The organism is Actinoplanes sp. KI2, from assembly GCF_025630775.1.
Classification (GTDB): Bacteria; Actinomycetota; Actinomycetes; order Mycobacteriales; family Micromonosporaceae; genus Actinoplanes.
Genome location: NZ_JAOSZE010000006.1, coordinates 57,672 through 112,711, shown reverse-complemented (window position 1 = coordinate 112,711; position 55,040 = coordinate 57,672). Strand labels below are relative to the sequence as shown.

General features: G+C 71.9%; 58 protein-coding genes and 2 tRNA genes (2 of these 60 cut by a window edge). 22 read left to right on the top strand and 38 right to left on the bottom strand.

Annotated features, from left to right (window positions below; genetic code table 11):
• A protein-coding gene (gene ftsY / locus ODJ79_RS08120) for a signal recognition particle-docking protein FtsY (protein WP_263022700.1) crosses the window boundary here: on the bottom strand, positions 1-1,147 show its 5' portion. It extends 23 nt beyond the left edge of the window; only the first 1,147 of its 1,170 coding nucleotides appear in the window; its start codon is at positions 1,145-1,147; its stop codon lies off the left edge, out of view.
• Between the two features lie 103 nt (positions 1,148-1,250).
• Here ftsY and ODJ79_RS08115 point away from each other — a divergent pair, with 103 nt between their 5' ends.
• The gene (locus tag ODJ79_RS08115; protein ID WP_263022699.1) at positions 1,251-2,924 is read left to right on the top strand and encodes an alkaline phosphatase D family protein; all 1,674 of its coding nucleotides are present in this window, start codon (positions 1,251-1,253) and stop codon (positions 2,922-2,924) included.
• Positions 2,921-3,445, top strand: a complete 525-nt coding sequence (locus ODJ79_RS08110) for a DinB family protein (protein WP_263022698.1) — start codon at positions 2,921-2,923, stop codon at positions 3,443-3,445. The genes ODJ79_RS08115 and ODJ79_RS08110 overlap by 4 nt, the downstream gene beginning before the upstream one ends.
• Here the strand turns inward: ODJ79_RS08110 and ODJ79_RS08105 are convergent.
• The 3 genes from ODJ79_RS08105 to ODJ79_RS08095 all read right to left on the bottom strand — a co-directional run bounded on the left by ODJ79_RS08105 (position 3,442) and on the right by ODJ79_RS08095 (position 8,038).
• Positions 3,442-4,053 carry an HAD family hydrolase gene (locus tag ODJ79_RS08105; protein WP_263022697.1) on the bottom strand — a complete coding sequence of 204 codons (612 nt, stop codon included), beginning with the start codon at positions 4,051-4,053 and terminating at the stop codon, positions 3,442-3,444. The two genes, ODJ79_RS08110 and ODJ79_RS08105, sit on opposite strands and share 4 nt — an antisense overlap.
• A gap of 6 nt (positions 4,054-4,059) precedes the next feature.
• A complete protein-coding gene (gene smc, locus ODJ79_RS08100; RefSeq protein ID WP_263022696.1) occupies positions 4,060-7,641 on the bottom strand; it encodes a chromosome segregation protein SMC in 3,582 nt (1,193 codons plus the stop codon).
• A 202-nt stretch (positions 7,642-7,843) separates the two neighbouring features.
• Positions 7,844-8,038: a hypothetical protein gene (locus ODJ79_RS08095; RefSeq protein ID WP_263022695.1), complete on the bottom strand. Its 195-nt coding sequence runs from the start codon at positions 8,036-8,038 to the stop codon at positions 7,844-7,846.
• Positions 8,039-8,683: 645 nt separating this feature from the next.
• Between ODJ79_RS08095 and ODJ79_RS08090 the strand changes: the two genes are divergently transcribed.
• The 3 genes from ODJ79_RS08090 to ODJ79_RS08080 are packed head-to-tail and all read left to right on the top strand — an operon-like array spanning position 8,684 to position 12,809.
• Positions 8,684-10,879, top strand: a complete 2,196-nt coding sequence (locus ODJ79_RS08090) for a DUF3492 domain-containing protein (RefSeq protein WP_263022694.1) — start codon at positions 8,684-8,686, stop codon at positions 10,877-10,879.
• A complete protein-coding gene (locus tag ODJ79_RS08085; RefSeq protein ID WP_263022693.1) occupies positions 10,876-12,252 on the top strand; it encodes a hypothetical protein in 1,377 nt (458 codons plus the stop codon). Before ODJ79_RS08090 ends, ODJ79_RS08085 begins: the two co-directional genes overlap by 4 nt.
• Complete coding sequence (locus ODJ79_RS08080; protein ID WP_263022692.1) at positions 12,249-12,809, top strand: spherulation-specific family 4 protein; 561 nt, start codon at positions 12,249-12,251, stop codon at positions 12,807-12,809. The genes ODJ79_RS08085 and ODJ79_RS08080 overlap by 4 nt, the downstream gene beginning before the upstream one ends.
• A gap of 167 nt (positions 12,810-12,976) precedes the next feature.
• Here ODJ79_RS08080 and mutM read toward each other — a convergent pair whose 3' ends face one another.
• The 9 genes from mutM to rsmD form a co-directional block, all read right to left on the bottom strand.
• On the bottom strand, positions 12,977-13,828 hold the full coding sequence (gene mutM / locus ODJ79_RS08075; RefSeq protein ID WP_263022691.1) for a bifunctional DNA-formamidopyrimidine glycosylase/DNA-(apurinic or apyrimidinic site) lyase: 852 nt from the start codon (positions 13,826-13,828) through the stop codon (positions 12,977-12,979).
• Positions 13,829-13,841: 13 nt separating this feature from the next.
• Positions 13,842-15,008 (bottom strand): mannosyltransferase family protein, encoded by a 1,167-nt coding sequence (locus tag ODJ79_RS08070; protein WP_263022690.1) that lies wholly within the window; start codon positions 15,006-15,008, stop codon positions 13,842-13,844.
• A gap of 8 nt (positions 15,009-15,016) precedes the next feature.
• Entirely contained in the window at positions 15,017-15,757 is a 741-nt protein-coding gene (gene rnc / locus ODJ79_RS08065; RefSeq protein ID WP_263022689.1) for a ribonuclease III, read from the bottom strand.
• Positions 15,750-16,736 carry a phosphate acyltransferase PlsX gene (locus tag ODJ79_RS08060; RefSeq protein WP_411267286.1) on the bottom strand — a complete coding sequence of 329 codons (987 nt, stop codon included), beginning with the start codon at positions 16,734-16,736 and terminating at the stop codon, positions 15,750-15,752. Before ODJ79_RS08060 ends, rnc begins: the two co-directional genes overlap by 8 nt.
• A gap of 22 nt (positions 16,737-16,758) precedes the next feature.
• Positions 16,759-16,932: a 50S ribosomal protein L32 gene (gene rpmF / locus ODJ79_RS08055; protein WP_020518010.1), complete on the bottom strand. Its 174-nt coding sequence runs from the start codon at positions 16,930-16,932 to the stop codon at positions 16,759-16,761.
• Between the two features lie 5 nt (positions 16,933-16,937).
• Positions 16,938-17,504, bottom strand: a complete 567-nt coding sequence (locus ODJ79_RS08050; protein WP_263022688.1) for a YceD family protein — start codon at positions 17,502-17,504, stop codon at positions 16,938-16,940.
• A 78-nt stretch (positions 17,505-17,582) separates the two neighbouring features.
• A complete protein-coding gene (locus ODJ79_RS08045; protein ID WP_263022687.1) occupies positions 17,583-18,080 on the bottom strand; it encodes a hypothetical protein in 498 nt (165 codons plus the stop codon).
• A gap of 133 nt (positions 18,081-18,213) precedes the next feature.
• Positions 18,214-18,693, bottom strand: coding sequence for a pantetheine-phosphate adenylyltransferase (coaD, locus tag ODJ79_RS08040; protein ID WP_263022686.1), 480 nt, complete (start codon positions 18,691-18,693; stop codon positions 18,214-18,216).
• Complete coding sequence (gene rsmD, locus ODJ79_RS08035; protein ID WP_263022685.1) at positions 18,690-19,253, bottom strand: 16S rRNA (guanine(966)-N(2))-methyltransferase RsmD; 564 nt, start codon at positions 19,251-19,253, stop codon at positions 18,690-18,692. Before rsmD ends, coaD begins: the two co-directional genes overlap by 4 nt.
• Positions 19,254-19,775: 522 nt before the next feature.
• On the opposite strand from rsmD, the gene ODJ79_RS08030 reads away from it, so the two are divergent.
• A complete protein-coding gene (locus ODJ79_RS08030; protein WP_263022684.1) occupies positions 19,776-21,260 on the top strand; it encodes an LPXTG cell wall anchor domain-containing protein in 1,485 nt (494 codons plus the stop codon).
• Positions 21,261-21,410: 150 nt separating this feature from the next.
• On the opposite strand, the gene ODJ79_RS08025 is transcribed toward ODJ79_RS08030, so the two are convergent.
• Genes ODJ79_RS08025 through ODJ79_RS08015 form a run of 3 tightly spaced genes read right to left on the bottom strand, consistent with a single transcriptional unit; the run spans position 21,411 to position 25,551 of the window.
• Entirely contained in the window at positions 21,411-21,749 is a 339-nt protein-coding gene (locus ODJ79_RS08025) for a DUF952 domain-containing protein (RefSeq protein WP_263022683.1), read from the bottom strand.
• Entirely contained in the window at positions 21,746-23,938 is a 2,193-nt protein-coding gene (gene recG, locus ODJ79_RS08020; protein WP_263022682.1) for an ATP-dependent DNA helicase RecG, read from the bottom strand. Before recG ends, ODJ79_RS08025 begins: the two co-directional genes overlap by 4 nt.
• Positions 23,935-25,551 (bottom strand): DAK2 domain-containing protein, encoded by a 1,617-nt coding sequence (locus tag ODJ79_RS08015; RefSeq protein WP_263022681.1) that lies wholly within the window; start codon positions 25,549-25,551, stop codon positions 23,935-23,937. The genes recG and ODJ79_RS08015 overlap by 4 nt, the downstream gene beginning before the upstream one ends.
• 157 nt (positions 25,552-25,708) lie before the next feature.
• On the opposite strand from ODJ79_RS08015, the gene rpmB reads away from it, so the two are divergent.
• Positions 25,709-25,900 carry a 50S ribosomal protein L28 gene (gene rpmB / locus ODJ79_RS08010; protein WP_030436140.1) on the top strand — a complete coding sequence of 64 codons (192 nt, stop codon included), beginning with the start codon at positions 25,709-25,711 and terminating at the stop codon, positions 25,898-25,900.
• Between the two features lie 54 nt (positions 25,901-25,954).
• Here the strand turns inward: rpmB and ODJ79_RS08005 are convergent, their stop codons facing one another.
• Positions 25,955-26,413 carry a GNAT family N-acetyltransferase gene (locus tag ODJ79_RS08005; RefSeq protein ID WP_263022680.1) on the bottom strand — a complete coding sequence of 153 codons (459 nt, stop codon included), beginning with the start codon at positions 26,411-26,413 and terminating at the stop codon, positions 25,955-25,957.
• A gap of 43 nt (positions 26,414-26,456) precedes the next feature.
• Positions 26,457-27,395, bottom strand: coding sequence for a thiamine-phosphate kinase (locus tag ODJ79_RS08000; RefSeq protein WP_263022679.1), 939 nt, complete (start codon positions 27,393-27,395; stop codon positions 26,457-26,459).
• Positions 27,396-27,507: 112 nt separating this feature from the next.
• On the opposite strand from ODJ79_RS08000, the gene ODJ79_RS07995 reads away from it, so the two are divergent.
• Together ODJ79_RS07995 and ODJ79_RS07990 are read left to right on the top strand one after the other, a co-directional pair.
• Positions 27,508-27,741 (top strand): Lrp/AsnC ligand binding domain-containing protein, encoded by a 234-nt coding sequence (locus tag ODJ79_RS07995; protein ID WP_030436143.1) that lies wholly within the window; start codon positions 27,508-27,510, stop codon positions 27,739-27,741.
• 3 nt (positions 27,742-27,744) lie between these two features.
• Positions 27,745-28,383 (top strand): DUF3515 domain-containing protein, encoded by a 639-nt coding sequence (locus tag ODJ79_RS07990; protein ID WP_263022678.1) that lies wholly within the window; start codon positions 27,745-27,747, stop codon positions 28,381-28,383.
• On the opposite strand, the gene ODJ79_RS07985 is transcribed toward ODJ79_RS07990, so the two are convergent.
• Positions 28,377-29,471 carry a D-alanine--D-alanine ligase family protein gene (locus tag ODJ79_RS07985; protein ID WP_263022677.1) on the bottom strand — a complete coding sequence of 365 codons (1,095 nt, stop codon included), beginning with the start codon at positions 29,469-29,471 and terminating at the stop codon, positions 28,377-28,379. The two genes, ODJ79_RS07990 and ODJ79_RS07985, sit on opposite strands and share 7 nt — an antisense overlap.
• 108 nt (positions 29,472-29,579) lie before the next feature.
• On the opposite strand from ODJ79_RS07985, the gene ODJ79_RS07980 reads away from it, so the two are divergent.
• Positions 29,580-30,071, top strand: a complete 492-nt coding sequence (locus tag ODJ79_RS07980; protein WP_263022676.1) for a hypothetical protein — start codon at positions 29,580-29,582, stop codon at positions 30,069-30,071.
• Here the strand turns inward: ODJ79_RS07980 and ODJ79_RS07975 are convergent.
• From ODJ79_RS07975 to ODJ79_RS07950, 6 genes are all read right to left on the bottom strand, one after another.
• On the bottom strand, positions 30,068-30,748 hold the full coding sequence (locus tag ODJ79_RS07975) for a hypothetical protein (protein WP_263022675.1): 681 nt from the start codon (positions 30,746-30,748) through the stop codon (positions 30,068-30,070). The two genes, ODJ79_RS07980 and ODJ79_RS07975, sit on opposite strands and share 4 nt — an antisense overlap.
• Complete coding sequence (locus tag ODJ79_RS07970; RefSeq protein WP_263022674.1) at positions 30,745-31,608, bottom strand: ABC transporter ATP-binding protein; 864 nt, start codon at positions 31,606-31,608, stop codon at positions 30,745-30,747. The genes ODJ79_RS07975 and ODJ79_RS07970 overlap by 4 nt, the downstream gene beginning before the upstream one ends.
• Positions 31,605-31,961, bottom strand: coding sequence for a GntR family transcriptional regulator (locus tag ODJ79_RS07965; protein WP_263022673.1), 357 nt, complete (start codon positions 31,959-31,961; stop codon positions 31,605-31,607). Before ODJ79_RS07965 ends, ODJ79_RS07970 begins: the two co-directional genes overlap by 4 nt.
• 83 nt (positions 31,962-32,044) lie before the next feature.
• Complete coding sequence (locus tag ODJ79_RS07960; RefSeq protein WP_263022672.1) at positions 32,045-33,190, bottom strand: cystathionine gamma-lyase; 1,146 nt, start codon at positions 33,188-33,190, stop codon at positions 32,045-32,047.
• The gene (locus tag ODJ79_RS07955) at positions 33,187-34,185 is read right to left on the bottom strand and encodes an NAD(P)H-dependent glycerol-3-phosphate dehydrogenase (protein ID WP_411267281.1); all 999 of its coding nucleotides are present in this window, start codon (positions 34,183-34,185) and stop codon (positions 33,187-33,189) included. Before ODJ79_RS07955 ends, ODJ79_RS07960 begins: the two co-directional genes overlap by 4 nt.
• Positions 34,182-34,913, bottom strand: coding sequence for a lysophospholipid acyltransferase family protein (locus ODJ79_RS07950; RefSeq protein ID WP_263022670.1), 732 nt, complete (start codon positions 34,911-34,913; stop codon positions 34,182-34,184). The genes ODJ79_RS07955 and ODJ79_RS07950 overlap by 4 nt, the downstream gene beginning before the upstream one ends.
• A gap of 126 nt (positions 34,914-35,039) precedes the next feature.
• Between ODJ79_RS07950 and cofC the strand changes: the two genes are divergently transcribed.
• The 4 genes from cofC to ODJ79_RS07930 are packed head-to-tail and all read left to right on the top strand — an operon-like array spanning position 35,040 to position 39,078.
• A complete protein-coding gene (cofC, locus tag ODJ79_RS07945; protein WP_263022669.1) occupies positions 35,040-35,684 on the top strand; it encodes a 2-phospho-L-lactate guanylyltransferase in 645 nt (214 codons plus the stop codon).
• A 20-nt stretch (positions 35,685-35,704) separates the two neighbouring features.
• Positions 35,705-35,902 carry a cold-shock protein gene (locus ODJ79_RS07940; protein ID WP_263022668.1) on the top strand — a complete coding sequence of 66 codons (198 nt, stop codon included), beginning with the start codon at positions 35,705-35,707 and terminating at the stop codon, positions 35,900-35,902.
• 54 nt (positions 35,903-35,956) lie between these two features.
• Positions 35,957-38,200 (top strand): RNA degradosome polyphosphate kinase, encoded by a 2,244-nt coding sequence (locus tag ODJ79_RS07935; protein ID WP_263022667.1) that lies wholly within the window; start codon positions 35,957-35,959, stop codon positions 38,198-38,200.
• Positions 38,200-39,078 (top strand): NUDIX hydrolase, encoded by an 879-nt coding sequence (locus ODJ79_RS07930; protein ID WP_263022666.1) that lies wholly within the window; start codon positions 38,200-38,202, stop codon positions 39,076-39,078. The genes ODJ79_RS07935 and ODJ79_RS07930 overlap by 1 nt, the downstream gene beginning before the upstream one ends.
• On the opposite strand, the gene ODJ79_RS07925 is transcribed toward ODJ79_RS07930, so the two are convergent.
• The 4 genes from ODJ79_RS07925 to leuC all read right to left on the bottom strand — a co-directional run bounded on the left by ODJ79_RS07925 (position 39,035) and on the right by leuC (position 42,577).
• Positions 39,035-39,478: a hypothetical protein gene (locus tag ODJ79_RS07925; RefSeq protein WP_263022665.1), complete on the bottom strand. Its 444-nt coding sequence runs from the start codon at positions 39,476-39,478 to the stop codon at positions 39,035-39,037. The two genes, ODJ79_RS07930 and ODJ79_RS07925, sit on opposite strands and share 44 nt — an antisense overlap.
• 109 nt (positions 39,479-39,587) lie before the next feature.
• Complete coding sequence (locus ODJ79_RS07920) at positions 39,588-40,340, bottom strand: HU family DNA-binding protein (RefSeq protein ID WP_263022664.1); 753 nt, start codon at positions 40,338-40,340, stop codon at positions 39,588-39,590.
• 175 nt (positions 40,341-40,515) lie between these two features.
• On the bottom strand, positions 40,516-41,103 hold the full coding sequence (gene leuD, locus ODJ79_RS07915) for a 3-isopropylmalate dehydratase small subunit (RefSeq protein ID WP_263022663.1): 588 nt from the start codon (positions 41,101-41,103) through the stop codon (positions 40,516-40,518).
• A 13-nt stretch (positions 41,104-41,116) separates the two neighbouring features.
• On the bottom strand, positions 41,117-42,577 hold the full coding sequence (gene leuC, locus ODJ79_RS07910) for a 3-isopropylmalate dehydratase large subunit (protein WP_263022662.1): 1,461 nt from the start codon (positions 42,575-42,577) through the stop codon (positions 41,117-41,119).
• 49 nt (positions 42,578-42,626) lie between these two features.
• Between leuC and ODJ79_RS07905 the strand changes: the two genes are divergently transcribed.
• Positions 42,627-43,313 (top strand): IclR family transcriptional regulator, encoded by a 687-nt coding sequence (locus ODJ79_RS07905; protein ID WP_030436160.1) that lies wholly within the window; start codon positions 42,627-42,629, stop codon positions 43,311-43,313.
• Between the two features lie 47 nt (positions 43,314-43,360).
• Here the strand turns inward: ODJ79_RS07905 and ODJ79_RS07900 are convergent, their stop codons facing one another.
• Positions 43,361-44,029, bottom strand: coding sequence for an N-acyl homoserine lactonase family protein (locus ODJ79_RS07900; RefSeq protein ID WP_263022661.1), 669 nt, complete (start codon positions 44,027-44,029; stop codon positions 43,361-43,363).
• A gap of 58 nt (positions 44,030-44,087) precedes the next feature.
• Between ODJ79_RS07900 and ODJ79_RS07895 the strand changes: the two genes are divergently transcribed.
• The gene (locus ODJ79_RS07895) at positions 44,088-44,288 is read left to right on the top strand and encodes a helix-turn-helix transcriptional regulator (protein ID WP_263022660.1); all 201 of its coding nucleotides are present in this window, start codon (positions 44,088-44,090) and stop codon (positions 44,286-44,288) included.
• A gap of 522 nt (positions 44,289-44,810) precedes the next feature.
• Here ODJ79_RS07895 and ODJ79_RS07890 read toward each other — a convergent pair.
• The 7 genes from ODJ79_RS07890 to ODJ79_RS07860 all read right to left on the bottom strand — a co-directional run bounded on the left by ODJ79_RS07890 (position 44,811) and on the right by ODJ79_RS07860 (position 48,780).
• Positions 44,811-44,883: transfer RNA gene (locus ODJ79_RS07890), tRNA-Glu, on the bottom strand.
• A gap of 85 nt (positions 44,884-44,968) precedes the next feature.
• A tRNA-Gln gene (locus tag ODJ79_RS07885) sits at positions 44,969-45,040 on the bottom strand.
• A 75-nt stretch (positions 45,041-45,115) separates the two neighbouring features.
• A complete protein-coding gene (locus tag ODJ79_RS07880; protein ID WP_263022659.1) occupies positions 45,116-45,925 on the bottom strand; it encodes an NAD(P)H-binding protein in 810 nt (269 codons plus the stop codon).
• A complete protein-coding gene (locus ODJ79_RS07875) occupies positions 45,922-46,716 on the bottom strand; it encodes a fumarylacetoacetate hydrolase family protein (RefSeq protein ID WP_263022658.1) in 795 nt (264 codons plus the stop codon). Before ODJ79_RS07875 ends, ODJ79_RS07880 begins: the two co-directional genes overlap by 4 nt.
• Positions 46,717-46,751: 35 nt before the next feature.
• The gene (locus ODJ79_RS07870) at positions 46,752-47,006 is read right to left on the bottom strand and encodes a helix-turn-helix transcriptional regulator (protein ID WP_263022657.1); all 255 of its coding nucleotides are present in this window, start codon (positions 47,004-47,006) and stop codon (positions 46,752-46,754) included.
• An 8-nt stretch (positions 47,007-47,014) separates the two neighbouring features.
• On the bottom strand, positions 47,015-47,857 hold the full coding sequence (locus ODJ79_RS07865; protein ID WP_263022656.1) for an ABC transporter permease: 843 nt from the start codon (positions 47,855-47,857) through the stop codon (positions 47,015-47,017).
• Entirely contained in the window at positions 47,854-48,780 is a 927-nt protein-coding gene (locus ODJ79_RS07860) for an ABC transporter ATP-binding protein (protein ID WP_263022820.1), read from the bottom strand. The genes ODJ79_RS07865 and ODJ79_RS07860 overlap by 4 nt, the downstream gene beginning before the upstream one ends.
• Positions 48,781-48,836: 56 nt before the next feature.
• On the opposite strand from ODJ79_RS07860, the gene ODJ79_RS07855 reads away from it, so the two are divergent.
• Positions 48,837-49,598, top strand: a complete 762-nt coding sequence (locus tag ODJ79_RS07855) for an alpha/beta fold hydrolase (RefSeq protein ID WP_263022655.1) — start codon at positions 48,837-48,839, stop codon at positions 49,596-49,598.
• Between the two features lie 41 nt (positions 49,599-49,639).
• A complete protein-coding gene (locus ODJ79_RS07850) occupies positions 49,640-50,581 on the top strand; it encodes a 3-methyladenine DNA glycosylase (RefSeq protein WP_263022654.1) in 942 nt (313 codons plus the stop codon).
• Positions 50,582-50,663: 82 nt separating this feature from the next.
• On the opposite strand, the gene arfB is transcribed toward ODJ79_RS07850, so the two are convergent.
• The gene (gene arfB / locus ODJ79_RS07845; protein ID WP_411267280.1) at positions 50,664-51,092 is read right to left on the bottom strand and encodes an alternative ribosome rescue aminoacyl-tRNA hydrolase ArfB; all 429 of its coding nucleotides are present in this window, start codon (positions 51,090-51,092) and stop codon (positions 50,664-50,666) included.
• 86 nt (positions 51,093-51,178) lie between these two features.
• Here arfB and ODJ79_RS07840 point away from each other — a divergent pair, with 86 nt between their 5' ends.
• From ODJ79_RS07840 to ODJ79_RS07825, 4 genes are all read left to right on the top strand, one after another.
• Complete coding sequence (locus tag ODJ79_RS07840) at positions 51,179-52,495, top strand: M16 family metallopeptidase (protein WP_263022653.1); 1,317 nt, start codon at positions 51,179-51,181, stop codon at positions 52,493-52,495.
• Positions 52,492-53,838 carry a M16 family metallopeptidase gene (locus tag ODJ79_RS07835; RefSeq protein ID WP_263022652.1) on the top strand — a complete coding sequence of 449 codons (1,347 nt, stop codon included), beginning with the start codon at positions 52,492-52,494 and terminating at the stop codon, positions 53,836-53,838. The genes ODJ79_RS07840 and ODJ79_RS07835 overlap by 4 nt, the downstream gene beginning before the upstream one ends.
• 66 nt (positions 53,839-53,904) lie before the next feature.
• On the top strand, positions 53,905-54,888 hold the full coding sequence (locus ODJ79_RS07830) for an endonuclease/exonuclease/phosphatase family protein (protein WP_263022651.1): 984 nt from the start codon (positions 53,905-53,907) through the stop codon (positions 54,886-54,888).
• 64 nt (positions 54,889-54,952) lie between these two features.
• Positions 54,953-55,040, top strand: partial view of an endonuclease/exonuclease/phosphatase family protein gene (locus ODJ79_RS07825; protein ID WP_263022650.1) — the beginning only. The gene runs 911 nt beyond the window's last position; the window shows 88 of its 999 coding nt (coding positions 1-88); it begins with the start codon at positions 54,953-54,955; the stop codon falls past the right edge of the window.

Here is a 55,040-nt window from a genome sequence, read left to right as displayed (position 1 = left end):
CTTCGACGAACGCCGACGGCTCGAAGGGCGCCAGGTCGTCCGGCCCCTCGCCGAGACCCACCAGTTTTACGGGAATGCCCAGCTTACGCTGCACGGCGATGACGATTCCGCCCTTCGCGGTACCGTCCAGCTTGGTCAACACGACGCCGGTCACATCCACCACTTCGGTGAACACCCGGGCCTGCTCGAGTCCGTTCTGTCCGGTCGTCGCGTCCAGGATCAGCAGCGTCTCGTCGACCGGGCCGTGCTTCTCCACGACCCGCTTGACCTTGCCGAGCTCGTCCATCAGGCCGACCTTGTTCTGCAAGCGGCCGGCCGTGTCGATCAGCACGGTGTCCACCGACGTGTCGATGCCGCGCTTGACCGCGTCGAACGCCACGCTCGCCGGGTCGCCACCCTCCGGGCCGCGCACGGTCTCGGCGCCCACCCGCTCGCCCCAGGTCTGCAGCTGGTCGGCGGCCGCCGCCCGGAACGTGTCGGCCGCGCCGAACAGCACGGTCCGCCCGTCGGCGATCAGCACCCGGCCGATCTTTCCGCAGGTCGTGGTCTTGCCGGCGCCGTTCACGCCGACCACCAGCAGCACCGCCGGGCGGCCGTCGTGCGGGGCGGTCTTCAGGCTACGGTCGAGGTCGGGCTCGAGCGCCGCGGTCAGCTCCTCGGCCAGTTGCGCGCGCACCTCGGCCACGGTGCGGGTGCCGAGCACCCGGACCCGCTCGCGCAACCGCTGGACGATCACCTGGGTGGCCTCGACCCCGACGTCGGCGGAGATCAGGCTGTCCTCGATCTCCTCCCAGGCGTCCTCGTCCAGGTGATCACGGGAGAGCACGCTGAGCAGGCCGCGGCCGAACACGCTCTGCGAGCGGGCCAGCCGGGCCCGCAACCGCACGAGGCGGCCGGCGGTCGGCTCCGGCGTCTCCAGCTCGCGGACCGGCTCTTCGACCTTTTCCCCGACGATCAGCGGAGGCAGTTCCTCGTCGGGAACGACGAGCTCCGGGGCCTCTTCCTCGGCCGGGGGACGCTCGATCGTGGTCGCCGGCCCGGCGCCCGGGGGCGGCAGCTCACGGCGGCGCAGGCGCGGCACCACCAGGCCGGCCACGCCGACCACCAGGACCACGAGCAGGATGACTGCGGCGACCACGTATTCCATGGCTCAAATCCTGTCAGACGAGCCGGATGCGCGCGGCTCGGGCCGTGCACTGGCGACGTCCGGCACATCTGACGGAGGATGAGGGCCCCCAACAGGAGGTCCGGTGACTGCACACCTCTTAATCGGCCCCGTGCTGCGGCGAGTCGTCGGCACCCGGGCCACCATCTGGGTGGAGACCAGCGATGCGGCCACCGTGCGGGTCGAGGTCGAGGGCGGCGGCACCGGCACGGCGACCACCTTCGCCGCGTACGGGCATCACTACGCGCTCGTGGTGGTGACCGGATTGACCCCGGGCACGAGCCGCCCCTACCGCGTGCTCGTCGACGACCGCGAGGTCTGGCCGGCGCCGGGCTCGGCGTACCCGCAATCGGAGATCAGCACCCGCCCGGCGGAGGACGACGACGGCCCGGTCCGGTTGATCTTCGGGTCGTGTCGCGAGGCGACGCCCAGCTCCTCCACCCGCCAGCTGCCGCCGGACGCGCTGGACGCCTACGCCCGCCGGCTCATGACCGACCCGTCGACCCGCCCCGACCTGATCGTGCTGCTCGGCGACCAGGTGTACGCGGACAACACCTCGGCCAAGGTCAGGCGCTTCCTGAAGCGCCGCCGGGCGGCCGGCCACCAGGGCCCGGCCGACCAGGTGGTGACCTTCGACGAGTACACGAAGCTGTACCTGGAGTCGTGGCGCGACCCGGAGATCCGCTGGCTGTTCGCCACCGTCCCGAGCGTGATGATCTTCGACGACCACGAGCTGATCGACGACTGGAACACCTCGCAGTCCTGGCGCGCGGACATGGCCGCCCAATCGTGGTGGGCCGAGCGGATCGCCGGCGGGCTCGCCTCCTACTGGGTCTACCAGCACTTGGGCAACCTCTCCCCGGACGACCTGGCCGCCGACCCGCTCTATCAGAAGGTGAGCACCGCCGAGGACGCCACGGTGCTGCTGCACGAGTTCGGCCGGACGGTCGACACCGCCGACGTCAACCGGTTCCGCTGGAGCTTCGCCCTCGACCTGGGCCGCACCCGGCTGGTGATGCTGGACAACCGATGCAACCGGGTGCTCACCCCGGGCGCCCGCGAGATGCTGCCGGCGGCCGAATGGCAGTGGTTCGTCGACCAGGCGCACGGCGACTACGACCACCTGGTCGTCGGGTCGTCGCTGCCCTGGCTGATGCCGCCCGCGATCCACTACCTGGAGGCCTGGAACGAACGGCGGGCCGACTCCGACCACCCGCGCGTGGCGGCCCGGGCCGAGAAGATCCGGCGGGCCTTCGACCTCGAGCACTGGGCCGCGTTCGGCCGCTCGTTCGCGGCGCTCGGCGAGCTGTTCCGGCATCTCGGCGACGGCGACCCGGACGCGCCCGGCGACCGGGTCGGCGCCGGCGGCGCGTACCGGCCACCGGCGACGATCAGCGTGCTGTCCGGGGACGTGCATCACTCGTACGTCGCCGAGGCCGAGCTCGGCACGAACACCCCGGTCATGCAGCTGACCTGCTCACCGGTGCACAACCAGGTGCCGGCCTTCATGCGCCCGTTGATGCGGTTCAGCTGGTCGCGGCTGGCCGCCCGGGGCCTACGCACGGTCGCCCGTACCGCCGGCGTGCGTGCTCCGGCGTGGCGCTGGAAGCGGCTGGCCGGCCCATACTTCGGCAACGCGGTGAGCAGCCTGCTGCTGGCCGGCCGCTCCGCCACGGTCCGGGTCGAGGGCACCAGCAGGGCCGGCGACCTATTTTCGGTCGCCGAGGTGAGCTATCCCCGGCAGGATGACCACCGATGACTACCTGGACAGCGCCTTCACCGAAACGCGAGAACGAGCCCAGCACCGGCCCCGAGCGGCAGATGCTGCAGGGCTGGCTGGACTGGCATCGCCAGACCCTGCTCACCAAGTGCGCCGGCCTGACCGCCGAGCAGCTCAAGACGGCCAGCACCGAGCCGTCCAACCTCACCCTGCTCGGCCTGGTCCGCCACATGACCGAGGTCGAGCGCAGCTGGTTCCGGGTGCGCGCGGCCGGCCAGACCGAGTCCGACGACCTGTACTGCTCCGAGGACAACCCCGACGGCGACTTCGACGACGTGGCCGACGCGGACGCCGAGGCCAACCTGGCCGCCTTCCGCGCCGAACTGCCCGAGGCCGACCGCGCTGTGGCCGATCTGCCGCTCGAGCACGAGTTCATCTCCCGCCGCGGCCACGCGATCAGCCTGCGCTGGGTCTACCTTCACATGATCGAGGAGTACGCCCGGCACAACGGCCACGCCGACCTGATCCGCGAGCGCATCGACGGCGCCACCGGCGACTAAAGATCGAGGGCCTTCTTCAGCAGGTGCACGTGCTGCGAGCCGCTCCACCGGTAGGCGGACAGGCCCGCGGCACGGGCGCCGCGGATCACGCGGTCGTCGTCATCCACGAAGAGGACCTGGTTGGGCTTGACGCCAACCAGCTCGCACGCCCGGGCGAAGAACTCCGGCGCCGGCTTGTGGACCTTCAGCTCCCACGAGCTGATCACGACGTCCACCTCGGCGGTCAGCCCCAGCTCGTCCAGATCCGAGCGCAGCCGATCGGTCGCGTTCGTCGCCAGGCCGACCTTGCGGCCGCCGGCCCGCACCTCGCGGACGAAGGCCAGCACGTCCGGATCGGGCTCGCCGCGATACTCCTGCCAGCGGGCAACCGCCTCGGTCGCCTTGTCCTCCGGAATCGGCAACCGGGAAGCCACCAACCGCATCCACTCGGCGTCGGTAAGCTCGCCGGAAATCGCTGGGCGGTAGATGTCCCACGCCATCGCCGTCTCCGGCAGGGCGGCCGGTTTCAGGCCGTACTCGATCTCGACGGCGATCATCGGGGCCGGGTCCCAGCGGCGCAGCACGCCGTCCAGGTCGATGAGCAGGGCCTGGGCGCGCTCGCGCGGCATGGTTTCCTAGTCCTCCGATTCGTGCTTGAGCCGCTGGCTGATCACCTGGGTCACGCCGGCTCGCATGGTGACGCCGTACAACGCGTCGGCGACCTCCATGGTGCGCTTCTGGTGCGTGATGATCAGCAGCTGGCTCCGCTCCCGCAACTGGTGGAAGAGCGTAATCAACCGGCCCAGGTTGACGTCGTCGAGGGCGGCCTCGACCTCGTCCATGATGTAGAAGGGCGAGGGCCGGGCCCGGAAGATCGCGCAGAGCATGGCCACCGCGGTCAGCGAGCGCTCGCCGCCGGAGAGCAGCGACAGCCGCTTGATCTTCTTGCCCGGCGGGCGGGCCTCGACCTCGACACCGGTGGTCAGCATGTCCTCCGGGTCGGTCAGCACGAGCCGGCCCTCACCGCCCGGGAAAAGCACCTGGAAGACCGTCTGGAACTCGCGGGCGGTGTCCTCGAACGCCGACGTGAACACCTCGAGGATGCGGTCGTCGACGTCCTTGACCACGGTGAGCAGGTCCTTGCGGGTGGCCTTCAGATCCTCCAGCTGATCGGAGAGGAACTTGAAACGCTCCTCGAGCGCCGCGAACTCCTCCAGCGCCAGCGGGTTGACCTTGCCGAGCAGCTGCAGGTCGCGCTCGGCCTTGTTGGCCCGCTTCTCCTGGGCGGGCCGATGGAAGGGCACAGCTTCCGGTACGGGTTTGCCATCCCTCTCCGCCTGCGCGGTCTCCGCGGCGCTGGGCGGCACGAGCTGGGCCGGACCGTACTCGTTGATCAGCGTCTCGACGTCGAGCGAGAAGTCCTCGGCGGCCTTCGCCTCCAGCTGTTCGATGCGCATCCGCTGCTCGGCGCGGGCCATCTCGTCGCGGTGCACCTCGCTGGTGAGCCGCTCCAGCTCCGACGACAGGCGCTTCGCGCTCGCGCGTACCTCCTGCAGCTCGGCCTCGCGGGCGGTGCGCGCCTGGGCCAGCTCGTCGCGCGCCTCGACCGCGGCGGCCAGCGACACCTCGACCCGGACCAGCGCGGTGGCCGCACCGAGCGCGACCGCCTTGGCGATCTCGGCGCCCCGGGCCCGGGCGGCCCGGCGGGCGGCGGCCCGTTCCCGGGCCTGCCGCTCGGCGTTGGCCTGCCGCATGAGCGAGTCGGCCCGGCCGGCGATCGAGGAGACCCGCTCCTCGGCCGTACGCACGGCGAGGCGCACTTCCATCTCGTTCTGCCGGGACTGCGGCACCAGCGCGGCCAGCCGGTCGCGCTCCTCGGTGGACGGTTCGTCGTCGATCGGGGTGGCCTCGGCCAGCGACAGCCGCTCCTCGAGCTCGGCGAGGCGCATCAGGTCGGTCTCGCGGGCCGACTCCGCCTTCTGCCGGGCCGCGCCCAGCCGCTCGCTCTCCGCCTTGGCCGAGCGGGCGGCCGCGCCCAGCTCGGCGAGCCGGCGGGCGGCGGCGTTGCGCTCGCCCTCGGCGGCCCGCTTGGCCGCGGCCGCGACGTCCACCGCTTCCTTGCGCTCGGCGACCTCCGCCCGCGCGTCGACCAGCTGTGCCTTGACCTCGCGGATCGCCTCCTCGGCGGCGGCCCGGCCGGCCTTCGCCTCGTCGACCGCGGCCTGCACCTCGATATAGCTGGTGGCCTTCCCGGAGCCGCCGGCCGCGGCGAACGCGCCGAGCACGTCGCCGTCCGGGGTGACCGCACGCAGCTCGGGGTTCTCGGCGACGACCCGGGCGGCGGCGCCGAGGTCGGGCACCAGCGCCACGTCGCGCAGGGCGCGGTTGAGCGCGGGCCGGATCTGCTCGGGGCACTCGACCACCTCGGGCGCCCACACGGCGGCCTCGGGCAGCGGCGGGCGCAGGTTCTCCAGCGAGCCGCGCATGCCGGGTCCGGCAGCCGAGGCCACCACCAGCGCGGCGCGGCCGGCGTCGGCGATCTTGAGGGTACGCATCGCCTCGATCGCCTCGTCCACGCCGGCGAGCGCGACCGCGTCGGCCAGCGTGCCCAGCGCGGCGGCGATCGCACCCTCGTAACCGGCCTTGACCGTCAGCATCGAGGCCAGGCTGCCGAGCAGGCCGGGCACCTCGGCGGACTTCGCGAGCAGGGCGCCCGCGCCGTCCTTGCGCTGCAGGCCGAGGGCCAGGGCCTCCTCGCGCGCCTTCCAGCTGGCCGCGTCCTTCTCGGCGGTCCGCTCGGCGTCGCTCAGCTCGCGCACCACGGCGTTGGCCCGGTCGAGCGCGCCGACCGTCTCGGCGTGCCGCTCGTCGAGCTCGACGTTGTCCCGATCGGCCTCGGTGGACTCGGCGGCGACCGTATCCACCTCGGCCTGCGCGGCCTCGGCCCGCATCAGCGCGTCGGTGTGCGCGGCGGCGAGGCGCTCGATCTCCTCGGCCGCGCCCTCGGTACGCGCCCGGGCCGCGTTCACGTTGCCGGTGAGCTTCGCCAGCCCCTCGCGCCGGTCGGCGATCGCCTTGGCCGCCGTGCGCAGCGCGCCCTCGGCCGCGGCCAGCTGCCGTTCCAGCTCCTGCCGCTGCTCGACCGCTTCGGCCAGCCGCATCTGGTCGTCGGTCAGCGCCTCGCGCAGCTCCTCTTCCTGCTCGCGCACCCGCTCGGCCTCGGCCGCCAGTTGATCGGGGTCCCGCCCGGGGCGCTCGTCGTCGGGCGTGGCGGCCAGGTGCCGCAGTCGCTCGCTGGCCAGTTGCTCAGTCGACCGGAACCGCTCCTGCAGGGCGGACAGCTTGTACCAGGTGTCCTGGGCGGCCTGCAGCAGCGGCGCGTCCTCGGCGTGCGCCGCCTCGAGGTCGGCGAGCAGCCGCTGGATCTCGCGGTTCTCCTCCTCGACCTGCTCGCGGCGCTCCCGCATCGCCGACTCGTCGGCGATCTCCTTGTCCAAAGTGGTGCGCAGCGTGTGCAGGTCGTCGGCGAGCAGCCGGAGCCGGGCATCGCGCAGATCGGCCTGGATGCCGGCGGCGCGGCGGGCCACCTCGGCCTGTTTGCCGAGCGGCTTGAGCTGGCGGCGCAGCTCACCGGTGAGATCGGTGAGCCGGTTGAGGTTGACCTGCATGGCGTCCAGCTTGCGGATCGCCTTTTCCTTGCGCTTGCGATGCTTGAGTACGCCGGCGGCCTCCTCGATGAAGGCGCGGCGGTCCTCGGGCTTGGCGTGCAGCATCGCGTCGAGCCGGCCCTGGCCCACGATGATGTGCATCTCGCGCCCGATGCCGGAGTCGCTGAGCAGCTCCTGGATGTCGAGCAGGCGGCAGGCGTTGCCGTTGATCTCGTACTCGCTGGCGCCGTCGCGGAACATCCGCCGGGTGATCGAGACCTCGGTGTACTCGATCGGGAGAGCACCGTCGTTGTTGTCGATCGTGAGGGTCACCTCGGCGCGGCCCAGCGGCGCCCGGCCGGCGGTGCCGGCGAAGATGACGTCCTCCATCTTGCCGCCGCGCAGCGCCTTGGCGCCCTGCTCGCCGAGGACCCAGGCGATGGCGTCGACGACGTTGGACTTGCCGGAGCCGTTGGGGCCCACCACACAGGTGATGCCCGGCTCCAGGCGCAGCGTCGTGGCGGAGGCGAAGGACTTGAAGCCCTTGACCGTCAGGCTCTTGAGGTGCACGGATCTCCGGGGGTCGGCAATGTAGTACTCGGGTGCAGGCTACCCGTACGCCGGGCCGGCGGCCCGGCACGCCGCGCTCTCGCGGGGCTTAGCCCTGCAAATCGGGCAAAAAGATGCGCGCCGCCACGGCGTGGAGGCGCGCTGTTTGTGATGCGTCTGGGTGCTGAGGGGGACAGGCCGCCGGTCGGCGGCCGGGTGAAGCTCAGGTCAGCGCCGGCTCGGTCAGCCGCAGGATGTCGTCCGCCTCGGCCGCGGCGGCCGCCAGACGATCGTTTTCCGCCCGGAGGCGGGTGACCTCGAACTCCAGAGACTGCACCCTGGAACGCAATCGGGTGACCTCGTCGAGCAGGCGCCGGTCGGGCGCCGCACCTACGTGGCCGAAGAGGGCCTTCGCCATGGTGACTCCTTGAGAAGCACTGCTTCTTCTTGGGTGTTATTGAGACCGCGCGCTCTCGTCGCGCGCCCAGCTTGCACCACATCTGTCTGCACACGGGCACGCGTGAGCACAGAATCGTGCACCCTCGGAAAGTGCTCTTAGGTGCAGATGTCCCACGCCTGACTTGGGGTTACCACTGAAACCAGGCATGGGTGGGCGCGACTGGCGACTCCTCCATAGTCCGCCGATACCCACTCTGCGTCAAGCCGTGCGCCGGGCGTCCACCGGCTTCGGGTAGTGAATCTTGCCACCTTGACACTCTTTACCTGGCCTTACGTTTCGCTTAGCGGGTTTGTCGGCGGGCCGCCCGAGGGCATACGGTCAACCGCGCGCAACGGCGTCGCGGCCGCGCTCCGGCGATGAGCGCCGGCATCTCGATCATCGCTCTCCGGCCCGATCGGCTCAGCCTCCCTCCTCGCGTGGCGGGCCGGCAACGGGACAGGCCCGGGCGGGGTGCGGCCGCGTACGCCCAATCGAGCACGACCGTCGGCTTAACTTCGGTCATTTATGGGTAATCCGGGCGACAAATCGGATAAAAGTCGCGTAATTCTGTCGCCTACCCGACAGGATCTCGTAACTTTCCCGTGCTGTGTCGTTGCCTCCTTCGTGAAATCGACCCGGTCGCACGAGAGCGTCTGCCTGCTCACCGGCGGCGGGTTCCCGTACCGGCGCGACGCGCTGAGCGGGTGGTGCCGGACCCTCGTCCAGGGGCTCCGCCGCTTCCGCTTCGACCTGCTGACCGTCACGGACCGTGAACCGCCGTCCGCACCGGCGTACCCGCTGCCGCTCAACGTCGGCTCGGCCTCGGCCGTGCAGATCGGCCGGGCGACGCCCCGGGAACGCCGCCGCGGTGACCACAACGAGACCGGCCGCGGCGCCGCCCACCTGCTCTGCCGAGGACTGCTCGAGGAGCACCGGTTCGCCACCGGGCTGCGCGGGCTGGCCGAGCTCGCCGCCGAGCGGGCCGACCCGCTCGCCGGGGTGCCGCTCGCCGACCTGCTGGTGGACGCCTGGCGGGCCGGGCCCGAGTCGGCCGACCCGCCGCTGCCGCGGCTGTCCGCCCGGGACGCCAAGACCGCCGCCGCGCTGCTCAAGCATGCCCTCGGCGCGCTCACCGTCACGCTGCCGGAGACCGACCTGGTGCACTGCGTGGGCGGGACGACGCCGCTGCTGACCGCGCTCGCCGGGCGGTGGCGGGTCGGCGTGCCGCTGCTGCTCACCGAGGCGCGGGCGCCGGTGGCCCGGTACAAACCGGCCGAGGACCGGCTGTCGCCGGCGGTGCGTGCGGTGCTGCGCCGGTTCCGGGCCGCGGTCGCCCGCACCGGGTACGCCGAGGCCGGCCTGATCGCCCCGCTCAGTGCCTACCACCACGGCTGGGCCCTGCGGCACGGCGCCGAGGCGACCCGGCTCGTGCAGGTGCCGGCCGGCGTCGACCCGTCGGAGTACCCGGTCACCGCCGAGCCGGACACCGAGCCGGCCGTGGTCTGGGCCGGCAGCGGCGGCCCGGACAGCGGCATCATTCCCCTGCTGGCCGCGTTCGAGCAGGTCACGGCCGCCCTGCCGGGGACCGTGCTGCACCTGGTCGGGGTCACCCCGGCGCACGAGCAGCACTGCGCCGAGCTGATCGAGCGCACCGGGCTGGGCCGTGCCGTACGCCTGCACCCGCTGCCCGCCGACCCGCGCGATCGGTACACGGTCGGCCACGTCGTGGCGCACGTGCCCGGCCCGGCCGACCCGCCGTACCGGCTGATCGAGGCGATGATGTCCGGGCGTGCGGTGGTCGGCGTCGACGTCGGGCCGGCCGCCGAGACGCTGGGCGACGCGGGCGTGCTGGTGCAGCCGGGCGACCCGGCCGAGCTCGCGATCGCCGTCGTCGGCCTGCTCCGCAATCCCGAACTGCGGCGGCAACTCGGCGACGCGGCCCGGCACCGGGCGCTGCTGCACTTCACCACCGACCGGGTGGTACGGGTCTACGACGCGCTCTACCACGATCTCGCCGCGCCGCCGTCGCCGGCCGGCGTCGAGCTCACGCTGGCGCTGCCCGCGCCGCGCACCGCGGTCCCGGCCACGGTCCGCTGGCTGACCCCGGACGAGCGACCGGCCGGCGGCATGCCGGCGATGCCCGGCGGCCCGATGCCCGGCGGCCCGACAGCCGATGACCCGACACCCGACGACCTGGCACTCGACGATCTGCCACTCCACGATCTGCCACTCCACGACCTCGCCCTCGACGACCCACAACTCGACGACCCGGCACTCACCGAACCGCGACCCGGCCTCGCCCTCGACGACCCACAACTCGACGACCCGGCACTCACCGAACCGCGACCCGGCCTCGCCCTCGACGACCCACAACTCGACGACCCGGCACTCACCGAACCGCGACCCGACGACCCGCTACCGGACGACCCGGCACTCACCGACCCGCAACCAGACGACCTGACACCCAACGACCCGCGGCTGGACGACCCGGTGCCCAACGACCCGCCACCCGACGACCTCGCACTCGACGACCCGCCACCCGACGAGTCGGCGACCGACAGTCCGACAGCCCACCGCCCGACGCCCGACGACCCGGCAAGCGGCGACTCGACGGCTGACGAGCCGACCCTCCCTCGCCCGCTTACCCGGCGCCCCTCACCGGGCCGCCGCCCGGCCAAACCGGTCGTTGCCCCGCCACCGGTCGGCCACATCGCCAGCGCCGCCCCGATCGCGCGCGACATCCTCCCGCCGCGGCCGGCGTTCGCCGGGGTGGCGCCCGGCGAGTGGCCGCCCTGCCCGGAGGGTGGTGCGGCGCTGTGACGATCACCCCACGCCGGCCGCCGTCCCGCTCCGGCCGCGCCCGGACGATCCGCCCGGCGGCGCCGTCGCCGGCCCACACCGCCCGGCCGGCGCCCACCCGGGCCAGAGCCCGGCACGCCGCGGAGCCGGCGGCGCTCCCCGAGGTCGCGGCGCCCGCGCCGGTCGACGGCGGCCGGAAGGGCACGCGGCGCGCACCCCGCTCCTATCTCGGCGCCGCCGTGCTCCGCTGCGCGCTCTACCTCGGCCCGCTCAGCGTGGCCGTGGCCGGCGGCGAGTCGCTCGGGCAGGTCCCCTGGCCGGTCCCGCTGGCCACCCTGCTGCTCGGCTGGTCCGCCGCCCAGGCGCTGACCTTCGCCGGCGTGACCGTGGCCCGGCGGGCCGGCGTCGCGGCCGGGTGCCGGCTGGTCGGCGCGGGCTTCACCGCCGTCGGCGCCCTCTGGTGCGCGCTGGTCTGGATCGCGCCGGACGCCCTGCTCGGCCCGGAGCGCTGGCTCGCGCTGGTGGTCGGGCTGGGTGGGCTGGCCACGCTCGCCACCGTCACCGCGGCGCTGGTCACCCGGGCCGAGGCGGCCGTGGTGGGCTGGTGCGTACCGTGTTGGGCGCTTGCCGCCGCCGCGCTTGCCGCCCTGAACGGCCACCCGGTGCCCTCGGTGCCGATCGGACGGCTGCTGCCGGACGCGATCCTGGTGGCCGGCCATCCGATGCCCCCGTTGCCGATCGGCACGCTGCTGCCGGCCGCGATCGTGGTGGCCCTGGTGCGGGCGTTCCGACCGGCCATGATCTGCGGCAGCCGGCGGCCGATCCGGCTCACCCGGCCGCAGCTGCGACGGGCCGCCGCGTACCTGGTCATCGGTGCCTCCCAGGCGATCAGCGTGGGCTTGGTCTGGCGGGCCGGGCCGTCCGGCTCCACCGCGCCGTTCTGGCTGCCGCTGCTGCTCGCGGTGCCGATCCTGGAGGCGCTGATCGGGTGGAGCACGGAGGCCGGGCCGAGGCGGCGCGGGGTTGCCACGGTCACCCTCGCCGGGCTGCTGCCGCCGCTGGCCCTGGGCGTCGCGCTCGCCCTGGTCGCCGCCCGCACCGAGGCCCGCGCCGAGGTGCTGGCGCTGGCCGCGGGCACCCTGCTCGGCGGCGTCTTCGCCGTCACCTACCTGCTCGCCGCGCGCGGCCGCACCGGCATCGCCGCCACCGTGGCGATCGCGGCCCCGCTGCTCACCGTCGCCCTGAAGATCATTCCGCTCACCGTGACCCTGAAGATCCTTCCGCTGACGGCGACCGGCCCTCTGCCGGACGCCGTCGGCGCGCTCGCCGTGACCCATCTGGCCGGCCTGCTCGCCGTCGCCCTGACCGCCGCCGACCACCGGAGAACATCGTGAAGACCCTGTTCCCCCCGTACGCCCACCCGTCACCCGAGCTGACCCTGGACAGCGATACCTGGATCATCCGGGACCTGCCCGGCGAACGCCGCGCCCTGCATCAGTCGCTGGGCCGGATCGACCTCGACTGGGGCAGCCGATCGCTGGCCGACGTGCTGGCCGATGTGGACGCCTGGCGGGAGGACGGTGTGGAGGGGCTGTTCCTCGACCGAGCCCCGGCCGGCTCGGGCGGGGTCGGGCCGGTGGCGCTGACCGTGCGGCTGGCCGCCCGGCGCGGGCTGCACCGGGTGGTGCTGAACCCGGGCGTGCCGACCCATCCGCTCTACCGGGAGCTCGGCGTCCGGATCTGCACCTTCGAGGGGCCGTGGACGGCCTACCGGAGCTGGGACGGCGAGGGCGTGCGGCAGGGCGACGGGCACATCGTGCATGGCGTGCCGCCGGCGTTGCTCACTGCCGCCCGCCGCCTGATGGGCCGCCGCGGCGCGGGCTTCGGCCTGGCCACCGACGCCAAGCCCTACGCCGGCGCGTTCGCCGGCGGCGCCGGCTCGCAGCGGTGAGCGGCTGCATTTCGGCGCGGTGAGCGGCGGCACCAAGGGTGGGCCGACGCCGGGTTGGCCTGCCCGAGTTGCAGCTCAGCCCGGATGCCGGCGTGTCCAGGGTCGGGACGGCAGCCAGGCCGCCCTGGTAGGCGGGGACCTGGCTGAGCCTCGTACGGGGAAAGGTTTTAGCTTCGGGTTTTCGGTCGCGGCTGGCAGCGGGGGCAGCTGAACGAGGAGCGGTTCATGAACTGCTCGCGGCGGATCGGGGTGCCGCAGCGGTGGCACGGCTCGCCCTCGCGGCCGTAGGCGTTGAGCGAGCGGTCGAAGTAGCCGCTCTCGCCGTTCACGTTGACGTAGAGCTCGTCGAAGCTGGTGCCGCCGGCCACGATGGCCTCGCCCAGCACGTCGCGGACGTGGGCCAGCAGGCGCCGGGCGGCCGGGCGGGTGAGCTGGTCGGTCGGGCGCGCGCCGTGCAGCTGGGCCCGCCACAGCGCCTCGTCGGCGTAGATGTTGCCCACGCCGCTGATCAGGGTCTGGTCGAGCAGCGCCCGCTTGACCTCGGTGTGCTTGCCGCGCAGCCGGGCCACGAACAGCTCGTCGTCGAAGAGCGGGTCCATCGGGTCACGGGCGATGTGCGCGATCTCGTCGGGCAGGTCGGCGCCGCCTTCGGAAACCGACAGGCCGCCGAACGTGCGCTGATCGACGAAGCGCAGCTGCGGGCCGCCGTCGGTGAAGGTGAACCTGACCCGGAGATGCTTCTCATCGGCGGCGTCGGCCGGCTGCATCAGCAGCTGGCCGCTCATCCCGAGGTGCCCGATGATCGCGTCGCCGGAGTCCAGCGACAGCCACAGGTATTTGCCGCGCCGGGACGCGTCGAGGATCGTCCGGCCGGTCAGCATGGCGATGAAGTGCGCGTCGCCGGGCAGGTGCCGGCGGATCGCGCGGGGGTGGTGCACCTCGACGGTCGCGATGGTCCGGCCGGCCACCCACTTGGCCAGTCCCTGCCGGACGGTCTCAACCTCGGGCAGCTCCGGCACGACGGTCTCCCTTTCAGAGCGTGTAGGGCCAAATGGCGACCAAGTAGGCGCCATACCAGAGGCCGAACGCCGCCCACGCCACGATCGACAGCACCGCGACCCGGGGGCGGGCGCGCGCGGCCGCGACGGCGGCGGGCAGCAGCGTCAACAGTACGGGCAACAGCAGGCGTGGCTTCGAGTGGTAGAAGCCGGCCTGGCCGTACACCAGCACCATGGCCACCACCCCGTAAACCGCGAGCGGCAGCCAAGGCTTCCCGGCCAGCGCCACCCCGGCCGCGGCGAGTGCCACCAGCAGCATCAGCGCCACGCTCATCGGCACCCAGCCGTCCCCGGTGGTCAGCGTCTCGCGCAGGAACTGCCAGGTGCTGCGCCCGAAGTCGAACGAGGTGCCCCAGCCGGCGGTCTGGATCCGGAACCAGGCGGCCGGGTCGCCGACCCGGGCGCCCACCCAGATCAGGAACAGCGGCACGCCGGCCAGCGCGACCACGGCGGCGAGCACCGGCTGCCACGCCTTCCTCGGCGACTCCCGCACCGCCATGACCGCGGCGACCGCCAGGGCGAGCGCGGCCGCCGCGCCGGTCGGCCGGGTCAGCGCGCAACCCAGGCCGAGCAGCCCGGCCGCCCACCACACCTTGCGGTGGGCGGCGGCCAGCATGCCGGCCACCAGGGCGATGAAAAGCGCTTCCGTGTACGCCATGGACAGCACCACCGACACCGGGGCGCTGCAGCAGATCGCGACCAGCGCCCAGCCGGCCCGCTTGCCGTACAGGGTGGTGCCGAGCAGATGCAGGGCGACCGCGGCGCCGATCGAGGCGAGCCAGCTGACCCCGATCGCCGCGGTCTGCGCGCTCACGCCGAGCGCCGCCACGCCCCGGATGAGCATCGGGTAGAGCGGGAAGAACGCGAGCTCGTTGCCCTCGAGCTGGTGCTGCGGGCCGTACGTGTAGCCGTGCGGATAGCCGTTCACGGCGACCCGCAGGAACCAGCCGCCGTCCCAGACCAGCAGGCGGCTGCGCAGACTCTCGCCGTCGCCCGAGGCGTGCCCCAGCCAGGCCAGCATGAGCAGCTGGGCGATCCGGGTCAGCGCGAAGATCCCGACCGCGGTGAGCACCCCGCGCCAGGCGCCGGCCAGCTCCCAGAGCGGCCGGTCCTGCGCCCGGACCGGTCTCTCCTCCGCCACGGCCACGCTCACTGGTCGGCTTCGTCGTCGGGCTTCTCGGCGCCGCGGTCGTTCAGCGTGCGCCACGCCGCCGCCGCGGCCCGCTGCTCGGCCTGCTTCTTGCTGCGCCCCTCGGAGCCGCCGTACCGCTCGCCGGCCACCACCACCCAGGCGGTGAAGGTCTTGGCGTGGTCCGGGCCGGAGTCTTCGATCACATAGTCCGGCACGCCCAGCCCGAGCGCCGCGGTCAGCTCCTGCAGGCTGGTCTTCCAGTCCAGCGCCGCGCCCCGCCCCGCCGACTCCACCATCAGCGGGTCGAACAGCCGATGGATCACCTCGCCCGCCACGTCCAGGCCGTGCTCCAGGTAGATCGCGCCGAGCAGCGCCTCCAGCGTGTCGGCCAGGATGCTCGCCTTGTCCCGGCCGCCGGTGGTCTCCTCGCCCTTGCCGAGCAGCAGGTGCGGGCCGAGGCCGTGCGGGCCCAGGGCGCGGGCCACGTCGGCGAGCGCGTGCATGTTGACCACGCTGGCGCGCAGCTTGGCCAGCTGGCCCTCGGGCAGGTCAGGGTGGTTGTGGTACAGCGCCGAGGTGATCACGACGCCGAGCACCGAGTCGCCGAGGAACTCCAGGCGCTCATTGGTGGGCAGGCCACCGTTCTCGTACGCGTACGAGCGGTGAGTGAGCGCGCGCTCGAGCAGGGACGGCTCGAACGGGATGCCGAACGCCTCCTCGAGCGGTGCGGTCGATGGCCGGCGACGCTTGTCACTCATGGGTCACCTCGTTGTGCGGGATCAATTCGGCCATCGCCGCGACGGCGGCGCGGCGGTGCAACCTGGCGGCGAGGGCGATACCGGCGGCCACGTCGGCGCCGGAGGCGGCCCCGTGGCAGACGACGACGGTGCCGGCGACGCCGAGCAACAGGGCGGCGCGCGGCGGAACACCCGCCGGCCCGCCGGGCGGACCGAGTCGGCCGTACGCCGTCTCGAGGCCCTTGAGCAGGATGTTTCCGGTGAAGCCGTCGGTCACCACGACGTCCGCGGCCGCACCGAGCACGACGTCGTGGCCCTCGACCAGCCCGATGTAACGGGCGCCGGCCGGCAGGTCGAGAGCGGCGAGCAGGTCGGGCGCGGCCCGGCGCAGCCGGTCGCCCTTGCCGCGCTCGGTGCCGATGGTGAGCAGGCCGACCCGGGGCTCGACGACCTCGTGCACGACGGCGGCGTACGCGGCGCCCAGCCGGGCGTGCATCGCGAGGGTCGCCGCGTCGGGGTCGACCGCGGAGCCCACGTCGAGGAGCACGAGCCGGCCGGCGGCGGTGGGCAGCACGGCGGCCAGTGCCGGACGGCGGACCCCGGGCCAGCGGCCGAGCGCGCGGGCGGCCGAGACGACGATGGCCGCGGTGTTCCCGGCCGAGAGGACGGCGTCGGCGAGGCCGTCGGCGACGGCGCGCAGCACGGCCCGGGCGGCGTCGTCGGGGTGCAGCTCGACGGCCGGCATGGGCAGCATGCCCACCCGGTTGCGCTCGGCCGGTGCGACGGCAGCGAGAACCGCGTCGGCCGCCTCATGCGTGCCGACGAGAAGGAGGTGGAGGGACGGGTCGTCCTGGAAGGCGCGCAGAGCGCCGTCAACCACGACGGCGGGAGCGTTGTCCCCGCCGAGGAGGTCGACGGCGATCCGCGCGGTCACCGGCTCCGCGGAGGGAGCCGGCGCACCGGTGGTCCGCCGTTGCCCAGGAACGACCCGCCCGGCGATCGGGCGCGTCACTCCGCGAGGCTCAGACCTCGAGGACCTGACGGCCGTTGTAGGTCCCGCAGACCGAGCAGGCCGTGTGCGGCAGCTTCGGCGACTTGCACTGCGGGCACGCCTGGGTCGCGACCGCGGTCGCCTTCCAGTTCGCCCGGCGGGACCGGGTGTTGCTGCGCGACATCTTGCGCTTGGGGACGGCCACGGTAGTTACTCCTCAGTCTCGTTCAGGTTCCGCAAAGCGGCCCAGCGGGGATCGGCAGCCTCGTGGCTGTGATCGGCCGGGAGGTCGTCGAAATGCACCCCGCACTCGGGGCACAAGCCTGGGCAGTCCGGCCGGCAGAGCGGGTTCGTCGGCAAGGTCAGCACGATCGCATCCCGTACCGCCGGCTCCAGGTCGATCAGGTCGCCCTGCATCCGGCCCACCTCGTCCTCGTCGGTCGTCTCCTCGGTGGTGCTGTCCTCGTAGGCGAACAGCTCCGCGATGGCGACGTCGAAGGACTCGCTGATCTCGTTCAGGCAGCGCCCGCACTCGCCGGTGAGCGAGCCACGGACCCGGCCCGAGATGTACACACCCTCGGAGACGGAGGTGAGCTGGAGATCAAGCTCGAGATCCGATCCTTCGGGTACGCCGATCAGCTCCAGGCCGAGGTCCGCCGGCGCCGGGGTCACCCGTTCCAGGGCACGCGTCGCACCAGGCTGCCGGGGAAGCTTCGTCGTGTCGACGACCAGCGGCTGCCTGGGATCCAGGTGACTCTGCACAGGTGACTTGGGCATCATGAACTCTCAGCCATGGGTAGGCCGACGTAAAAGGCTACCTGAGCAGGTCCCGCAGCGTCGAATCGCCCCCGAGGATCAGAAGGGCAGGGGCCGTTCGGTGTCTTCGCCCTGAAATGTCCCGATCTCCCGGAGGGCGTGCATCTTGTCCCGGCCGCGCTCGATCGAGGCGAGTGCCCGGGTGAGGAACTGCTCGAAGTTGGCCAGCGCGGTGTCGACGTAGTCGTCGACCTCCTCGCGCAGCCGCTGGGCCTCGGTGCGGGCCTCGGCGATGATCCGGGCGCCCTCGTGCTCGGCCGACACGGTGATCTCGTTGACCGAGACCAGCCGGGCGTGCTCGGCCTCACCCTCGCTGACGATCCGGTCGGCCTCCCGGCGGCCGGCCTCGATGATGCGGTCCCGCTCGTCGAGCACCGCCGCGGCCTTGCGGATCTCCGACGGCAGCTCGGAGCGCAGGGCGTCGAGCATCTCGATCATCTCGCCGCGGTCGTACATGAAGTTCGTCCGCGACATCGGGACGGAGCGCGCGTCCTGGACGCGTTCGATGATCTCGTCGATGCTGTCGAGCGGATCCACCGGTGCTCACTCCTGTCATCATCCAACCGCCCGCCCGCCGCCCGCGAACGGACTGGAGGCAGCCCACGACGCTGCGTGGGTGCGATCACGGTACTGCCTTCACGACGGTCCGGATTTCGGCACGCCGAAGGTCTCAGTTCTGCTTGAGCCGGGTGACCAACCGCTCGCCGACGAAGTCCGGCACGTACGCCGATGCGTCGCCACCCCACTTCACCACGTCTTTGACAAGGCTGGACGAAAGGAAGGAGTAGAGCGGATTCGTCGGCATGAACAACGTCTCCACGCCGGACAGCCCGATGTTCATCTGCGCCATCTGCAACTCGTAGTCGAAGTCGCTGACCGCGCGCAGCCCTTTGATCACCACCGCGGCGCCCTGCGACCGGCAGAAGTCGACCAGCAGCCCGTGGAACGAGGCCACCCGGACGTTCTCGTACGCGGCGGTCGCCTGCCGCAGCATGTCGAGACGTTCCTCGATGGTGAACAGGCCGGTCTTCGACTGGTTGATCAACACTCCGATGATCACTTCGTCGAACAGCCGGCTGGCCCGCCCGACGATGTCGAGGTGGCCGTTCGTGACCGGGTCGAAGGAGCCGGGACACACCGCACGTCTCATGATCGGCGACCGTACCAAATAGTGGTCTCCCCGTAGCGTCGGCTGCGGTCGGCAGTGATGCCGTCCACCCAGCTCAGCGGATCACCCCGGCTCGAGCGCTCGACCGCCACCACGGCGTCCGGCACCAGCCAGCCCCCGGCCAGCAGGGCCTCCTGCAGCTGAAGGATCTCGTCGTCGTCGACCGCATACGGCGGATCGGCGAACACCACGTCGTACGGGCCGCCGTCGGGCGGCCCGGCGAGCACTTGGGACACCTTGCCGGTGATCAGCCGAGCGGCCGAGCCGACCCGCAGAGCCACGATGTTGTCGCGGATGACCCGGGCCGCCCGAGCGTCCGATTCGACCAGAAGAGCATGGTTCGCGCCGCGGGAGAGCGCCTCCAGACCAACCGCACCGGATCCGGCATAAAGGTCGGCAAACCGCGCTCCGGACAGGTCGGTCATAGAGTCCAGGGCGCTGAAGAACGCCTCACGAACACGGTCCGAAGTGGGCCGAGTGGAGGCACCGGCCGGCGCGGACAGCCGCCGGCCGCCGTGCGCGCCGGCAATGATCCTGGTCATGCCGCTGCACCGGGTCTGTTGAGTAGCACGACTTGAAGCTACTTCAACACTTACTGACCGCAATCAAAGAGTGAACAATTCCCCTTTGGCCGGACACGCTCGGCAGTCGCTCCACACCCCTCGGTGCATGGAAGATCACGAATCGACAACAACAGTTTTAAGCGTCTCTGAGGCATTTCCCAGATTCATCTGAGTCGCTAGGGTCATCCAGCGTTGCACGTAGTTACGGCTGCGTGTCGACGACGTTGGGGAGGCGTCGTCGACGGCCTCGCCCCAAGTCCGGCGTCGGCCCGCCGCTTCCTCGCCGCACCTTGACCACCACAGGAGTTGGCGTGAACCTGCACAGGACCCGCACACGGCCGTCGCCTCGGCCGGCCGCGGTCCGTGCGCGCCGCCGCTCCCTCCGCCCGCACAGCCGCCCGGCTCGGCGCCCCTAGTACACGGCAACACCCCGGGGCCCGCGCCGGCCAAGACGGTGCGACCCCAGACCCTCTGTCCCCCTCAGATGGAATGGAGTTCCCCTTGCGGAAACCGCTCCTCCTCCGCACCGCGACCGTCCTCGCGGGCGCCGTGCTCGGCATGGCCGGACTCACGGCGTTCGCCGGTCCCGCCAGCGCGCACGACGCCGACGTCAAGGGCGCCACCCAGTGTGTGAACGGCAAGAACCAGGTCACCTGGACGATCACCAACGACTGGGTGGACACCGACGGCGCCAAGGTCGAGAACCTGAAGCTCCCGGCCGGCGACACCCCCGTCCAGGTGGGCAACGCGGAAGCGACCCTCCACGAGGGCACGGTGCTGCTGCCGGCGACCCACCAGGGCGACTCGACCGTCCAGTTCACTCAGAACGTCGACCAGGCCGACAGCGTCACGCTGTCCTTCGACGCGCGCTGGTCGGACTGGGTGGATCACGACAACTCGGCCACGGTCACGCTGATCAAGGACTGCCAGCCGCCGGCGCCCAAGTGCGTCGAAGCCGACCAGGCGCGGTTCAACCACACCTTCGTGGTGGACAAGGACGGCGCCACCACCGTCATCAACCTGAACGACGACGTCAACCTCTGTGACGACGTCGCGGTGCCGGTCACGTCGGTGTCGTACTACGCGCCGAAGCCCCAGTTCAGCGTGCCGCAGTACCTGTTCGACAAGGACAGCGGCAAGATCACGAACAAGGACCGCACGCTGAAGCTGCACGTCGACATCCCGCCGTGCTTCACGCAGGTGGACACGTTCTTCGGCACCGAGGACGACATCCTCCAGACCATCACCGACAACGGTCCGCGGTACGGCGACAAGAAGCTCGGCTCGCCCGGCGCGCCGGGTAACCGGTCGAAGGGCCCGCAGGCCTGGTACAACGGCGGCGACAAGTCCTGCGTCACGCCGGACAGCACCGCGATCCCGTCCTGCGACGGCTCGCAGGCGATCAACCTGTCGAACAACGGCAAGTACGACCAGACCTTCACCGTGAAGTACGGCGACCAGGTCAAGACCGTGGTCGTCAAGGCCGGCAAGGGTGAGACCGTGACCGTTCCGGCCGGCGCCGGCACCGTCACCGTCAGCGCCGAGGGCATGGACGACCAGAAATACACCTGGACCGCTCCGAAGGACTGCCCGCTGCCGACCGTCGCCCTCGTGAACGACTGCACGACGGTCACTGTCACGGTGACGAACCCGAAGGGCGTCGTCCCGGCGGAAGCCACGATCACCTACGGCGACCAGACCAAGAAGCTGACCGTTGCGGCCGGCTCCTCGGAGAAGGCGACCTTCGACGCCGGCACCGCGACCTACGCGACCATCAAGATCGCGGGTCTCGACAAGGAGATCAAGGCCGCGCTGAAGGAGCTGGTCTGCGCCACGCCCACCACCGGCGGCGGCGCGGGTGGCCCGGTTCTGCCGATCACCGGTGCCGCGGCCGGCACCATCGCCGGAGTGGCGGCGCTGCTGCTGGCCGTCGGTGGGGTGCTGTTCTTCTTGGCCCGCCGTCGCAAGGTGAACTTCACCGCCTGACCACGGCATTGAGAAGAGGCGCGTCGGCCGCAAGGCCGGCGCGCCTCTTGCTATTCCACCGACTCTCTCGGCGAGCGGGCTCTTTCGTCGTGCCGGTTCCTTGAGCGCGCCGGCTGCCTCAGCGCGCCAATCCCTTGAGCGCGCCGGCTTTCAGCGCAGTGGCGCGAAAGTGCCGTCTTCGCCGGGGAGGTATTCCCGCGCCGAGACGACCGCCGAGGTCGGCAGCGCCGCGTACAGATGCGGGAAGAGCGCGCCCTCCGGGTGCGGCGGGTCGCCCTCCTCCCAGACCACCGGGGTGGGCAGGCGGTCCTCGGCGATCTCGAGCAGGAGCAGGTCGGTGCGGCCGCGGAACAGCATCGTCGCGGGCAGGTGCACCCACTCCTCGGCCGAGCAGTGAATGAAGCCGTCGGTGGCCAGCGTGTCGCCCTCGTAGACGCCGGCGGCCAGCGCCTTCGCCCAGGCGTCGCGCGGGCAGATGTGCAGGATCATCCCTTCTCCAAATACTCGGCGCGCTCCTCGTCGACCAGCGCCGCGACCGAGGCGGCCAGCGCCGGGTGGCCGGCCAGGTCGGGATCGCCGGCGATCAGCTCGGCGGCCTCGGTGCGGGCATCGGTGATCAGCTTGGCGTCGTGCAGCAGCGAGAGCAGCCGCAGGTGCGAGTGGCGGCCGGACTGGGAGGCGCCCAGCACGTCGCCCTCGCGGCGCTGCTCGAGGTCGATCTCGGAGAGCCGGAAGCCGTCGGTGGTGGAGGCCACCGCGTCCAGCCGCTCGCGGGCCGCGGTGCCCTCCACCGAGTCGGTGACCAGCAGGCAGATGCCGGGCGCCGAGCCCCGGCCCACCCGGCCGCGCAGCTGGTGCAGCTGGGAGACGCCGAACCGGTCGGCATCCAGGATGACCATGACGGTGGCGTTCGGGACGTCGACGCCGACCTCGATCACCGTGGTGGCGACCAGCACGTCCAGCGTGCCGCCGGCGAAGGAGCGCATCACCGCGTCCTTCTCGTCGGCCGGCATCTTGCCGTGCAGCATCCCGATGCGCAGGCCGTGCAACTGGTCGGCTTCCAGCTCGGGCAGCACCTCGGTCACCGCCAGCGGCGGGCGGCGGCCCGGGTCGTTGTCGGCGGGAGGCTCCTCGTCCTCGTCGGCGCCGCCGGTGCCGATCCGCGGGCAGACCACGTACGCCTGGTGGCCGGCCTTCACCTCCTCGCGCAGACGCTGCCAGGCCCGGTCGAGGAAGGCCGGCTTCTCCGGCGGGACCACGTGCGACGCGATCGGCGACCGGCCCCGCGGCAGCTGGGACAACGTGGAGGTCTCGAGGTCGCCGTAGACGGTCATGGCGACCGTGCGCGGGATCGGCGTCGCCGTCATCACCAGCACGTGCGGCGGGCGGGCCGCCTTGGCGCGCAACGCGTCGCGCTGCTCGACCCCGAACCGGTGCTGCTCGTCGACCACCACCAGCCCGAGATCCTGGAAGTCGACCCCCTCGTAGAGCAGGGCGTGCGTGCCGACCACGATGCCGGCCGTCCCGTCGGCCACCTTGGCCAGTGCGGCCCGCCGGGCGGCCGCGCCGAGCGAGCCGGTGACCAGGGTGAGCTGGGTGCCGGCCGGGTCGCCGTCGATCTCGCCGGCCCGGCCGAGGGCGCCCAGCTGCTCGCGGATGCCCCGGAAGTGCTGGGTGGCGAGCACCTCGGTGGGCGCGAGCAGGGCCGCCTGGCCGCCCGCGTCGACCACCTGGAGCATCGCCCGCACCGAGACCAGCGTCTTGCCCGAGCCCACCTCGCCCTGCAGCAGCCGGTGCATCGGGTGCGGGCGGGCCAGGTCGGCGGCGATCTCCTCGCCCACCTGCCGCTGGCCCTCGGTCAACTCGTACGGCAGGGCCGCGTCGAATTTCGCGAGGATGCCGCCCTCGACCCGGGGCCGTGCGGTGCCCGGCGCGGCGGCCGCGCGCGCCCGGCGCTGCACCAGGGTCAGCTGCACGGCGAAGGCCTCATCCCACTTCAGCCGGTATTTCGCGGCGAACAGCGCCTCTTTCGCGCTGGGGCGGTGGATCTCGCGCAGCGCGGTGCCGATGCCGACCAGGTTGCGGTTGGCCCGCACGGCGGGCGGCAGCGGGTCGGCCGGCGGCTGGAACGTATCCAGCACCGTGCGGACGCACTTGGCGATCACCCAGGTCGGCACGGCCTGCGCGGCCGGGTAGACCGGGATCAGCGCGCCGGCGAACTCCTCGATCTCCTCGGCGGCCTCGTCCTGCGTGGCGTCGACGGAGAGCAGCTGATAGGCCGGGCCGTTCAGCTGGCGCTTGCCGCGAAAGTCAGTGATCTTGCCGGCGAACAGGCCCCACCGGCCGCGCCGCAGGTCTCGCTCGCGCCAGGCCTGGTTGAAGAAGGTGCAGGTGAGCGTGGCCCCCGAGCCGTCCCCGACGCTGATCTCCAGCATGGTGCCCCTGCGGGCGCGCATCGGCTTGACGCTCACCGACTGCACCTGGGCCAGCAGCGTGACCTGCTCGCCGATCCGCAGGTCGCGCATGTCGGTGTGCTCGCCGCGCTCGTCGTACCGGCGCGGGAAGTGATAGATCAGGTCGCCGGCGGTGTGCAGGTCGAGGTGGGTGGCGAGCGCCTTGGCGGTGCGCTCGCCGAGCACCTTGCGCAGCGGGGTCGTGGTGGTCGTCGGGTCGCTCATTCCACTCCAACCAGCAGGTGGTACCGGGGCTGGCCGCCCGCGTAGCAGGCCAGCTCGACGAACGGCCAGGCCTGCGTCACGTGGCCGCGCAGTTTCTCCTCCAGCACCGGCGGGGCGTCGGCGCCGAGGACCAGCGTGGCGAGCTCGCCGCCGCCGCCGAGCATCCGGTCGAGCAGCCGGCGGCTCACGTCCTCGAGGTCGACGCCGATCACGTGCACCTCGCCGTCGACCAGGCCGAGCAGCTCGCCGGCCCGGCACGGCCCGGCCACCGTGAGCGAGTCGCGCTGGGCGGTGCAGACCTCGCCGTACCGGCAGGCGCCGGCCGCCTCGGCCATCGCGATGACGTCGTCGGCGAACGGGCGGCCCTGGTCGCGGACGGCCAGCGCGGCCAGCGCCTGCACCGGCGAATGGGTCGGCACCACGCTGACCCGGACCCCGGCCGCCTCGGCCTCGCGGGCCGCACCGGTGGCCACGGCATGCGTATTCGCGTCGTTGGGCAGCAGCACGACGCAGCCGGCGCCGCTCGCGGTGATCGCGTCGAGCATCTCGCGGACCGACGGGTTGCGCCCGACCACGGTGGCGCCCTCGGCCTCGAAGAGCGCGGTGAGACCGTCGCCCGCCGCCACCACGACGGCGGCGCGGCCCTGCGCCGGCGCGGGTTGACCCCGCCCTTCGCCGGGGCGGCGCCCAGCGGGCGGTGCCTCGACGGCGTGCGGGCCGCTGGGCTCGAGCGGGGTGACGCTAATCCGGTGCGGCCGGCCGGCGGCGACGCCCGCCTCGACCGCCGGGCCGATCTGGGCGGCGCTCACGTGGACATGCACGTTCCACGTGCCGTCGCCGGAGCCGACCACCACCAGCGAGTCGCCGAGCTTGTCGAGCGTCTCGCGCAGGACCGCCACCGCGGCATCGTCGGAGTCGAGGAGGTATTGCACCTCATATCCGAAATATTCCGCCACGTCGGCCATGGTGGGCGGCGGAAGCATGGCCGCCAGGGGCGCCCCGGTCAGCGCCTCGACCAGCGCGTCGAGCAGCAACACCAGCCCTCGCCCGCCGGCGTCGACCACCCCGGCCCGGGCCAGCACCGGCAACTGCTGCGGGGTGCGGGCCAGCGCCTCGGTCGCCGCCTCGGTCGCCGCCCGGGCGACCGCGACCAGGTCGTCGGACGCGGCCCGGCCGGCACCCTCGGCGGCGGCCGCCACCACCGACAGCACCGTGCCCTCGACCGGGTGGGCGACCGCCGCATAGGCCGCCTCGGAGGCCAGGCGCAGCGCCCGGGCCAGCTCGGCGCCGCGCACGGTGACCGTGGAGGCGAGAGCGTCGGCCATCCCGCGCAGGATCTGCGAGACGATCACGCCGGAATTGCCCCGGGCGCCCAGCAGGGCACCCCGAGCCATCCGGCGCAGCGCGCTGCCGACCGGCGGCGCCTCCGCCGCGGGCGCCTCGTCGAGCGCCTGCTGGGCCGAGGTGAGGGTGAGCACGAGATTGGTGCCCGTGTCGCCATCGGGGACGGGATAGACGTTCAGCTCGTCGATCTCGTGCTGGTGGGCGCGGAGCGCGGCCAGGCCACCACCACACCAACGGTGCACCGCGGCGGCGTCCAGGGTCTCCAGCACGCGAAAATCGTACTGTCGCCCCCTGACAATGTCGGCGGACCGCTCCCTGACCGGGGGCGATTGGCTGTTGGCCGGAGGCATCGGGTAACCTTGCCGGGTTGCCTGCGCGATGACCGCTGGGCGCCTTCAAGTTTCGTTTCAAACTCAGGAGTACCCCGTGGCTAGCGTGTGCGACGTCTGTGGCAAGGGACCGGGCTTCGGCCACAACGTGTCCCACTCGCACCGGCGGACCAACCGCCGCTGGAACCCGAACATCCAGTCGGTGCGCACCCCCGCCGGTGGCGGCACGACCAAGAAGCTCCAGGTCTGCACCTCGTGCATCAAGGCCGGCAAGGTCGTCCGCGCCTGAGCTGAGGCTCATCACACTTCCGCCGCCGGGCCGTTGGCCCGGCGGCTACGTGTGTCAGAGGTCCTTGGCGAAGGACAGCACGTCCGCGTAGTCCTTGTAGTAGCCGAAGTCCTCGATCCGGGCGTACCCGGCCGTCTGGTAGAGCGCGATCGCCTCCGGCTGCCGGTCCCCGGTCTCCAGGATCAGCCGGCGGCAGCCCGCCGCCCGCGCCGACTCCTCGATGGCGGTCAGCAGCCGCCGGCCCAGCCCCCGCTTGCGGGCCGACTTGGCGGTGAACATCCGCTTCAGCTCGGCGTCCTCGTCGTGCCGCCGCCAACCGGCGCAGCCGACCAGCCGGCCGCCGTCGTCGGCCACGAAGAACGCGCCGTTCGGCGGGGTGAAGTCGTCCGTGGCGATGGGGGTGTCGTCGCCGCTGCCGCCGTACCGCTCGGACAACTCGTTCAACACGTCCACCAGCAGCGCCTGCACCGCCGGGTCCGCGAAGTCGACCATCCTGATCTTGATCTCGTGCACCCGACGACTCTAGGCCGCTCCGGCCGGACCGGCCCAGCCGCGGTCAGCGGAAGTGATCCCAGCCGGTGGCGCCGCTCCACGGCTTGCGGTCGACGGTCACCCCGGCGCCGTCGTGCACCGTGCCGATCTCGTGCCACCCCTCCGGCAGCGCCGTACCGGCCGGGAACGTCGCGGCCAGCGCGTGATCCTCGCCGCCGGCGAGCAACCACTGGTACGGGTCGACGCCCAGCGCCGTGGCCGCGTCCCGCATCGCCGGGGGCACCTCGAAGGCGGCCGTGTGCACGTCGATCGCCACCAGGCTGGCCGCGGCGACGTGCCCCAGGTCCTGCAACAGCCCGTCGGATATGTCGATCATCGAGGTGGCCCCGGCGGCGCCCGCCCGGGGACCGGCGGAGTACGGCACCTCGGGCCGGCGGTACGCGTCGACCAGCAGCTTGGGCGTGCGAAATCCACGGGACAGGATGGTGTACCCGGCCGCGGCATGCCCGGTACGCCCGGACAGCGCGAGAACGTCGCCCGGATGGGCCCCCGACCGGAGCACCGGAGCCCGGCCGCCCAGGTCGCCCAGCGCCGTCACCGCCACGGTGAGCGTGGGGCTGGACGACATGTCCCCGCCCACCACCGCGGCCCCGACCAGCGCCGCCTCGCCGGACAACCCGGCCGCCAGCTCCTCGGCCCAGGCGACGTCGAGGTCTGCCGGCGCGCAGAACGCGACCAGCAGCGCGGTCGGCTCGGCGCCCATCGCCACGATGTCGGCGAGGTTGGCCGCGGCCGCCCGGTGACCGATGTCGGCGGGGGTGGACCAGTCGCGCCGGAAGTGCCGGCCGTCGACCAGCACGTCCGTGCAGGCCACGACCCGGCCGTCGGGCGCGGCCACCACGGCGCTGTCGTCGCCCGGGCCGAGCAGGGTCTTCGAGCCGGCGCCGAGCCGGGCAACAACCCGGGAAATGAGACCGAACTCGCCGATCTCGGCAATGCTCACCGGTACGGCCATCCCTTCTGACAGAGGTCCCCACGGTGGCGTCCCGCAGCCAAGTGGATTCTTACGGTAGTTTCACGTTCTGGTTACGGCTGGCTGCGGATGGGAGCGGATAGTGGTCCAGGCATACATCCTGATCCAAACAGAGGTCGGAAAGGCCCATGACGTGGCCGTCGCGATCGGAAAGATCCCCGGGGTGATCCGGGTCGACGCGGTGACCGGCCCGTACGACGTGGTGGTCCTCGCCGAGGCACACACCGTCGACGACCTCGGCGGCCTCATTGTGAGCAAGGTCCAGAACGTACTGGGCATCATGCGGACGCTCACCTGCTCCGTGGTAAACCTCTGAGTCATGGTCGACGTGGAGACGCCTGCGCAAACCCGGGCACCGGACCGGACGACGCGCAGCGCCGCATTGCTGGCCGCCGCGGTCGCCGTGCCGATCGCCCTGGTGGCCGGTCTCCTGATCGTCTGGAAGTTCATGCCGTCCGGCGACGCCGCGACGCCGGCGCCATCCGCGAGCGCGCCCGTCGTCGTGCCCGGCACCGCGGTGCGGATGGCGGCGCCCAAGCTCGACGCGCACACCGGCCAGGTCTGCCTCGCGGTCACCTCGCAGCTGCCGACGACGCTGCGCGACCTGCCCGGCCGCAAGGTCACCGAGGGCCCCGAGCAGAACGCGGCCTGGGGCGAGCCGCCGATCACGCTCGCCTGCGGCGTCGCCCAGCCGACGATGTGCGAGCGGGTGGACGGCGGGCATCCCGGCTGCGTGCCGCTGGACGCCACGATGTACGCGATGAACGGTGTCTGCTGGTGGGGCGAGCAGGGGCCGGCCGCCAACGTCTTCACCACGATGGACCGCGAGGTCGCCGTGCGGGTGACCGTGCCGGGCAGCTACCAGCAGGCCGCGCAGTGGGCCAACGAGTTCTCCGATGCCGTGGTCAAGACGGTGAGGTCGAAGGCGGCGGGCGTGCCCACCGGCTGCACTCAGTGAAGACCGGTGCCGCGCCGTAGCGCGGTGCGGATCAGCCGGTCGACCACCTTCGGGTATTCCAGTCCGGTGGCCGCCCACATCAGCGGGAACATCGAGGTCGGCGTCATGCCCGGCATCGTGTTGATCTCGTTGAGGTAGATCTGGTGGTCGGCGGTGACGAAGAAGTCGACCCGGGCCAGGCCGGCGCAGTCGAGCGCGACGAAGGTGCGGCGGGCGTACTCCTGCACCCGGGCGGCGACCGCGGCGGGCAGGTCGGCCGGGATGTCGTAGCGGCCGCCCTCGAGGTACTTCGCCTCGAAGTCGTACCAGTCGTGCTCGCCCACGTGGATCTCGGCGAGCAGCGACGACTCGGGCGCGCCGCCGGCCTCGCCCTCGAGCACGCCGCACTCGATCTCGCGGCCCACGATCGCGGCCTCGACCAGCACCTTGGGGTCGATCCGCCGGGCGGCGGCGATCGCGGCGTCCAGGTCGGCCCAGTCGGTCACCTTGGTGATGCCGTGCGACGAGCCGGCCCGCGACGGCTTCACGAAGACCGGCAGGCCCAGCCGCTCCTTGTCGGCGTCGCTGAGCGAGGCTCCGGCGCGCAGCACCGCGTACGGCCCCACCGGGATGCCCTCGACCGCGGCGAGCTTCTTGGTGAACTCCTTGTCCATGGCCGCGGCCGAGGCGAAGACGTTGGCGCCCACGTACGGGATGCCGGCCATCTCGAGCATGCCCTGGATGGTGCCGTCCTCGCCGTACGCGCCGTGCAGCACCGGGAAGACCACGTCGACGCCGGCCAGCGAGGAGATGCCGTCGGCCGGGTCGCGCACGATCAGCTCGGTGGCGGTCGGGTCGGCGGCGAGCACCACCGCGCTGCCGCTGGCCGTGGTGATCTCGGGCAGCTTGCGGTCGCTGATCGCCAGGGTGGCCGGGTCGGCGCCGGCGAGCACCCAGGCGCCCTCGCGCGTGATGCCGACCGGGACCACCTCGTACTGGTCCGGGTCGAGGGCCCGAAGAATGCTCCCGGCGCTCACGCACGAGATGGCGTGCTCGGTGCTGCGACCACCGAACACGATCGCGATGCGGGTCTTCCGGGGAGTCGTCACTTTTCTTCGTGCCTCTCGCTAGCGGTCATGCCGGGGGGAACCCTACTCTGCGTTAGCCACTCACGGGTTCACCCGTCCGCCGCCACGGGACAAGGGAACAGCGAGTCAATGACTGCATCACTCCACGTGATCGCCGGGATGGGTTCCGGCCAGCTTGCCACCATCGCACATCCGCGCGGAGACGGCTGGCCGGCCGAGCGACTGAGCGAGCTCGCCGACACCGGGGTCACCGTCCTGGTCTCCGCCCTGACCACCGCCGAGCAGCAGCGGCTGGGGCTGGGCGGCACCGCCGCCGAGGCCGCGAGGCTGGGCGTGGAGTTCGTGTCGTTCCCGATCGCCGAGGGCGGCCTGCCCCGGGACGAGGCGGCCAAGGTGGTGGGGCTGGCCGGCCGGCTCGCCGCTCACGTCCGGGCCGGGCGCTTCGTGGCGACCCAGTGCTTCGGCGGCATCGGCCGCTCGACGCTGCTGGCCTGCACGACGCTGGTGCTACTGGGCATCGGCCCGGGTGACGCGCTGCGCCGGGTGACCGGCGGCTCGGAGATGCCGGTCACCCGCGATTGGCTGCACGAGCTCTCCGCCCAGCGAGCGGTGCACCTCTAACCGGCGGTCCGGCGGATGGGTACGTCGCCGATCGCGCGGTGCAGGGCCCATGCCACCAGCCCGGTGGCCGCGAGCGACAGCGGCAGCCCCACCGGGTAGGGCACGCCGTGCGGCAGGCCGCCCCACTCGTCGAACCCGAGCAGCCAGTCCGCCACCACGGCCGGCACCGCACCGGCCACCATCACCGCGAGCCCGGTCGGCGGCCGCCATCGGTAGAACCCGGTCGCGATCATCGCCCCGGACACCAGGTAGGCCAGCGAGATCGGCAGCTGCTGGCCGAACCGCAGCAGTGCGCCGCCGGCGGTCCAGACCGGGTATCCCGACCCTTGCCCGCCCACCGCCGCCAGCACCGCGCTCTCGATCCCGTGCCCGAGCGGCACGGCGACGGCCCAGGCCACCGCGAGGACCAGACCGAACGCGGCCGCCCCGGTGAGGAACTCGTGCCGGGTCGCGCCGTTGACCACGAACTGCCGCAGGTGCATCGCGACCACGATGATGCCGATCACGAGGATCCAGTACTTCGCGGCCTGCCCGCCGAGGGTCAGCCACATGCTGAATTTGAGGTCGGTGAACCGGGCGACGACGGCCGTCGCGACCGCGTCGGCCAGCACGATGATGACCGCGAACGGGATGATGATCGGCCGGTAGAGGCGGAACAGGGCCTGGTGGACGCTCATCGGGCAACCCCCGTCAAGTGGATGAACAGATCCTGGATGCCGACCGGGCCGAAGGTGAGCCCGGCCGACTCGCCGCGTTGCCGGTCGGCGAATGAGGGGCGCCAGTCGAGAGTGACCGCGCGTACGCCGCCGAGGCTCTGCTCGCCGAAGACGGTGCGACCGGTCACGAACTCGTCCACCGCCGCGGCCGGCCCGGTCACGGTGACCCCGCGGCCGCGCAGCTCGTCGGTCTCCTGGTGCAGCAGCAGCCGGCCGCGGTCGATGATGATCACCCGCTCGAAGAGGTCGGCCACCTCCTCGATGAGGTGCGTGGAGAGGATGACCGTGCGCGGGTGGGCCAGGTAGTCCTCGAGCAGCTCGCGGTAGAACGCGGCCCGGGCCACCGCGTCCATGCCCAGATACGTCTCGTCCAGGATGGTCAGTGGGGCCCGCGAGGCCAGCCCGAGCACCACGCCGACCGCCGACTTCTGCCCGCGGGAGAGCGACGAGGCCCGCTTCCTCGGGTTGATCTCGAAGAGGTCGAGCAGCTTGGCGGCGTAGTCGGCGTCCCAGTTCGGGCGCATCCAGCTCGCGAAGCACATCAGCGAGCGGACCTTGTCGGAGTCGTTGGTGTCGAGGGTGTCCCGGATGAAGCAGGTCTGCCGCATCACCGCCGGGTTCTCGAACGCGTCCCGGCCGTCCACCCGGACCGTGCCCGACGACGGGCGACGGAACGAGGCGAGGACGCTGAGCAGGCTGGTCTTGCCGGAGCCGTTGCGCCCGAGCAGGCCGTAGATCTTGCCGGTGGGCAGGTCGAGGTCGATGCCGTCGACCGCGACGGTCGAGCCGTAGCGCACCGAGACGTCGCGCAGCTCGATCATCGGGCACCGCCGAGGTGCCGCACGATCTCGTCGACCTCGACGCCGATCCGCTCGGCCTCGGCCAGCATCGGGTCGACCACGTCGGTGAAGAACCGCTTGCGGCGCTCCCGGCGCAGCCTCTCCCGCGCGTCGGGGCTGACGAACATGCCGATGCCGCGCTTCTTGTAGAGCACGCCCTCGTCGACCAGCTGGGCGAAACCCTTGGCCGCGGTGGCGGGATTGATGCGATAGAAGGCCGCGTACTGGTTGGTGGACATGACCTGTTCGTCCTCCTCGAGGGCGCCGCTCAGAACGTCGTTCTTGATGCCGTCGGCGATCTGCAGGTAGATCGGGCTGCGGTCGTCGAATGCCACCGAGCCTCCCTAGTTCTGCGGTTCATTACTCATGTAATGAACCGTAGAGCCAGGACGGCCCGTCGGCAAGTGTCAAAGAGATGTCAGGCCTGGTCGAGCGCGGCGCTGAGATCGGCGAGGAGGTCGGCCGTGTCCTCGATGCCGCAGGACAGCCGCACAAAGCCGGCCGACGTGTCGTCGCCCCACTGCGCCCGCCGGTCGGCCGTGGTGTGCACGCCGCCGAACGAGGTGGCCGCGAAGACCAGCGCGGCCGCGGTGAGGAACCGGCCCACCCGCTCCGCCGAGCCCAGGTCGAAGCAGACCACCCCGGGGATGCGGCGCATCTGCTGCTTCGCCACCGCGTACGAGGGATCCCCCGCCAGGCCGGGCCAGCGCACCGCGGTCACGTCGGTGCGGCCCGCCAGCATCGCCGCGATCGCCGCCGCATTCTCGGTCTGCCGGGCCAGCCGCAGGTCGAGCGTCGCCATCGAGCGGTGCGCCAGCCAGCAGTCGAACCCGCCGGGCACCGCGCCGGTCTGCTTGCGCCAGGTCTCCACCTTGGCGAACAGCGCCTCGTCGCCGGTCGCGACGTAGCCGAGCAGCACATCGGAGTGGCCGGTCAGCGCCTTGGTGCCGGAGGCGACCACGACGTCGGCGCCGAGCGCCAGCGGGTTCTGCCCGAGCGGGGTCGGCGTGGTGTTGTCCACCGCGACCAGGGCGCCGGCCGCGTGCGCCGCGGCGGCCAGGGCCTTGACGTCGCACACGTCCAGGCCCGGGTTCGCCGGCGTCTCCAGCAGCACCAGGCGTACCCCCTCGAAGTCGGGGTACGGCCCGGCGGTCGGCACGGTGATCGAGGAAACGCCCAGGTCCCGAAGGGTGCCCTCGGCGAACGCGCGGACCGTGAAATAGCCGTCGGCGGGCAGCGCCACCGTGTCGCCGGCGCGCAGCACCGACAGCAGCAGCCCGGTGATCGCCGCCATCCCGGTCGAGAAGACCAGCGTGGGCGCGCCCTCGAGCTGGCCGATCGCCGACTCCAGCGCGCGCCGGGTGGGGTGCTCGGTGCGGCCGTAGCCGTTCTCCCCCGGCCCGGTCACCGGGTCGAGGTGGTACGGCGCCGCGAACACCGGCCCCGGCAGGAACGGCTCGCCGACGACCGGCTCCGGCAGTCCGGCGTGCACCACGCGGGTGCCGTCAGCAAGAAGGCCTTCAGTCCGGTTTTGGGCGGCGGCGGGGTGGTTGGACGGGATCATTCGGGCTTCATCTCCCGGCCCATCAACAGCTTCACCGCGACCTGCGGGTCCACGCCCTCGTGGCACACCCGCTCGACCTGCTCGACGATCGGCATCTCGATGTCGTGCGCCCGAGCCAGGTCCCGGATCGAGAGGCAGCTCTTCACCCCCTCGGCGGTCTGCCGGGTGGCCGCCTGCGCCTGCTCGAGGCTCTCCCCGCGGCCCAGGTGCTCGCCGAAGGTGCGGTTGCGGGCCAGCGGCGACGAGCAGGACGCGACCAGGTCGCCCAGCCCGGCGATGCCGGCGAAGGTCAGCGGGTCGGCGCCCAGCGCCACGCCCAGCCGGGCGGTCTCGGCCAGCCCGCGGGTGATCAGCGAGGCCCGGGTGTTGTCGCCCAGGCCCATCGCGACGGCCATCCCGTACGCCAGCGCAATGACGTTCTTGACCGCGCCGCCCAGCTCGCACCCGACCACGTCGTCGCTGGTGTACGGCCGGAAGTAGGGCACCGCGAGCGCGTGCTGCACCCGCTTGGCCCGCTCCTCGTCGATGCACGCGACCACGGTGGTGGTGGGCTGGCCCTCGGCGATCTCCGGCGCGATGTTCGGTCCGGAGACGACCACCACCCGCTCCGGCTCGACGTGCCCGGTCTCCACGATGACCTCGCTCATCCGTCTCGTGGTGCCGAGCTCGATGCCCTTCATCAGCGAGACGACCGTGGCGTCCGGACCGAAGTGACCGGCCCACCCGGCCAGGTTGCCGCGCAGCGTCTGGGACGGCACGGCGATCGCGATCAGGTCGGCGTCGTCGGTCGCGGCGGCCAGGTCGGCGGTCGCCGTGACCCGCTCGGGCAGCCGCACTCCGGGCAGGGAGCCCTGGTTGGTGTGCCGATCGCGGATCTCCTCGACCACGGCGAGGCGGCGGCCCCAGATCGTCACGTCGGCGCCGGCCTCGGCGAGCACCTTGGCGAACACGGTGCCCCAGGCACCCGAGCCCAGCACGGCGGCCCGGGTCATCACGCCTCCTCGCCGGCGGTGGTCGCCGGTTTGGCCGGCCGGTCGTAGAGCCCGGCGGGCGGCTGCTCGCCGCGGAGCTCGCCGACCAGCGCCTGGACCTCCAGCATGATCGCGTCGGTCATCTCCTCCAGCACCGCGCGGCTCGGGGTGGCGCCCTGCCAGCGGGACAGGTCGATGGGCGGGCCGGTGATGACCGACACCCGCGTACGCGGACGGATCTTGAGTTTGCTGGTACGCGGGTCGTAGATGGTCTGCGCTCCCCAGTTCGCCATCGGAATCACCGGCGCGCCGGTGAGCAGGGCCAGCCGGGCCGCGCCGGTCTTGCCGCGCATCGGCCACAGGTCGGGGTCGCGGGTGGTCGTGCCCTCCGGGTAGATCACCACGACGCCGTCCTCATTGAGGGCCTCGACCAGCGCGTCCAGCGACTTCACCGCCTCCACACTGCCGCGTTCCACCGGAATTTGCTGGACCTTGCGGAGGAACGGCCCCATGACCGGCACCTTCCACAGGCTCGCCTTGCCCAGGAAGCGCGGCCAGCGGCGGGCGCCGTAGATGTAGTGCGCCACCACGAGCGGGTCGAAGTGCGACGCGTGGTTCGGCACGATGATCACGCCACCGGTCGCCGGGATGTTCTCCAGCCCGGTCCAGGTCCGCTTGGTCCAGACCTTCATCACCGGGAGCACCAACACGACCGCGAAACGCCGCCAGAATCCCAGCCTGCGCTGCGCCACGGCCCCTCCTGCCCTACCCGCGGCGTGTCCCCACCGCGGCCCGAACCTCCGGACGAATCATGCCTGCTCGGGCGCGCCGGGACCAGGCAGGGGTCGCCCGGCGCGCTCTTTGGCAGACTTGGCCGGATGGTACGGGACTGGACGGCGATCATCCCCGTCAAACGGTTGAGCGCGGCGAAAACCCGGCTGCGCGGCGCCGTGCCCGCGGCCCGGCACGCCGACCTGGCGCTGGCCATGGTGCGCGACACGGTGTCGGCGGTGCTGGCCGGCTCGGCGGTGGCCGAGCTGCTGGTGGTGACCGACGATCCGGTGGTCGCGGCCGCGGTGACCGTGCTCGGCGCCACGGTGGTGCCCGACCGGCCCGGCGCCGACCTGAACGCGGCGATGCGCTTCGGCGCCGACGAGGTGGCCGGGCTCGGCCGGTTCCGCGCGGTGCTGGCCGGTGACCTGCCGGCGCTGCGTCCCGAGCAGCTGGATGCGGCGCTCGGCGCGGCCACCGGGCGCAGCTTCGTGGCCGACGCGGCCGGCACCGGCACGGTGTTGCTGGCGGCTCCGCCCGGCGAGCCGCTGGACCCGCGTTTCGGCCTGGGCTCGGCGGTGGCGCACGCGACGTCCGGTGCGACCCCGCTGACCGGCGACTGGCCGGGTCTGCGGCAGGACGTGGACACGCCCGCCGACCTGGCCCTCGTGCTGGCTCTCGGCGCCGGTCGGCACACCTGCGCCCTGCTGCGTGATCTCGGACTCGCGGTGAGCTGCGTCCCCGCCGCCTGATCCCGGGTAGCGTGCAGAGCATGCAGGGCACTGTCGCCACCTTCGATCCGGACAAGCGGACCGGCATCCTCCTCCTCGACGACGGCACCGAGCTGGGTTTCGGTGCTGAAGCGTTCCAGCGATCGGGGCTGCGGCTGCTTCGCCTCGGCCAACGCGTGGTGATAGAGACCGAGGTCACAGGGGTCGTCCACCGTGTGGGAATCTCGGGGATTGGTTAAGTGATCGACTCTTCGTTCGTTTCACGTTTCACCGGAAACGGCGATGATGGAGCGATGCAGACCTCCGCCCGGATCCCCGAAAGTCGCCGGCGTGGCCCCAACGGCCGTTTCCTGCCCCGGAGCGAGGAAGAAAATCCCAGCCAGCCCCCGACGGAGCACCTCATGACGGACATGGCGGACGCCGTCGAGTCGACGGCGACGGACGAGGTCTTCGAGTTGGACACCGCCCCCGAACTGCCCGAGGATCGTTTCCTCAACCGCGAGCTCTCCTGGCTCGACTTCAACGCGCGCGTCCTGGCGCTGGCCGAGGATGCGAATACGCCGCTGCTCGAGCGGGCCAAGTTCCTGGCGATCTTCGCGAGCAACCTGGACGAGTTCTACATGGTCCGGGTGGCCGGGCTGAAGCGGCGGCTCAGCGCCGGCCTGCCGATGCGCGGCGGCGACCGGTCCTCGCTCCGCAACCAGCTCGAGATGATCAACGAGCGGACCGCCGACCTGGTCACCCGGCACGCGGCCTGCTTCACCGAGGAGGTCCGGCCGAAGCTGTCCGCCGAGGGCATCGAAACGGTGACCTGGGGCGATCTGGGCCCGGCCGAGCGTGAGCGGCTGCGGACGTACTTCCGGGAGCAGGTCTTCCCGGTGCTGACCCCGCTCGCGGTGGACCCGGCGCACCCGTTCCCGTACATCTCCAGCCGGTCGCTGAATCTCGCCGTGGTGCTGCGCGACCCCGACGACGGCGGCTCCGAGCTCTTCGCCCGGATCAAGGTGCCGAACAACGTGCCGCGGTTCGTGACCGTGCAGAACGACAGCCGCGGCGCCCGCTTCCTGCCCCTCGAGGAGCTCATCGCGGTCCACCTCGACCAGCTCTTCTCCGGGATGCAGATACAGGAGTGGCACCTGTTCCGGGTGACCCGCAACGCCGAGCTCGAGGTCGACGAGGACCGCGACGAGGACCTGCTGCAGGCCCTCGAGCGGGAGCTGGCCCAGCGCCGGTTCGGCTCCCCGGTCCGCCTCGAGGTGGCCGCCTCGATCAGCGACCACGTGCTCGACACCCTGGTTCGCGAGCTCGACATGGACAGCCAGGACGTGCTGCGCGTACCCGGTCTGCTCGACCTGTCCGCGCTCTGGCAGGTGTACGGCGAGTGCGACCGGGACGACCTCAAGGACCGCCCGTTCGTGCCGGCCACCCACCCGCACCTGGCCGACGGCGAGGTCCCGCGCAGCGTCTTCAACCGGCTGCGGGAGAGCGACATCCTGGTCCACCACCCGTACCACTCGTTCTCGACCAGCGTGCAGCGCTTCATCGAGCAGGCCGCCGCCGACCCGAACGTGCTGGCCATCAAGCAGACGCTGTACCGCACCTCGGGCGACTCGCCGATCGTCGACGCGCTGGTCGACGCGGCCGCGGCCGGAAAGCAGGTGGTCGTGCTGGTCGAGGTGAAGGCACGCTTCGACGAGGTGGCGAACATCGCCTGGGCGCGCACCCTGGAACGGGCCGGCTGCCACGTCGTCTACGGCCTGGTCGGCCTCAAGACCCACTGCAAAACCGCTTTGGTGGTACGCCAGGAGGGCAACCAGATCCGGCGGTACTGCCACATCGGCACCGGCAACTACCACCCCAAGACCGCCCGGCTGTACGAGGACTTCGGCATGCTCACCGCCGATCCCGAGGTGGGCGCCGACGTCACCGACCTGTTCAACGTGCTCACCGGTTACAGCCGCCAGCGGCAGTACCGCCGGCTGCTGGTGGCACCGCACGGCGTGCGCGCCGGTCTGGTCGCGCGGATCGAGCAGCAGGCCGAGATCGCCCGGGCCGGCGGCGAGGCGCTCGTGCAGTTCAAGGTGAACTCGCTGGTCGACGAGGAGACCATCGACGCGCTCTACCGCGCCTCGCAGGCCGGGGTGAAGGTCGATCTCATCATCCGCGGCATGTGCGCGCTGCGGCCCGGCGTGCCCGGCCTGTCGGACAACATCCGGGTCCGCTCGATCGTGGGCCGGTTCCTCGAGCACTCCCGGGTGTTCCGGTTCGGCGCCGGCGACGACGACGAGTACTGGATCGGCTCGGCCGACCTGATGCACCGCAACCTCGACCGCCGGGTCGAGGCGCTGGTGCGGGTCACGCTCCCGTCCGCCCAGCGCGACCTGCGCTCCGTCCTGGAGTTGGCGATGAGCGACGAGAGCGAGGGCTGGGACCTGGACGGCGACGGCACCTGGCACCGCCGCCCGTTCGGCCCGTCCGACCAGCACATGCACCTGCAGGAGGCGCTGCTGCGGCGGATCATCGGCAAGGCGGCCTGATGCCGGAGCCGGTACGGGCCGCGGGCGGGGTGCTCTACCGCCCGGCCGGCGACGGCATCGAGGTGTGCCTCGTGCATCGCCCGCGGTATGACGACTGGGCGCTGCCCAAGGGCAAGCTGGACGGCGACGAGCACCCGCTGGCGGGCGCGGTCCGCGAGGTGGCCGAGGAGACCGGCTGCGTCGGCCTGCCGCGTCTCAAGCTGCCGACGCTCGCCTACGACCTGCCCGACGGAACCCCGAAGACGGTCGACTTCTGGCTGATGCGGCTGGCCGGCGAGGGGCCGGTGGTGGACACCGCCGAGGTCGACGAGCTGGCCTGGCTCTCGCCCGCGGCGGCACGGGAGCGGCTCAGCTACGCCGACGAGCGGGTGGTGCTCGACCGGGCCGCCGCGCTGCCACCGATCACCGCGGTGGTCGCGATGGTGCGGCACGCGTACGCCGGGGAACGCAAGGAGTGGAAGGGCAACGACGCGCTGCGGCCGATCAACGAGCGCGGCCGCCAGCAGGCCGAGCGGATCGGCGAGGTGCTCGCTCTGCTGCGGCCGGACCGGCTGATCTCGGCATCGCCGCTGCGCTGCAAGCAAACCCTGGAACCGCTGGCGGTACGGCTGGGCGGCACACCGATCGTGCAGGACAGCGCATTCGCCGAGCCGGCCCTGGCCGAGGAGGCGCCGGCCAAGGCCAAGCTGGCCGCGCAGCGCCTGCTCGACCTGCGCGGCGACGGCCCGCTGGTGGTCTGCAGCCAGGGCAAGATCATGCCGACGCTGCTGGCCACTCTGCACGACGAGGCCGACCCGGAGCCCTACAAGACGCTGAAGGGCGACGGCTGGCTGCTCACCTGGGCCGGTGACCGGCTGCTGGACGCGTCCCGGCTTTAGCCCGGCTCGCTCGCTCGGACCGCGACACCGGATCGGTTCGCCACAGCCCGAGCCGATCCCCGGTCAGCCAGCGGGCCTGCCACAGCTCGTCCGGCCGCGGCTCCCAGTCGCGATAGGGCAGCAGCGCCACCCGCCAGCACAGCACGCAGATGAGATACCAGCCGTAGAGCGGGATCACGCCGAGCCACCCGTCCCGCGCCCGGTAGGAACCCCACGGCGCCAGGACGCGTACGGCGAGGCCGCCGCACGCGCCGGTGACGACCCAGTCGAGCAGCCCGTTGCCGGTCCAGGCGGCGGCCAGTCGCCCGAGGGTCCATCCCGGCACGACCGCGAGCGCAAACAGCAGCACGGCGACCAGCGACCGGCCGACCAGCCCCCGCGGGGTAGCTTCTCGCTGCATGCCCCGAAAGGTAGGCTCAGCGGCCGTTTCCGCGCCGGAACACACGAAAGGCGTCCACCTTAAGGGTGGACGCCTGACGCGCCGCCTACGCGGCGATGAGAAGGCTCGGTCAGCGGGTCTTGCGCGCCGCCGAGGTGTTTGCCCGGGAGCGAGCCGGTGTGGCGGCCGCGGCCGTCGTCGTCTTGCGGGCGGTGGTCTTCTTGGCCGCTGCCGTCTTGGTCGCGGTTGCCGTCTTCTTCGCCGGCGCCGCCTTGGTCGCCGTCGTCTTCTTCGCCGCTGCCGTCTTGGCCGGAGCGGCCTTGGTCGCCGTGGTCTTCTTGGCCGCGGCGGACTTCGTGGCGGCCGCGGTCCTGGCGGGTGCGGCCTTGGTGGCGGTGGTCTTCTTGGCCGCCGCTGTTCTGCTCGCGGTCGCCGTCTTCTTCGCCGGTGCGGCCTTGGCGGCCGACTTTGCCGGAGCGGCCTTCGTGGCGGTGGTCTTCTTGGCCGCCGCCGTCCTGCTCGCCGACGCCGTCTTGGCCGCGGTGGCGGTCTTCCTGGCCGCCGCCGTGGTCGTGGTCGCCTTCTTCACCGGGGCCGCCTTCGCAACCTTGCCGGACGCGACCATGTCCTTGAAGGCCGTGCCGGGCCGGAACGCGGGCACCGACGTTTTCTTCACCTTCACCGTCTCGCCGGTCCTCGGATTACGCGCGGTGCGCGCATTGCGCAACCGCTTCTCGAAGGAGCCGAAGCCGGTGATGGCCACCTTGTCGCCCTTGGCAACAGCGTTCTGCACCTCGCTGATGACCGCATCCAGCGCCGCCGTCGCCGTCTTCCGGTCTCCCAGTCGGGCGGCGAGCGCCTCGATGAGCTCGGCCTTGTTCACGGTTTTCCTCCCGAACGTGAGATTGGCCCAACGTGGGCCATTCTGCGCGCACCGTATGCCCTTTGACCAGCAGACACAAACATTAGTGGAAAAAAAACCCTTGTGTTGCAACGAATTCGCCCCCGCCAGGGATATGACGGGGGCGAAAAACGCAGTGCTGACAGGGTTTTGCGGGTCAGCCGACGACCGGCTTGAAGGCCGGGCGATTCCTCTCGTACGCGGTGATCGCATCCTCGTGTCGCAACGTCAGTCCGATGTCGTCGAGGCCCTCCATGAGCCGCCATCGGCTGAAATCGTCGATCGGGAACTGCCAGGAGGCGTCGTCCACGCGGACCTGACGGGCGCCGAGGTCCACGGTTATCTGCTTTTCCGGCTCGCTGTCGGCCATGTCCCAGAGCGCCTCGACCGCTTTCTGATCGAGTTGGACGGGCAGCAGGCCCTCCTTGAGCGCGTTTCCGCGGAAGATGTCGCCGAACCGGGCCGCGATGACCACCTTGAAGCCCCAGTCGCGCAGCGCCCAGACCGCGTGCTGCCGGGACGAGCCGGTGCCGAAGTTGGGGCCGGCCACCAGGATCGTGGCGCCCGCATGGGCCGCGTTGTTGAGCACGAACGACGGATCGTCGCGCCAGGCGCTGAACAGGCCGTCCTCGAACCCGGTGCGGGTGACCCGCTTCAGGTACACGGCCGGGATGATCTGGTCGGTATCCACATCAGAGCGGCGCAGGGGCATAACCTTGCCGCTGTGGGTGACGAACTTGTCCATCTGGTCTCTCCCGTTACAGGTCGGCCGAGTCGAGGTCGGCCGGTGCGGCGAGCCGGCCGACCACGGCGGTGGCGGCGGCGACCTGCGGGGAGACCAGGTGCGTACGCCCGCCCTTGCCCTGCCGGCCCTCGAAGTTGCGGTTGGACGTGGACGCGGCGCGCTGGCCGGGACTGAGCGTGTCCGGGTTCATGCCCAGACACATCGAGCAGCCGGCGAAGCGCCACTCGGCGCCCGCCTCGGTGAAGACCTTGTCCAAGCCTTCCGCCTCGGCCGCCTCGCGCACCTGGTACGAGCCGGGCACGATCATCATGCGGACGCCGTCGTGCACCCGATGACCGCGCAGCACGTCGGCGGCCGCGCGCAGGTCCTCGAGCCGGCCGTTGGTGCACGAGCCGACGAAGACCACGTCCACCTCGACGTCGCGGAACGGCGTGCCCGGCGTGAGGTCCATGTACGCCAGCGCGCGACGGGCGGCGTTGCGGTCGGTCTCCTCGACGAACTCCTCCGGGTCCGGCACCACGCCGTCCAGCGGCGCGCCCTGGCCCGGGTTGGTGCCCCAGGTGATGAACGGGCTGACCGCCGAGGCGTCCAGGACGATCTCGGTGTCGTACTCGGCGCCCTCGTCGGTGACCAGGGTCTTCCAGTGCTCCACCGCGGCGGTCCACGCCTCGCCCTGCGGCGCGTGCTCCCGGCCCTCGAGGTACGCGAAGGTCGTCTCGTCCGGCGCGATCATGCCGGCCTTGGCGCCCCACTCGATGCTCATGTTGCAGATGGTCATCCGGCCCTCCATGGAGAGCTTGCGGATGGCCTCGCCGCGGTACTCCACGATGTGGCCGTTGCCGCCGCCGGTGCCGGTCTGCGTGATCAGGGCAAGGATCAGATCCTTCGCGCTGACGCCCGGGCGCAGCTCGCCGACCACGGTGACGGCCATCGTCTTCGGCTTCGCCTGCGGCAGCGTCTGGGTGGCGAGCACGTGCTCGACCTCGCTGGTGCCGATGCCGAAGGCGAGCGCGCCGAACGCGCCGTGGGTCGCGGTGTGCGAGTCGCCGCAGACGATGGTCAGGCCGGGCTGGGTGAGGCCCAGCTGCGGGCCGATGACGTGCACGATGCCCTGCTGCACATCGCCGAGCGGGCGGATCTGCACGCCGAACTCGGCACAGTTTTTGCGCAGCGTCTCGATCTGCGTGCGGGACACCGTGTCGGCGATCGTGAACAGCTCGCCGCGACGGTTGTTGAACGCCGGATCCGCGTACCCGGTCGGGGTGTTGTGATCCTCGGTCGCGAGCGTGAGATCCGTGCGACGCACTTGCCGGCCGGCCAGGCGCAGGCCGTCGAAGGCCTGCGGGCTCGTCACCTCGTGCAGCAGGTGCAGGTCGATGTAGAGCAGATCAGGCTCACCCTCGGCAGACCGGACGACATGGTCATCCCAGACCTTCTCTGCCAAGGTCCGAGGCTTCGGAGTGACTCCCACCATCTGGACATCCTAAATTCTGGGAGGTATGTTTCGGCTTGTGGGACACAGTATGAGCGGTGTCGGCGTTCTCGACAAGGCGGTAGTCATCCTGGCGGCGTGTGTCGACGGCGCCAGCCTGGCCGAGCTCGTCGACCGTACGAAGCTGCCCCGGGCGACGGCACATCGCCTGGCCCAGGCCCTGGAGATCCACCGGATGCTGGTCCGGGACACGCAGGGACGCTGGCGCCCGGGCCCCCGGCTGGGTGAGCTGGCGAACGCCGCACCGGACGTTCTGCTGACCGCCGCCGAGCCGCTGATGTCCGCATTGCGGGACGCGACCGGGGAAAGCGCGCAGTTGTACTTGCGCCGCGCCGACGAGCGCATCTGCGTCGCCGCCGCCGAGCGCGCGAGCGGCCTGCGGGACACCGTCCCGGTCGGCTCGGTGCTGCCGATGACCGCCGGCTCGGCCGCCCAGATCCTGCTGGCCTGGGAGCCGCCCGAGGCGGTCATGCCGCTGCTCCCCCGCTGCAAGTTCACCGGCCGCACCCTGGCCGAGGTGCGCCGCCGCGGCTGGGCGCAGAGCGTCGCCGAGCGCGAGCCCGGTGTGGCCAGCGTCTCGGCCCCGATCCGCGACCGCACCGGCCGGGTGATCGCCGCCATCTCCATAAGCGGTCCGATCGAGCGCCTGGGCCGCCGCCCCGGCGAGCGCCACGCGATGGCCGTGGTCCGCGCCGGCCAGCGCCTCTCCGGCCTGTAAGAAGGGGCACCGCCGGGCCGCCCGAAGGGGCACACCTGGCCTGCGGCTTACGGCATCCACACCGCGTTGTCGTGGGCGAACACCACCTGGCGCGGATCGAAGGCGAGCAGCCGGTCGATCCAGACCGGGTGACGCCCGACGCCCGCCCGCTGGGACAGCACGTCCCCGGTGAAGAGCGTCGCGTTGTCGTGACTCTGCCCGGCCACCACCACGGTCCCGTCCCGCCGGCTCACCACCACCGACTGGTGCCCGGCCGTGTGCCCCGGCGTGGGCACGATCACCACCCCCGGCAGGATCTCGGCCTCCCCGTCCAGTTCCTCGTAGCGCGCCCCCGGAAAGTCGATCAGCTCCGGAATCGTGTGCTCGGTGGTACGCGCCAGCCGAATCTCGGCCAGCTGGGCAAAGACCGGCCGTCCGGCCAGCTCCGGGTTGCCCCCGCAGTGGTCGAAGTGGAGGTGGCAGTTCACCACGTAGTCGACGTCATCGGCCTCGACCCCGGCGGACCGCAGCGCCTCGGCCAGCGGAATCCGCCGAGGCCGATAGCGCGCGTCCACCTCGGGATGGCGCCCCATCCCGGTATCGACCAGCACCACACCCGCCGGATGCTCGATCAGGTAGCCCAGCGTGGGCTCCACCCGAGGAAACTCGGTCCCCGCCTCCTCGGCAGGCCGAACGAAGTACCCCAGATCGACCCGACGGACCCCAATGTCAGCCATCGACAGATTATGTCGCACCTAGTTGTCTGACTATAGCGGCGCGCCTATAGTCATGAGTATGGCCCCACAGTCGCGCCCGCACTTGCTGGGCACCCACGAGATCCGCATCCGCCTGGGCGGCATCAGCCGTCAACGAGCCCACCAGCTGACCGCCGGCCCGACGTTCCCCAAGCCCATCGCGGAGCTGAGTCTCGGCAAGGTGTGGCGAGCGGACGACGTCGAGGCTTGGATCCGCGAACACCGCCCCGGTCGGGCTTAAGACCGCAGGGCTCCGCCCCGCACCCCGGCCGAGCGCTCGGAGATGCATCCCGGGTTTCTTGCGGTGGGTGGTGATCTCCTCGCGGCGGCGGCCGTAGGGAATCTCAGGGTGGGTGGGAGCGCAACCACACCCCGGTTGCGCTCCCACCCACCCTGAGATGGCGCTAGGGCTGCCGTCGCGAGGAGATCACCACCAGGGGCCCATCTGGGGCCCTTCTGGGGCCCTTTTGGGGCCCTTCTGGGCGGCTGCGCCACCCCAACCCCACCTCGAACCCAACTTGACCCAACGTGACCTGACTTGTCGCCGCCTGACAAGTCGGGGCCGACTCACCCCGACCAGTGGACGGCCACGCCGTGACGGTGGGAGTTCACTCGCCCTGACCAGTGGGGGCAAGGGGCGAAGCCCCAAAAGCCCCGCCCAGCGTAAGGTCGCGCACCGTGGGGGTCTGGGGGCTCGGCCCCCAGGTAGGTATGCGGAAAGACCCCTGTCGGCGCAGTCTGCCGACAGGGGTCACCCAGAATGTAGCCCCGAAGGGATTCGAACCCTCGCTACCGCCTTGAGAGGGCGGCGTCCTAGGCCGCTAGACGACGGGGCCAGGACTTTCTTGCTCCGCTCTGCTTCAGCGGCGGGCCGAACTCTATCAGAAGTCCAGCTCCACCATCCTTCGCGGATTGGTAGCGCTGGGGTACCAGGACTCGAACCTAGACTAACTGAACCAGAATCAGTCGGGCTGCCAATTACCCCATACCCCATTGGCCCGGCTTGCCGTTTCGCTCGCCGTGCCGAGTGAGAACTTTACCTGACCACCCGGGGCGCACCAAATCGGGTTACGAATCTTGGAACAGATTGGCGTGCTTGCGGGCCCAGGTGAGGAACGTTGTCGCAGGTCGGCCGGTCAGTGCGGGGACCGTGGGGACTGCCGCCTGGGGGTGTTCGCGCAGGGATTGCTGGCCGTCGACGTACCAGGCGGCGTGGGCGCCCATGTCTTGGGTGAGCTCGGCGATCGCCTCGTCGCGTGGTAGTTCGACGTAATGAAGCTCACGTCCGAGCGCCTGCCCGATCAGCTCGACCTTCTGCCGCCGGCTGAGGGCCTCGGGGCCGGTCAGTTCGTAGGAGCGGCCGGCATGCACATCGGAGAGCAGCACCCGGGCGGCGACCGCGGCGACGTCCTCCTGCGCGATCGGGGCGTTGACCGCGTCGCCGCAGGTGTCGCGTACGACGTCGCCGGTTTTGATCTGGCGCGCCCACAGGGTGGCGTTGGACATGAATTCGCCGGGCTCTAGGTGGGTGAACGGCACGCCGCACGCCTCGACCGCGTCTTCGATGCCCTGCCAGTGGGCGCCCTTCGGGCCGGCCAGGTCGACGATCCGGCTGATGCCGGCGTCGGCGGCCAGCCGGCATGCCTCGGCGGCGGTCGGCAGGTGTGGTGCGAGATAGAGCACATCGACGTTCGCGTACGCGGCGGGCAGCGTCGCCGGCCGCCCGAGGAAGCCGCGGGCGACCTCGACGCGGGCGGGCAGCGCGGCCCGCGCCGGGTCGACGGTCAGCGCCCGTACGGTGTCGGCGCCCAGCGCCAGCAGCTCGTCGACCACCATCCGGCCGATGTTGCCGGTGGCGCCGGTCACCAGGATCCTCACTCCAGGGAAACCACCGGGTTGGTCAGCGCACCGATGCCCTGGATGGTGATCGAGCAGGTGTCGCCGACGGTGAGCTCGCTGACGCCGGCCGGCGTGCCGGTCAGGATGATGTCGCCGGGCAGCAGGGTCATGACGTGCGACACGTAGGAGACCAGGGTCGGGATGTCGAAGACCATGTCCTTGGTGCGGCCGATCTGGCGTACCTCCATGGCCTCGGGGTTGCGGCCGACCTCGCAACGGATCTCGAGGTCGCTCACGTCGAGGTCGGTGACGATCCACGGGCCGATCGGGCAGAACGAGTCGAAGCCCTTCGCGCGGGTCCACTGCGGGTCTTTGCGCTGCAGGTCGCGGGCGGTGACGTCGTTGCCGATCGTGTAGCCGAAGATCGCCTTCTCGGCGCCGGCCCGGTCGACGCGGCGGGCGCCGGTGGCGCCGATCACGACGGCGAGCTCCGCCTCCTCCTCGACCCGCTGCGACGCGGGGGGCAGCCGGATCGCGTCGTTCGGCCCGATCACCGAGGTGGAGGGCTTGATGAAGATCAGCGGCTCCTTGGGCACCTCGTTGCCGAACTCGGCGGCGTGGTCGGCGTAGTTGCGCCCGACGCCGATCACCTTGCTGGAGAAGATCGGCGCGAGCAGGCGTACGTCGGCGAGCGCCCACCGCTGGCCGGTGAACTGCACCTTCTCGAACGGCAGCGAGCCGATCTCGGCGACGGTCAGGCCGGACGAGCCGTCACCCTCGACGACGCCGAAGGAGACACCGCCAGCATGGACAAAACGGGCGAAACGCACGGAAGAATCCCATCTTCTAGAACCTCTCCCGAAATCTACGCCGGTCGCGACGCGCCGTTGGACTCCGCGCCGAGCCGCGGGAACGGGTCGAGGGAGAACACCACCTCGACCGGCACCTCGAAGTACGCACAGATCCGCAGCGCCAGGTGGAGGCTCGGGCTGAACTCGCCACGCTCCAGGTAGCCCACCGTCTGGTAGTGCACCCCGAGAGCGTCGGCGAGCTGCCGCCGCGAGATGCCGCGCTCGGCACGCAGCATCGCGATCCGGTTGTACGTGATCTCGTTGCTCATCGCCGTCGTCAGCGCCCCATGGTGGCCATGGCCCGCTCGCGCCGCGCCGCCACCGCCGAACCGGACTCGCGGCGCGCCATCCGCCGCAGGATCACCGGCGCCAGCGCCATGCCGAGCACGACCCAGACCGCGAGCACGCCGAACGTCTCCAGGTGCCGCCAGGAGTGCGTCAGCTCGACGGACGCCAGCGAATCGGGCAGGAACACCGAGCGCATGCCCAACCCTAGCCAGTACATCGGGAAGCCCTGCGCGACGCCCTGCAGCCAGCCCGGCATCGAGGTGATCGGGTAGAAGATGCCGGAGATCGCGACCAGCCCGAAGATCGGCAGCACCGCCAGGGCCATGTTCCGCGCGCTCTCGAAGGCCGAGCCGATCACCGCGCCGATCGGCATGGTGGCCAGGAACGCCAGCGGGATCAGCCAGGCCAGCGTCAGCCAGCCGGCCGCGCCCACGTGCAGGCCGTCGACCAGGAACACGCCGGGGACCAGCTGCAGCAGCATGCTCAGGATGGTCATGCCGCCGACCACCACCGCCTTGCCGATCACGTAGCTGGTCATCCCGTTCGGCGTGGCCTTGGCCCGCAGCAGCGTGCCGTCCTCCCGCTCGACCACGAGCTGCTGCGACACGGTGAGCAGGCCACCGAGGGCCAGGCCCATGCCGAGCACGCCCGGCAACGTGCTGGCGCCGAGCGAGAAGGAGGTGCCCGGCACGTGCGCGTTCCGCATGAAATAGATCGTGCCCAGGAACAGCACCGCCGGGAAGAAGTACGCCCACAGGTCGGTCGGCGTGGTCAGCGTCTGCCTCAGCTCGATGCCGCCGCGAGCCAGCCCGGTGCGCAGGGATCTGATCATCGGGCGCCTCCCTCGGACTCCACGACCAGCTTCATGTAGGTGTCCTCCAGGCTGTCGCGGCGCACCTCGAGGTCGCCGATGGCCTCGCCGTACTGCAGGAAGAGCTGCCGGACGAAGGAGGTCGCGTCCACTGCGGAGTGCACGAACCGCTGCCCGTTGCGGGTCCACCGGATCTCGGTCTCGCCGGCCACCCGCCGGGACAGCGCGTCGGCCGAGCCGTCCGCGATGATCCGGCCCTGGGCCAGGATCACGATGCGGTCGGCCAGCTTCTCCGCCTCGTCGAGGTCGTGCGTGGTCAGCAGGATCGTGGTGTCGTCCACATCGGTCAGCCGATGCACCAGGTCGTGGAACTCGCGGCGGGCCGCCGGGTCGAACCCGACCGTGGGCTCGTCGAGGAACAGCAGCTCGGGCCGGCCGACGATGCCGATCGCCACGTCCAGCCGGCGGCGCTGGCCGCCGGAGAGCCGCATGACGCGCTGGCCGGCCTGCTCGGTGAGGCCCACGACGTCGAGCAGGTCGTCAACCGGCCACGGCCGGCGGATCGTCTCGGTGGAGTACGGCGCGTAGTACGTGCCCAAGTGTTTGAGCAGCTCGTGCACCCGCCACTTGCCGTGGTCGCGCCAGGACTGGAGCACCACGCCGATGCGAGCGCGCCAGCGCTCACCGGCGCCGGCCGGGTCGACGCCGAGCACGCTGACCTCGCCGGCCGAGCGCATGCGGAAACCCTCGAGGATCTCGATGGTGGTCGTCTTGCCCGCGCCGTTCGGCCCGAGCAGCGCGAGCACCTCGCCGCGCCGGGCGGTGAAGCCGATGCCGGCGAGCACGTCCTTGGTCCCATACCGCATGCGCAGGTCACGGACGTCGATGACCCGCTCGTCGGCCGACACCTCGGTGCCGACGCCGAGCGCCCCCGTCAAAGTCATTCCTCCCATGTCCAGCACAGTATCAAAGTTGTAGTAGATGTACTACATTCGTGAGCATGGCTTCTGTCGATGTTGTGACCACCGGTCAAGGACCCGGCCTGGTCGTGCTGCCCGGCACGACCCGCCGTGCCCGTCACTACCAGGCGTTGGCCGCGACGCTGGCCGACAGGCACACGGTGCACGTGATCGAGCGACGCGGGCGCGGCAAGAGCCCGGCGCAGGGCAGCGACTACGGGCTCGAGGTGGAGATCTCCGACGTGCTCGAGGTGCTCGAGGAGACCGAGTCCCGGCAGCTCTTCGGGCACAGTTACGGCGGGCTGATCGCGCTGCACGCCGCGCTGCGCACCGAGCTCGACCGGCTGATCGTGTTCGAGCCCGCGGTCAGCGTGCACGGCTCACTGCCGTGGGAGTGGCTCCCCCGGTACGAGGAGCTGCTCGCCGCCGGCCACGACGCGCGCGCGATGGTCCACTACCTGCACTCGTGCGACTTCATGCCCGGCGGCCCGGTCGCCACCGCCGCGGTCTGGGCGATGCAGCACTTCAACGCCGAGGGCCGGTCGATCCGCGAGGTGCTGCCGACGGTCGTCCGCGAGGCGCGGGTCGTCCGCGAGCTGGACTCCGACGGCAGCCGGTATGCCGCGATCAAGGCACCGACGCTGCTGCTCGGCGGGGGACGCTCCCCGGCGTACATCCAAGAGGTTTTGATCTTGCTGGCGGACACGATCCCGGACACTCGACTGACCGTCACGCCCGAGTTCGACCATAATGCCCCGGATCTTGGTGCCCCGACGGCCGTGGCGGAGCTCATTCGCGCGTAACGGTGATCGTGTTGATCGCCTCGGCTGGATACGCTGACGGGATGGGGATCAAGCAGGGGAGGCCGCTCACCACGACGCTGCCCTCCGTCGCCTGGATTCCCCTCGCCCGCGCCCACGCCGAGCGCGCCGACGCGATGACCGCGGGCCATCGCGAGCGCCGCGCCACCGGCGAGAAACACGCCATCGAGGACTTCCTCTACGACTACTACGGCACCCGCCCGGCCCAGCTGCGCCGCTGGCATCCGGGCATCGGGACGGGCCTGTCGCCGGCCCCGTCCGGCGTGGCCGAACACGCGGCGTGGAAGTTCTACAGCACGTTCCCGGACGGCGTGGTCACCCTCGACGTCGATGCCTTCCTGCACGCCCGCGGCGAAAGCGTCCGCTACATCCACGGGCTGCTGACGGCGACGTCGTCCCGCCCGGTCTTCTCCGGCTGTTTCGGGCTGCACGAATGGGCGATGGTGTACCGCTCCCCCGAGCACCGGCATCCACTGCCGCTGCGGTTGGGCCAGGCCGAGACCAACCGCGTCGTCGAAGACCACCCCATCCGGTGTACGCATTACGACGCGTTCCGCTTCTTCACGCCCGAGGCCGTCGGGCTGAACCGCCTGCAGCCGACCCGGGCGACGCAGGTCGATCTCGATCAGCCGGGGTGTCTGCACGCGGCGATGGACGTGCACAAATGGGCACAGAAGCTGGGCCCGGCCGTGCCGGGGGCGCTGGCGCTGGACTGCTTCGCGCTGGCGACGGACATCCGGCTGCTCGACATGCAGGCGAGCCCGTACGACTTGAGCTCGTACGGCTTCGATCCCGTGAAGATCGAGACGCCGGAGGGAAAGGCCGAGTACGTGGCCCGGCAGCGCGAGTTCGCGCGGCGGGCCGCGGCGTTGCGGGCCCGGCTCATCCGCGTCTGCGACGAGCTGCTGGGGCCGGAGGGCGCGGCCCGCAATCGCGAGGCCGTGGCGCCCTTCAACCGCCGCTGACGAAAGCGGACGCGGCGTGGCGTCCCTCAACCGCCGCTGACGAAAGCGACGCGGTGTCCTTCAACCGCCGCTGACGAACGGGTCAGTCGGATGGGTAGGAGCGGCGGTTGCGCTTCGTCTCGCCGCGGCGCTTCTTGTCGGCGATGCGCCGCTCGACCGAGCCCTTCGTCGGCCGGGTGGCGCGCCGGGCCCGCGGCGGCGGCGCGATCGCCGAGGCGACCAGGGCGGCGAGACGGTCCGCCGCGGCCTCGCGATTACGCAGCTGGGAGCGATGCTCGGAGGCGGTGACGGTCAGCACGCCGTGCACCAGCCGCGCGCCGAGCCGACCCAGCGCGCGTTCCTTCAGCGTCGGCGGCAGCAGCGGCGAGCCGGCCACGTCCCAGGACAGCTCGACCCGCGAGTCGGTGGTGTTCACCCCCTGGCCGCCGGGGCCGCTCGACCGCGAGAAGCGCCAGGCCAGCTCGGCCGCCGGAATGGTCAGGCGGTCGTTGACCCGGACATCCTCCAGCACGCGCCCAGCATCGCATCGTCACCCGCCCGGCCGCCAGGCGATATCGATCATGCGCGGCAGCGGGCGGAACAGGGCAGTATGGGTGGGTGACGTCCCCAAGTGCGCCGGTTGTCACGACCGGCTATCCGTGGCCTATTGAAACCACGCGACTGGCGAACGGCCTCCGGGTCGTGGTCAGTGAGGACCGGAGCTCACCGGTCGTCTGCGTCAACCTCTGGTACGACGTGGGCTCGCGGCACGAGCCGGCCGGGCAGACCGGCTTTGCGCATCTCTTCGAGCATCTGATGTTCGAGGGCTCGGTGCATGTCCAGAAGACCGAGCACATGCGGCTGGTGCAGGGCAACGGCGGCTCGCTGAACGCCACCACCAACCCGGACCGGACGAACTACTTCGAAACGATGCCGTCCGAGCACCTCGAGCTGGCGCTGTGGCTCGAGGCCGACCGGATGGGCGGGCTGGTTCCGGCGCTCACCCAGGAGACGCTGGACAACCAGCGCGAGGTGGTGAAGAACGAGCGCCGCCAGCGGTACGAGAACGTGCCGTACGGGGATGCCTGGCTGCGCCTGCTCGAGCTGCTCTACCCGGAGGGCCACCCGTACCACCACGCCACGATCGGGTCGATGGAGGACCTGAACGCGGCGAGCCTGGACACTTTCAAGGCCTTCCATCAGCAGTACTACGCGCCGAACAACTGCGTGCTCACCGTCGCCGGCGATGCCGCGCCGCAGGAGGTGTACGCCCTGGCGGAAAAGTACTTCGGAACGCTCGCGCCGGTGCCGGACATCCCGCCGGCGCCGCCCGGGCACCTCGCCGGGCCGGCCACCACGCCGGTGCGGGAGACGGTGACCGCGGCGGTGCCCGCGGCGCGGCTCTACGTGTCGCACCGGACGCATCCGTTCGGCACCAAGGGGTACGACGCGATCACCGTGCTCGCCACCGTGCTGGGCAACGGCCGGGGCAGCCGGCTCTACCAGCGGCTCGCCGACGGCAAGCGGATCGCCCAGCCGGACTACATCGGCTCGTACGGGGTGGACCTCGCGCACGCCCCGGCGCCGATCATCATCACCGCGACGGTGAAGGACGGCGTGGACGTCGCCGAGCTCGAGGAGGGGCTGGCCGAGGTGGTGGACAGCCTGGTGACCGAGCCGGTGACGGAGGAGGAGCTGAGCCGGGCCAAGGCGATGCTGACCACCGCCTGGTGGCGGTCGCTGTCCACGGTGGGCGGCCGGGCCGACACGCTCGGCCGGTACGCGACGCAGTTCGGCGACCCGGCGACGGTGGCCTACCGCCTCCCGCAGTGGCTGGCGATCACCGCCGACGACGTGACCGAGGCGGCCGCGTACGCCCTCCGACCCGAGTCCCGGGTGACCCTGACCTACCTCCCGGAAGGGGAAGAGGCATGACGCTCGTCGCCAACCGCCCGGCGGCCGGCCCGCCGAGCCCGTACACGTTCCCGGAGATCCGCCGGGTGAGCGTGGCCGGCGGCACGGTGATCGCCGCCCACCTGCCCGGCCAGTTGCTGGCCAGCTCGATGCTGATGCTGGGGGCCGGCGCCGCGCACGAGAGCGCGGGCCGGGAGGGCACCGCCACGGTGCTCGCCAAGTCCCTCGAGGAGGGCACCAAGACCCGCGACTCGGCCGCCTACGCTCTCGCGCTCGAGGGTCTCGGCGCCGAGCTGTCCGCCGCGGTCGACTGGGACTCGTTCCGGGTCGGCGTCTCCGCGCCGGTCCCGCTGCTGCTGAGCGCCGTGCGCCTGGCGGCGGAGGCGGCCCGCACCCCGCGCCTCGACCCGGACGACGTCATCCGGGTCCGCGACGACGAGGTGACCGCGCTGCGGATGGACTGGGCGCAGCCCGGCCCGCGCGCCGACGCGGCCCTGCGCGCCGACCTGTTCGGGGCGGCCGACCGCTACGGCCGCCCGCTGCACGGCGACCCCGCCTCGGTGGCCGCGGTGACCGTGGACGACGTGGTCGCGTACCACGGCGCCTGGCTGACCAGGCCGGGCGTGCTGCTGGTGGCCGGCGACCTCGACACGCTCGACCTGGCCGCGCTGGGCGAGGCGGCGTTCGCGGGCACGACCGGCGCCGACACCACCGGCGGCGGGCCGCTCGCGTGGGAACGACGGGAGCAGCGCCGGGTGATCCTGGTCGACCGGCCCGGCAGCGTGCAGTCGACGCTGCGGATCGGCCACCGGGCGCCGGAGCGGTCCACCCCCGACTACGTGCCGATGACGCTGGCCGCGACCGTGCTGGGTGGCGCGTTCACGTCCCGCCTCAACCACCTGATCCGGGAGGTGCGCGGCTACACGTACGGAATCCGCGGAAGCTACGCGATGACCCGGCGCTTCGGCCGCTTCGAGGTCGCCGCGGGGGTGCAGACCGCGGTGACCGTGCCGGCCATCACCGACACGATCGGCGAGATCGCCCGCACCCAGCTGGACGGGGTGACCGAGGACGAGCTGTCGGTGGCCCGCTCGTGGCGAGCCGGCCAGCTGTCGGTGGAGATGCAGACGCCGGGCGCGATCGTCGGGGCGCTGAGCACGCTGGTGCTGCACGACCTGCCGGACGACTACTACCCGGCGGTGCGCCGGGAATACCTGGAGGCGACCGTCGAGCAGGTGTCCCGGGCCGCCGCCGAGCACCTGCAGCCGAGCGGCATGACCCTGGTGGTGGAGGGCGACGCCGCGGTGATCCGGGACGAGCTGGCCGCCGCCGGGATCGGCGAGCTGGTCGACGCGGAGATCTGAGAGACACGATGGGCCCCGGGGCATCGCTTCGGGGCCCATCCACCGCGCCGCCGGTACGGTCGCGGAATGACGATCACCAGCCCGCCGGCCGTGCGGCGGGGGTGGCGGCTGGTCCGGACCGTGGTGCTCGCCGGTCTCGTGGCGCCCGCCGTGGCGTGGGCGGTCATCCGTCTCTTCGGCCTCGAGCGGGGCTGGATGGTCCAGCTGGTGTCGTTCACCCCGTACGCCGCGGCGGCGGCCTGGGTGCCGGCGGCGATCGCGCTGGCGGCCCGCCGACGGCTGATCGCCGCGATCGGTGCCGTCGCGGCGTTGGCGCTGGCCGGGTGCGTGCTGCCGCGGGCTTTCCCGGACCGCGACAAAGGACCCGCCGACGGCTTACCGATCACCGTGATGACCATCAACATGTACGTCGGGCAGGCCGATCCGGGCGCGATCGTGCGACTCGTACGGCGGGACGACGTGTCGATCCTGGCGGTGCAGGAGTTCACCACGCCGGCCAGGGACGGGCTCGCCGAGGCCGGCCTCGGCACGCTGCTGCCGTACCAGGCGCTCGCCGACGACCCGGCGCACGGCACCACCGGATCGGGGCTCTACTCACGCTTTCCGATGACCGGGCCGGGCTCCGAGCGCGGGGTCGGCGGCAACCTCCAGGCGTACGCGACGATCCGGCCGCCGCACGCCCGGGCGCTGGCCGTCACGTCGGCGCACCCGCTCGCCCCCTACGCCGGATTGGCGCTGCCGCTCTGGCGCGCGGATCTCGCGGCCGAGCCCACCCCAGGCAGGCAAACGCCGCTGCGGCTGCTGCTCGGCGACTTCAACTCGACGCTCGACCATGCGCCGATGCGCGCGCTGATCCGCCGCGGCTACCGGGATGCCGCCGACGCGACCGGCGCCGGGCTGGTGCCGACGTGGGGCACCGGCGTCCCGCCGATCACCCTCGATCACGTCCTGGTCGACAAGCGCATCGGCGTACGCAAGGTGACCGTGCACCGGATCGCCCGCAGCGACCACCGCGCGGTGGTCGCCGAGCTGACCGTGCCGATGTCGTGAACATGTCGTGCAGACCCGGTGCGAGCCCCGGCCGGTCCGGCGACCGGACACTAGTGTCGCGACCATGACGATCATGGGGGTGCTGCCGGAGGCACGACCGGCCAGGAACCGACGAAGGGTTGCCGTGACCGTTCTGATCTGGCTGCTGATCC

What these genes read in the sequence shown, in the direction of transcription:
- ODJ79_RS08110 (WP_263022698.1), top strand. Translation starts at nt 2,921, where the DNA reads ATGACTACCTGGACAGCGCCTTCACCGAAACGCGAGAACGAGCCCAGC.
- ODJ79_RS08105 (WP_263022697.1), bottom strand. Translation starts at nt 4,053, where the DNA reads ATGCCGCGCGAGCGCGCCCAGGCCCTGCTCATCGACCTGGACGGCGTG.
- ODJ79_RS08095 (WP_263022695.1), bottom strand. Translation starts at nt 8,038, where the DNA reads ATGGCGAAGGCCCTCTTCGGCCACGTAGGTGCGGCGCCCGACCGGCGC.
- rnc (WP_263022689.1), bottom strand. Translation starts at nt 15,757, where the DNA reads ATGAGTGACAAGCGTCGCCGGCCATCGACCGCACCGCTCGAGGAGGCG.
- ODJ79_RS08050 (WP_263022688.1), bottom strand. Translation starts at nt 17,504, where the DNA reads ATGCCCAAGTCACCTGTGCAGAGTCACCTGGATCCCAGGCAGCCGCTG.
- coaD (WP_263022686.1), bottom strand. Translation starts at nt 18,693, where the DNA reads ATGAGACGTGCGGTGTGTCCCGGCTCCTTCGACCCGGTCACGAACGGC.
- rsmD (WP_263022685.1), bottom strand. Translation starts at nt 19,253, where the DNA reads ATGACCAGGATCATTGCCGGCGCGCACGGCGGCCGGCGGCTGTCCGCG.
- ODJ79_RS08025 (WP_263022683.1), bottom strand. Translation starts at nt 21,749, where the DNA reads ATGATCCTGCACATCTGCCCGCGCGACGCCTGGGCGAAGGCGCTGGCC.
- recG (WP_263022682.1), bottom strand. Translation starts at nt 23,938, where the DNA reads ATGAGCGACCCGACGACCACCACGACCCCGCTGCGCAAGGTGCTCGGC.
- ODJ79_RS07990 (WP_263022678.1), top strand. Translation starts at nt 27,745, where the DNA reads ATGGTCGACGTGGAGACGCCTGCGCAAACCCGGGCACCGGACCGGACG.
- ODJ79_RS07980 (WP_263022676.1), top strand. Translation starts at nt 29,580, where the DNA reads ATGACTGCATCACTCCACGTGATCGCCGGGATGGGTTCCGGCCAGCTT.
- ODJ79_RS07975 (WP_263022675.1), bottom strand. Translation starts at nt 30,748, where the DNA reads ATGAGCGTCCACCAGGCCCTGTTCCGCCTCTACCGGCCGATCATCATC.
- ODJ79_RS07970 (WP_263022674.1), bottom strand. Translation starts at nt 31,608, where the DNA reads ATGATCGAGCTGCGCGACGTCTCGGTGCGCTACGGCTCGACCGTCGCG.
- ODJ79_RS07960 (WP_263022672.1), bottom strand. Translation starts at nt 33,190, where the DNA reads ATGATCCCGTCCAACCACCCCGCCGCCGCCCAAAACCGGACTGAAGGC.
- cofC (WP_263022669.1), top strand. Translation starts at nt 35,040, where the DNA reads ATGGTACGGGACTGGACGGCGATCATCCCCGTCAAACGGTTGAGCGCG.
- ODJ79_RS07940 (WP_263022668.1), top strand. Translation starts at nt 35,705, where the DNA reads ATGCAGGGCACTGTCGCCACCTTCGATCCGGACAAGCGGACCGGCATC.
- ODJ79_RS07935 (WP_263022667.1), top strand. Translation starts at nt 35,957, where the DNA reads ATGCAGACCTCCGCCCGGATCCCCGAAAGTCGCCGGCGTGGCCCCAAC.
- ODJ79_RS07930 (WP_263022666.1), top strand. Translation starts at nt 38,200, where the DNA reads ATGCCGGAGCCGGTACGGGCCGCGGGCGGGGTGCTCTACCGCCCGGCC.
- ODJ79_RS07925 (WP_263022665.1), bottom strand. Translation starts at nt 39,478, where the DNA reads ATGCAGCGAGAAGCTACCCCGCGGGGGCTGGTCGGCCGGTCGCTGGTC.
- leuD (WP_263022663.1), bottom strand. Translation starts at nt 41,103, where the DNA reads ATGGACAAGTTCGTCACCCACAGCGGCAAGGTTATGCCCCTGCGCCGC.
- leuC (WP_263022662.1), bottom strand. Translation starts at nt 42,577, where the DNA reads ATGGTGGGAGTCACTCCGAAGCCTCGGACCTTGGCAGAGAAGGTCTGG.
- ODJ79_RS07905 (WP_030436160.1), top strand. Translation starts at nt 42,627, where the DNA reads ATGAGCGGTGTCGGCGTTCTCGACAAGGCGGTAGTCATCCTGGCGGCG.
- ODJ79_RS07900 (WP_263022661.1), bottom strand. Translation starts at nt 44,029, where the DNA reads ATGGCTGACATTGGGGTCCGTCGGGTCGATCTGGGGTACTTCGTTCGG.
- ODJ79_RS07895 (WP_263022660.1), top strand. Translation starts at nt 44,088, where the DNA reads ATGGCCCCACAGTCGCGCCCGCACTTGCTGGGCACCCACGAGATCCGC.
- ODJ79_RS07870 (WP_263022657.1), bottom strand. Translation starts at nt 47,006, where the DNA reads ATGAGCAACGAGATCACGTACAACCGGATCGCGATGCTGCGTGCCGAG.
- ODJ79_RS07865 (WP_263022656.1), bottom strand. Translation starts at nt 47,857, where the DNA reads ATGATCAGATCCCTGCGCACCGGGCTGGCTCGCGGCGGCATCGAGCTG.
- ODJ79_RS07860 (WP_263022820.1), bottom strand. Translation starts at nt 48,780, where the DNA reads ATGACTTTGACGGGGGCGCTCGGCGTCGGCACCGAGGTGTCGGCCGAC.
- ODJ79_RS07855 (WP_263022655.1), top strand. Translation starts at nt 48,837, where the DNA reads ATGGCTTCTGTCGATGTTGTGACCACCGGTCAAGGACCCGGCCTGGTC.
- ODJ79_RS07850 (WP_263022654.1), top strand. Translation starts at nt 49,640, where the DNA reads ATGGGGATCAAGCAGGGGAGGCCGCTCACCACGACGCTGCCCTCCGTC.
- ODJ79_RS07835 (WP_263022652.1), top strand. Translation starts at nt 52,492, where the DNA reads ATGACGCTCGTCGCCAACCGCCCGGCGGCCGGCCCGCCGAGCCCGTAC.
- ODJ79_RS07830 (WP_263022651.1), top strand. Translation starts at nt 53,905, where the DNA reads ATGACGATCACCAGCCCGCCGGCCGTGCGGCGGGGGTGGCGGCTGGTC.